50 protein-coding genes and 1 tRNA gene (2 of these 51 running past the window's edge) are annotated in these 57,671 nt (G+C 38.8%); 19 read left to right on the top strand and 32 right to left on the bottom strand.

Annotation, left to right across the window (positions count from 1 at the left end):
* Positions 1–1,574, bottom strand: partial view of an NADPH-dependent 2,4-dienoyl-CoA reductase gene (locus HWV00_RS09100; protein WP_211685777.1) — the 5' portion only. 457 nt of this gene lie to the left of the window's left edge; only the first 1,574 of its 2,031 coding nucleotides appear in the window; its start codon is at positions 1,572–1,574; its stop codon lies off the left edge, out of view.
* Positions 1,575–1,928: 354 nt separating this feature from the next.
* Here HWV00_RS09100 and sppA point away from each other — a divergent pair, with 354 nt between their 5' ends.
* A complete protein-coding gene (gene sppA / locus HWV00_RS09095) occupies positions 1,929–3,791 on the top strand; it encodes a signal peptide peptidase SppA (protein ID WP_211685775.1) in 1,863 nt (620 codons plus the stop codon).
* 208 nt (positions 3,792–3,999) lie between these two features.
* The gene (ansA, locus tag HWV00_RS09090; protein WP_211685773.1) at positions 4,000–5,010 is read left to right on the top strand and encodes an asparaginase; all 1,011 of its coding nucleotides are present in this window, start codon (positions 4,000–4,002) and stop codon (positions 5,008–5,010) included.
* A 147-nt stretch (positions 5,011–5,157) separates the two neighbouring features.
* Here the strand turns inward: ansA and punC are convergent, their stop codons facing one another.
* Positions 5,158–6,390, bottom strand: coding sequence for a purine nucleoside transporter PunC (punC, locus tag HWV00_RS09085; RefSeq protein ID WP_211685771.1), 1,233 nt, complete (start codon positions 6,388–6,390; stop codon positions 5,158–5,160).
* A 104-nt stretch (positions 6,391–6,494) separates the two neighbouring features.
* On the opposite strand from punC, the gene punR reads away from it, so the two are divergent.
* Positions 6,495–7,397, top strand: a complete 903-nt coding sequence (gene punR, locus HWV00_RS09080; protein WP_211685769.1) for a DNA-binding transcriptional activator PunR — start codon at positions 6,495–6,497, stop codon at positions 7,395–7,397.
* Between the two features lie 72 nt (positions 7,398–7,469).
* Positions 7,470–10,553: a DUF748 domain-containing protein gene (locus tag HWV00_RS09075; protein ID WP_211685767.1), complete on the top strand. Its 3,084-nt coding sequence runs from the start codon at positions 7,470–7,472 to the stop codon at positions 10,551–10,553.
* Positions 10,554–10,646: 93 nt separating this feature from the next.
* On the opposite strand, the gene HWV00_RS09070 is transcribed toward HWV00_RS09075, so the two are convergent.
* On the bottom strand, positions 10,647–11,117 hold the full coding sequence (locus HWV00_RS09070; protein ID WP_211685766.1) for a group 1 truncated hemoglobin: 471 nt from the start codon (positions 11,115–11,117) through the stop codon (positions 10,647–10,649).
* A 457-nt stretch (positions 11,118–11,574) separates the two neighbouring features.
* Between HWV00_RS09070 and HWV00_RS09065 the strand changes: the two genes are divergently transcribed.
* Entirely contained in the window at positions 11,575–11,910 is a 336-nt protein-coding gene (locus HWV00_RS09065; protein ID WP_211685764.1) for a hypothetical protein, read from the top strand.
* Positions 11,911–11,938: 28 nt separating this feature from the next.
* Here HWV00_RS09065 and HWV00_RS09060 read toward each other — a convergent pair whose 3' ends face one another.
* The 3 genes from HWV00_RS09060 to pepT all read right to left on the bottom strand — a co-directional run bounded on the left by HWV00_RS09060 (position 11,939) and on the right by pepT (position 16,551).
* Positions 11,939–13,378 (bottom strand): diguanylate cyclase, encoded by a 1,440-nt coding sequence (locus tag HWV00_RS09060; RefSeq protein WP_211685762.1) that lies wholly within the window; start codon positions 13,376–13,378, stop codon positions 11,939–11,941.
* 196 nt (positions 13,379–13,574) lie between these two features.
* A complete protein-coding gene (locus HWV00_RS09055) occupies positions 13,575–14,945 on the bottom strand; it encodes a diguanylate cyclase (RefSeq protein WP_211685760.1) in 1,371 nt (456 codons plus the stop codon).
* 379 nt (positions 14,946–15,324) lie between these two features.
* Positions 15,325–16,551 carry a peptidase T gene (gene pepT / locus HWV00_RS09050; RefSeq protein WP_211685757.1) on the bottom strand — a complete coding sequence of 409 codons (1,227 nt, stop codon included), beginning with the start codon at positions 16,549–16,551 and terminating at the stop codon, positions 15,325–15,327.
* 771 nt (positions 16,552–17,322) lie between these two features.
* Between pepT and purT the strand changes: the two genes are divergently transcribed.
* A complete protein-coding gene (gene purT, locus HWV00_RS09045) occupies positions 17,323–18,504 on the top strand; it encodes a formate-dependent phosphoribosylglycinamide formyltransferase (protein WP_211685756.1) in 1,182 nt (393 codons plus the stop codon).
* A gap of 185 nt (positions 18,505–18,689) precedes the next feature.
* Here purT and HWV00_RS09040 read toward each other — a convergent pair whose 3' ends face one another.
* The 3 genes from HWV00_RS09040 to HWV00_RS09030 form a co-directional block, all read right to left on the bottom strand.
* On the bottom strand, positions 18,690–19,889 hold the full coding sequence (locus HWV00_RS09040) for a NupC/NupG family nucleoside CNT transporter (RefSeq protein WP_211685755.1): 1,200 nt from the start codon (positions 19,887–19,889) through the stop codon (positions 18,690–18,692).
* A gap of 214 nt (positions 19,890–20,103) precedes the next feature.
* On the bottom strand, positions 20,104–21,042 hold the full coding sequence (locus HWV00_RS09035) for a LysR family transcriptional regulator (protein ID WP_211685754.1): 939 nt from the start codon (positions 21,040–21,042) through the stop codon (positions 20,104–20,106).
* A gap of 139 nt (positions 21,043–21,181) precedes the next feature.
* Positions 21,182–22,537 carry a hypothetical protein gene (locus tag HWV00_RS09030; protein ID WP_211685753.1) on the bottom strand — a complete coding sequence of 452 codons (1,356 nt, stop codon included), beginning with the start codon at positions 22,535–22,537 and terminating at the stop codon, positions 21,182–21,184.
* Positions 22,538–22,852: 315 nt separating this feature from the next.
* Here HWV00_RS09030 and HWV00_RS09025 point away from each other — a divergent pair, with 315 nt between their 5' ends.
* Positions 22,853–24,490: an alkaline phosphatase gene (locus HWV00_RS09025; RefSeq protein WP_211686468.1), complete on the top strand. Its 1,638-nt coding sequence runs from the start codon at positions 22,853–22,855 to the stop codon at positions 24,488–24,490.
* A gap of 48 nt (positions 24,491–24,538) precedes the next feature.
* Here HWV00_RS09025 and HWV00_RS09020 read toward each other — a convergent pair whose 3' ends face one another.
* Both HWV00_RS09020 and HWV00_RS09015 read right to left on the bottom strand, forming a co-directional pair.
* The gene (locus tag HWV00_RS09020) at positions 24,539–25,576 is read right to left on the bottom strand and encodes a GGDEF domain-containing protein (RefSeq protein WP_211685752.1); all 1,038 of its coding nucleotides are present in this window, start codon (positions 25,574–25,576) and stop codon (positions 24,539–24,541) included.
* Positions 25,577–25,700: 124 nt separating this feature from the next.
* The gene (locus tag HWV00_RS09015) at positions 25,701–27,734 is read right to left on the bottom strand and encodes an ExeM/NucH family extracellular endonuclease (protein ID WP_211685751.1); all 2,034 of its coding nucleotides are present in this window, start codon (positions 27,732–27,734) and stop codon (positions 25,701–25,703) included.
* An 81-nt stretch (positions 27,735–27,815) separates the two neighbouring features.
* Between HWV00_RS09015 and murQ the strand changes: the two genes are divergently transcribed.
* Together murQ and HWV00_RS09005 are read left to right on the top strand one after the other, a co-directional pair.
* Entirely contained in the window at positions 27,816–28,709 is an 894-nt protein-coding gene (gene murQ, locus HWV00_RS09010) for an N-acetylmuramic acid 6-phosphate etherase (RefSeq protein ID WP_211685750.1), read from the top strand.
* Positions 28,710–28,778: 69 nt separating this feature from the next.
* A complete protein-coding gene (locus HWV00_RS09005) occupies positions 28,779–29,117 on the top strand; it encodes an FKBP-type peptidyl-prolyl cis-trans isomerase (protein WP_211685749.1) in 339 nt (112 codons plus the stop codon).
* A 109-nt stretch (positions 29,118–29,226) separates the two neighbouring features.
* Here the strand turns inward: HWV00_RS09005 and HWV00_RS09000 are convergent, their stop codons facing one another.
* From HWV00_RS09000 to HWV00_RS08990, 3 genes are all read right to left on the bottom strand, one after another.
* A complete protein-coding gene (locus tag HWV00_RS09000; protein ID WP_211685748.1) occupies positions 29,227–30,420 on the bottom strand; it encodes an iron-containing alcohol dehydrogenase in 1,194 nt (397 codons plus the stop codon).
* 150 nt (positions 30,421–30,570) lie between these two features.
* Entirely contained in the window at positions 30,571–32,076 is a 1,506-nt protein-coding gene (locus HWV00_RS08995; protein ID WP_211685747.1) for an MATE family efflux transporter, read from the bottom strand.
* A gap of 119 nt (positions 32,077–32,195) precedes the next feature.
* A tRNA-Ser gene (locus tag HWV00_RS08990) sits at positions 32,196–32,286 on the bottom strand.
* Positions 32,287–32,525: 239 nt separating this feature from the next.
* Here HWV00_RS08990 and HWV00_RS08985 point away from each other — a divergent pair.
* Together HWV00_RS08985 and HWV00_RS08980 are read left to right on the top strand one after the other, a co-directional pair.
* Positions 32,526–32,885 (top strand): DUF2750 domain-containing protein, encoded by a 360-nt coding sequence (locus tag HWV00_RS08985; protein ID WP_211685746.1) that lies wholly within the window; start codon positions 32,526–32,528, stop codon positions 32,883–32,885.
* A gap of 262 nt (positions 32,886–33,147) precedes the next feature.
* On the top strand, positions 33,148–33,546 hold the full coding sequence (locus HWV00_RS08980; RefSeq protein ID WP_211685745.1) for a hypothetical protein: 399 nt from the start codon (positions 33,148–33,150) through the stop codon (positions 33,544–33,546).
* Positions 33,547–33,645: 99 nt separating this feature from the next.
* Here HWV00_RS08980 and HWV00_RS08975 read toward each other — a convergent pair whose 3' ends face one another.
* Positions 33,646–34,344 carry a metal-dependent hydrolase gene (locus HWV00_RS08975; protein ID WP_211685744.1) on the bottom strand — a complete coding sequence of 233 codons (699 nt, stop codon included), beginning with the start codon at positions 34,342–34,344 and terminating at the stop codon, positions 33,646–33,648.
* 77 nt (positions 34,345–34,421) lie between these two features.
* On the opposite strand from HWV00_RS08975, the gene HWV00_RS08970 reads away from it, so the two are divergent.
* Complete coding sequence (locus HWV00_RS08970) at positions 34,422–34,592, top strand: hypothetical protein (RefSeq protein ID WP_211685743.1); 171 nt, start codon at positions 34,422–34,424, stop codon at positions 34,590–34,592.
* Between the two features lie 100 nt (positions 34,593–34,692).
* Here the strand turns inward: HWV00_RS08970 and HWV00_RS08965 are convergent, their stop codons facing one another.
* The 3 genes from HWV00_RS08965 to def all read right to left on the bottom strand — a co-directional run bounded on the left by HWV00_RS08965 (position 34,693) and on the right by def (position 36,907).
* On the bottom strand, positions 34,693–35,502 hold the full coding sequence (locus tag HWV00_RS08965) for a Cof-type HAD-IIB family hydrolase (protein WP_211685742.1): 810 nt from the start codon (positions 35,500–35,502) through the stop codon (positions 34,693–34,695).
* A 202-nt stretch (positions 35,503–35,704) separates the two neighbouring features.
* Entirely contained in the window at positions 35,705–36,367 is a 663-nt protein-coding gene (locus tag HWV00_RS08960) for a cold-shock protein (RefSeq protein WP_211685741.1), read from the bottom strand.
* A gap of 36 nt (positions 36,368–36,403) precedes the next feature.
* Positions 36,404–36,907 (bottom strand): peptide deformylase, encoded by a 504-nt coding sequence (gene def / locus HWV00_RS08955; protein ID WP_211685740.1) that lies wholly within the window; start codon positions 36,905–36,907, stop codon positions 36,404–36,406.
* Between the two features lie 287 nt (positions 36,908–37,194).
* Here def and HWV00_RS08950 point away from each other — a divergent pair, with 287 nt between their 5' ends.
* A complete protein-coding gene (locus HWV00_RS08950) occupies positions 37,195–37,668 on the top strand; it encodes a glycine zipper 2TM domain-containing protein (protein WP_255554984.1) in 474 nt (157 codons plus the stop codon).
* Between the two features lie 137 nt (positions 37,669–37,805).
* Here HWV00_RS08950 and HWV00_RS08945 read toward each other — a convergent pair whose 3' ends face one another.
* Positions 37,806–38,009, bottom strand: a complete 204-nt coding sequence (locus HWV00_RS08945) for a cold-shock protein (RefSeq protein WP_006033612.1) — start codon at positions 38,007–38,009, stop codon at positions 37,806–37,808.
* Positions 38,010–38,156: 147 nt separating this feature from the next.
* Positions 38,157–38,621 (bottom strand): ASCH domain-containing protein, encoded by a 465-nt coding sequence (locus HWV00_RS08940; protein WP_211685739.1) that lies wholly within the window; start codon positions 38,619–38,621, stop codon positions 38,157–38,159.
* A gap of 141 nt (positions 38,622–38,762) precedes the next feature.
* Here HWV00_RS08940 and HWV00_RS21475 point away from each other — a divergent pair, with 141 nt between their 5' ends.
* The 3 genes from HWV00_RS21475 (at position 38,763) to HWV00_RS21585 (ending at position 41,253) form a co-directional block, all read left to right on the top strand.
* Positions 38,763–39,473, top strand: coding sequence for a hypothetical protein (locus HWV00_RS21475; RefSeq protein WP_255554983.1), 711 nt, complete (start codon positions 38,763–38,765; stop codon positions 39,471–39,473).
* Positions 39,470–40,582, top strand: a complete 1,113-nt coding sequence (locus HWV00_RS08930; RefSeq protein ID WP_211685738.1) for a trypsin-like serine protease — start codon at positions 39,470–39,472, stop codon at positions 40,580–40,582. The genes HWV00_RS21475 and HWV00_RS08930 overlap by 4 nt, the downstream gene beginning before the upstream one ends.
* Positions 40,583–40,761: 179 nt before the next feature.
* Entirely contained in the window at positions 40,762–41,253 is a 492-nt protein-coding gene (locus HWV00_RS21585; protein WP_304610860.1) for a prepilin-type N-terminal cleavage/methylation domain-containing protein, read from the top strand.
* Between the two features lie 112 nt (positions 41,254–41,365).
* On the opposite strand, the gene HWV00_RS08920 is transcribed toward HWV00_RS21585, so the two are convergent.
* The 5 genes from HWV00_RS08920 to HWV00_RS08900 form a co-directional block, all read right to left on the bottom strand.
* On the bottom strand, positions 41,366–42,034 hold the full coding sequence (locus HWV00_RS08920) for an ATP-binding protein (RefSeq protein WP_211685737.1): 669 nt from the start codon (positions 42,032–42,034) through the stop codon (positions 41,366–41,368).
* Between the two features lie 22 nt (positions 42,035–42,056).
* Entirely contained in the window at positions 42,057–42,512 is a 456-nt protein-coding gene (locus HWV00_RS08915) for a DUF5522 domain-containing protein (protein ID WP_211685736.1), read from the bottom strand.
* Complete coding sequence (locus HWV00_RS08910; protein WP_255554982.1) at positions 42,513–43,301, bottom strand: cobalamin-binding protein; 789 nt, start codon at positions 43,299–43,301, stop codon at positions 42,513–42,515.
* A gap of 153 nt (positions 43,302–43,454) precedes the next feature.
* Entirely contained in the window at positions 43,455–44,606 is a 1,152-nt protein-coding gene (gene chrA, locus HWV00_RS08905) for a chromate efflux transporter (protein ID WP_211685734.1), read from the bottom strand.
* 175 nt (positions 44,607–44,781) lie between these two features.
* Positions 44,782–45,231, bottom strand: coding sequence for an AAA family ATPase (locus HWV00_RS08900; protein ID WP_211685733.1), 450 nt, complete (start codon positions 45,229–45,231; stop codon positions 44,782–44,784).
* Positions 45,232–45,860: 629 nt separating this feature from the next.
* On the opposite strand from HWV00_RS08900, the gene HWV00_RS08895 reads away from it, so the two are divergent.
* Entirely contained in the window at positions 45,861–48,308 is a 2,448-nt protein-coding gene (locus HWV00_RS08895) for a VolA/Pla-1 family phospholipase (protein ID WP_211685732.1), read from the top strand.
* Positions 48,309–48,494: 186 nt separating this feature from the next.
* Positions 48,495–49,394: a hypothetical protein gene (locus HWV00_RS08890; RefSeq protein ID WP_211685731.1), complete on the top strand. Its 900-nt coding sequence runs from the start codon at positions 48,495–48,497 to the stop codon at positions 49,392–49,394.
* 73 nt (positions 49,395–49,467) lie between these two features.
* Here HWV00_RS08890 and HWV00_RS08885 read toward each other — a convergent pair whose 3' ends face one another.
* From HWV00_RS08885 to HWV00_RS08855, 7 genes are all read right to left on the bottom strand, one after another.
* On the bottom strand, positions 49,468–50,349 hold the full coding sequence (locus tag HWV00_RS08885; RefSeq protein ID WP_211685730.1) for an RNA polymerase sigma factor RpoD/SigA: 882 nt from the start codon (positions 50,347–50,349) through the stop codon (positions 49,468–49,470).
* Positions 50,350–50,524: 175 nt separating this feature from the next.
* The gene (locus HWV00_RS08880) at positions 50,525–50,869 is read right to left on the bottom strand and encodes a metalloregulator ArsR/SmtB family transcription factor (RefSeq protein ID WP_211685729.1); all 345 of its coding nucleotides are present in this window, start codon (positions 50,867–50,869) and stop codon (positions 50,525–50,527) included.
* A gap of 66 nt (positions 50,870–50,935) precedes the next feature.
* Positions 50,936–52,138 (bottom strand): NnrS family protein, encoded by a 1,203-nt coding sequence (locus HWV00_RS08875; RefSeq protein WP_211685728.1) that lies wholly within the window; start codon positions 52,136–52,138, stop codon positions 50,936–50,938.
* Positions 52,139–52,360: 222 nt separating this feature from the next.
* Positions 52,361–52,597, bottom strand: a complete 237-nt coding sequence (locus tag HWV00_RS08870; RefSeq protein WP_211685727.1) for a FeoC-like transcriptional regulator — start codon at positions 52,595–52,597, stop codon at positions 52,361–52,363.
* Positions 52,560–54,872, bottom strand: coding sequence for a Fe(2+) transporter permease subunit FeoB (feoB, locus tag HWV00_RS08865; RefSeq protein WP_211685726.1), 2,313 nt, complete (start codon positions 54,870–54,872; stop codon positions 52,560–52,562). Before feoB ends, HWV00_RS08870 begins: the two co-directional genes overlap by 38 nt.
* Complete coding sequence (locus HWV00_RS08860; RefSeq protein ID WP_211685725.1) at positions 54,872–55,099, bottom strand: FeoA family protein; 228 nt, start codon at positions 55,097–55,099, stop codon at positions 54,872–54,874. Before HWV00_RS08860 ends, feoB begins: the two co-directional genes overlap by 1 nt.
* 249 nt (positions 55,100–55,348) lie before the next feature.
* Entirely contained in the window at positions 55,349–57,181 is a 1,833-nt protein-coding gene (locus HWV00_RS08855) for an ABC transporter ATP-binding protein (RefSeq protein WP_211685724.1), read from the bottom strand.
* A 380-nt stretch (positions 57,182–57,561) separates the two neighbouring features.
* Here HWV00_RS08855 and HWV00_RS08850 point away from each other — a divergent pair, with 380 nt between their 5' ends.
* Positions 57,562–57,671: the 5' portion of an aromatic amino acid transport family protein gene (locus HWV00_RS08850; RefSeq protein WP_255555026.1), read on the top strand. Its footprint extends 1,060 nt past the window's final position; only the first 110 of its 1,170 coding nucleotides appear in the window; its start codon is at positions 57,562–57,564; the stop codon falls past the right edge of the window.

Below are 57,671 nucleotides of genomic sequence, written 5' to 3'. Positions count from 1 at the left end.
TCACCTTCTTCTTCAACCAGATACTCAGAAATATCAAAGCCAATACCACCCGCACCAATAACTGCAACGCGTTTACCAACCGGTTTATGGTCTCGTAATACTTCGATATAACTTAATACTTTTTCATGTTTAACACCGGGTATAGCAGGTGTTCTTGGCTTGATACCCGTTGCAACAACAACATCATCATAACCTTGACCTTGAAGTGTTTTGACTGTCACCAACTGATTTAGATGCAAGTTAATACCAAGCACTTCAATTTGCTTTGCAAAATAACGTAGCGTTTCGAAAAATTCTTCTTTGCCCGGTACTTGTTTTGCGTAGTTAAACTGTCCACCAATTTCTGAACGGCTATCAAAAATATCAATTTTATGACCACGTTCAGCCGCATAACAAGCAAATGCTAAACCAGCAGGACCCGCACCTACAACTGCAATACGTTTTGCTGTCGCTGCGGTTTCAAAAGTCAGCTCAGTTTCAAAACAAGCACGAGGGTTAACAAGACAAGATGCGCGTTTCGCTTTAAATACATGATCTAAACAAGCTTGGTTACAAGCGATACAAGTATTGATTTCATCCGCTTTACCTGCGATGGCCTTCTCTACGAAATGAGAATCTGCAAGCATTGGACGCGCCATCGATACCATATCAGCTTGTCCTGAAGCAAGAATGTTTTCAGCAACCTCAGGTGTATTAATACGGTTAGTCGTTACTAAAGGAACATTAACGTGCTCCTTCATTTTTTCCGTTACCCAGCTAAACGCAGCACGTGGAACACTGGTTACAATTGTTGGTACACGCGCTTCATGCCAACCAATACCTGTATTGATAATAGTCACACCTGCTTTTTCAAGTGCTTGCGCAAGTTCAACGGCTTCTTCGAATGTACTGCCGTCTTCAACTAGATCAAGCATTGAAAGGCGGAAGATAATAATAAAATCCTGACCAACACGTTCACGAATTGATTTTACAATTTCAACGGGAAAGCGCATTCTATTTTGGTAGCTACCACCCCATTCGTCGGTACGCTTATTACTACGACGACAAATAAACTGATTAATAAGGTAACCTTCAGAACCCATGACTTCGACGCCGTCATAACCAGCAAATTTTGCTAACTCAGCCGTTTTAGCGAAATCAGAGATAGTGCAACGAATAGAACGTTTTGACATTGCTCTTGGTGTGAACGGGTTAATCGGTGCTTTCTTTTTACTCGCGCTCACACTAAATGGATGATACGCATAACGACCAGCATGCAGAATCTGTAGGGCAATTTTACTACCATTATCATGAACAGCTTGTGTAACGACTTGGTGCTTCTTCGCTTGCCATTTATAAGACAGTTGCATACCGTGTGGCATTAAACGACCACGTAGGTTTGGCGAGATACCACCAGTAACAATTAACCCGACACCGCCTTTTGCACGTTCAGCATAAAACGCAGCCAGTTTCTCAAATCCATTTTTTTCTTCTTCTAAGCCAGTATGCATCGAGCCCATTAATACTCGATTTTTCAATGTTGTAAAACCTAAATCTAACGGCGCCAACATATTCGGATAATTGCTTGCAGACATAACTCCACTCCCAGTGGTTACACAATTGCTACTTGATTGATACATTGTTGTTATCTATTTTAATTTTAGAGTAATTAATTTAATCGTTCATTTCAAACGGTATTTTAACTAATACAGCGTACAAGTGTAGTCATAAATTCATGATTTCGTTGGTTTTCAACAATTAACAACACATTTTGTCATGTTTACACTAGTCTTAGTTTGTCATTATTTATTATTAATGAGAACTAGATCCGCTGCATACTGTCAAACCTCTATATTGTAAGTGCTTTAATCTAAACTAGAATTATGGCTTAATATACGAAACAACATCCATAACAGTCTAATCCCATTGGGTTTACTAGGAATATAATAATGAGAAAATTATTCTCAATACTCGGATTTATCCTTTCTAAAATAGGTAGCTCGATTACATTTACGCGTAATTTGATCCTAAACCTATTTTTCATTTCTTTTATTGCTATTGTTTTTCTCGCATTACAACAGCAAAAAGAAGCACCAGTAACATTCGCAGAGAATACTGCCTTGGTACTGAACCTAAATGGCGTATTGGTTGACCAACCAAAATTAGTTGACCCGTTTGACCAGCTTATTGGTGAAATCGTTGATTCTAAAAACGTCGTTAACGAAATTGCAATTTCAGATGTTGTGAACGTCATTAACAACGCGCAAACTGACGATACAATTACTGCATTAATTCTCGACCTTGCACAATTAAAACCAGCTAGCTTAACCAAGTTAACTGATATTTCGGATGCCTTGACTGAATTCAAAAACAGTAACAAGCCTATCTATGCTTACGGTGATTACTTTAGCCAAGAACAATACTTCCTTGCTTCATTTGCTGATGAAATCCTATTAAACCCTGCAGGCGGTGTATTACTGCAAGGTTATGGTAGCTACAGCCTTTACTTCAAAGACGCAATTGATAAGTTAAACCTCTCATCGCATGTTTTCCGTGTAGGTACTTATAAATCGTTTGTTGAACCTTTCACTCGTAATGGCATGTCAGAAGCGAGCAAAGAGTCAAAACTAAACTGGTTAAATCAACTTTGGGACAGCTATACAGCAACTGTTGCTAACAACCGTTCAATAAATGCCAATGATGTAGCACCGCAAGCAGATAAATTTATTGAGCAACTACAATCTGTTAATGGCAACATTGCAGAGTATGCCTTAAAACAAAAACTTGTAGATCAACTGCTAACTCGCGAAGAAATGTCACGCTACCTAGCAAAAAAACTAAACAGCGAATCGGATAAATACGAAAAAGTTGAATTCTTAGATTATCTCGCTCTTCAACCTACAATCTTTGAAGAACAAGGTTTTGCTAATGCTCCCGGTGTTGGGATCATCTTTGCAAACGGTCAGATCCTAGATGGTAATCAACCTCCCGGTGCAATTGGTGGTAAATCGTTAACGAAGCTGTTATTACAGGCTAAAGATGATGACCAAATAAAAGCACTAGTATTACGCATTGATAGCCCGGGTGGCAGTGCCTTTGCATCAGAACAAATCCGTACAGCACTATTAGAAGTGAAAAAATCAGGTAAACCAGTCATTGTATCAATGGGCAGTGTTGCTGCTTCAGGTGGTTATTGGATCGCTTCTGCCGCAGATGAAATCTGGGCTAAGCCAACAACAATAACAGGCTCAATTGGTATCTTTGGTATGTTTGCAACAACTGAAAAACTACTCGCAAAATTGGGGATTTACAGTGACGGCATAGGCACAACGGATTACACAGGGCTATCTGTTAATCGAGAACTGCCTGCACATATGGCAAAAATCATTCAGATGACTGTCGAGAATGGTTACAGTAACTTCTTAAATGTCGTTGCTGAAGGTCGTGAAATGACTACCGAACAAGTGAATACGATTGCTCAAGGCCGAGTTTGGACAGGCCGTGATGCATTACGTTTAGGGCTTGTTGATAGTTTAGGTAGTCTTGATGATGCGATTGCATCAGCGGCTAAGCAAGCGGAAGTATCGAGTGATTCATTAATTTTGATCCAAACGCCACGCAGTGAACGAGACAAACTACTTTCAATGTTTACTCAATCAATCGCGACTCAAGTATTAACTCAACTCAACATCAACCCGAATAGTAATGTTGCAACTTGGTTAGCGACGATAAATCAACAGGCTGCACAACTCAACAACTATTCAGATCCACAAGGCCTGTATGTGCAATGCCTAGTGTGTGAGGTTAAATAAAATAGTCATGAGGCTGTAATCAGCGATAATAACTGATTCGACCAGTCTTCCTCTTGAGCGGTAAATATGTCAATTTACCGCTCAATTCAAAGTTCTGCCTTAAATCCCCTATTTAATTGCAGTTTTATTAAGCAATTTAGTAACAAACTATTCCATTAATTGATTTCAGCACTATAATCCTCCTTAAAAACGCACAGGGAATTTATTAATGGCTAAGAAATCAATCTACATCGCGTATACTGGTGGCACGATCGGTATGCAACATTCAGAGCACGGTTATGTACCGATGGAAGGATTCATGACAGATTGCTTAGCGCGTCTACCTGAATTCCACCGCGAAGAAATGCCTGATTTCACCCTTCACGAGTACTCGCCGTTAATCGACTCTTCTAACATGTCACCTTCAGATTGGCAGCAGATCGCCGAAGACATTCAAACTAACTATGATCAATATGATGGTTTTGTTATCTTACATGGTACAGACACCATGGCGTATACCGCATCAGCATTATCATTTATGTTAGAAGACCTTGGTAAACCCGTGATTGTGACAGGTTCACAGATCCCGCTGGCAGAAATTCGTTCAGATGGTCAAAGCAATTTACTTAACTCGCTTTACCTTGCAGCAAACTACCCTGTACACGAAGTATGTTTATTCTTTAATAACCAGCTATTACGCGGTAACAGAACAACAAAAGTGCATGCAGATGGCTTTAGCGCTTTCGCAACACCAAACTGTGAAACGTTATTAAAAGTTGGGATCAACATTGAAGTAATGCTAGGTGATGTTAAACCTATTGAAGAAAAGACACTTACTGTTAGTAACATCACTCCACAACCAATTGCGATTGTGACACTTTACCCAGGTATTTCAACAGAAGTCATTGGTAACATCCTATTACAACCTGTTAAAGCACTTATATTACTGAGCTACGGTGTCGGTAATGCCCCACAAAGCGAAGATATTTTAAATGCACTTGAAGCGGCAAACAAACGCGGTATCGTTGTCGTTAATCTAACCCAATGTATTAAAGGTAAAGTTAACATGGGCGGCTATGCAACAGGTGATGCCCTTGCTCAAGTTGGTGTTATCTCTGGTTATGACATGACGACAGAAGCAGCGTTAACTAAACTGCATTATCTCATCAGTAAAGAGCTACCAAGCGAAGAAATCAAAGTACTTATGCAACAGAGTCTTCGTGGAGAATTAAGCCACTAAGACTAAGCTACTAAGCTACTAAGCTACTAAGCTCAATAGTATTTATTTTAGAAATAATAAATAAAAAAAGGGGAAAGACAGTTAATGTCTTTCCCCTTTTTTCATAATCGAAAGTCACTCGTTAAAGCAACTTTCATCATATACGAACTAAGCAACTACAGCAGTACTTGCCGCAGCATCCGTTGCTTTATGTTTCGCTAATACATAACCAATCACAATCACGATACCTTGGAACAACATTACCGCTGTCACTGTATAAAGACCGTGTTCAGAAAATGTAGATACCACACTACTTGCTAAGAAGCAGAACATTGTTTGTAGGAAGTTAAGTAAACCAGCAGCTGTTGCACTACAGTTTTTAAAGTCCGCTAGCGCAGAATTAATCACGAGTGGATAAATCGCGCCATTAGCAACCGCTAAGAAACAAAATGGAATCAAAATTGGCCAGATCGTTGTCGGTGATGTTGCAAACGCAATAACAAACATAAGCACAACGGTCGTAATAAACAACGTCATTAACCAAGGTAGTAATTGTTTAGCGCTAAAGCGTACAAGCAGACTACGGCAACCATAACCACCAACAAGGAAAGCAACTGTCTGAGGCAGGTAACTCAAACCAATATCCGCGCCAGAGTAACCCATCGCAGTCATAATGAATGGCGAACCAGTTAAATAGGCGAAGAATGCAGCGGAACAAGCAGCAAATATCAACATATTACCCATGAATATTTTTGATTTTACAATTTGCTTATAATCTCGCGCTAATTGCGTCGATATTTTTTCTTGTTTTTTATCAAGTGGCGCACTCTCTTTTTGGCCCTTAGTCGCAAATGCTAAACCTAAACCAATCACTACAAGTACAATAAAAATACTACGCCATCCAAAATACTCTTCCAAGCCTGCACCCAACAAAGGCGCTAATGCTGGCGATAATGCAACCAATGGCATGATAGTAGCAAAGATGCGCTCTGATGCTTTACCTTGATAACGGTCAATAACAACAGCTTGCCAAATTACCGTCCCACTACACGCACCTAATGCTTGACCAAAGCGAGCAATAAGGAATAGCTCAATACTGTTAGATACTGATATTAAAGCCGTTGAAAGCACAAATATGGTCATACCAACGAATAGCATTTTCTTACGACCAACACGATCAGATAATGGACCATAAACCAATTGACCCAGCGCCATGCCTAATAAAAAGATACTCAGCGACAGGCTAATTAATGTTTGAGATGTTTCAAATTCATGACGAATAGTTTCGAATGCAGGTAAATACATATCCGTCGCTAAAAAACCAAGCATACTTAATCCAGAAAACCAGATCATGGTGCTCATAGGAACTTTATTTTGTTTGTTATTTTCAATATTGCTCATTGCTTAAACTACATATACTAATGATGATGGCGCTAGTTTAATACTGGTCATTCCGTTTGAGAAACGCTAATATTTCACCATTGCTTTCAAAAAATTTGATGTGTATGTTTTCTCAACAAGATCTGCAGGTTATCGACGCTGTTGCGCGACGTGGGAGTTTCACGGCGGCAGCAGATGAATTATGTAAAGTGCCCAGTGCAATCAGTTATACGGTGCGTAACATTGAAGACCGTTTAGCGGTTGAACTGTTCATTCGGTTACACCGAAAAGTAAAGTTAACACCCGCGGGTGAATACTTTGTTATCGAATCACGTAAATTACTTAAACAAATGGCCCACATGAAATTCCAAACCCAACGTGTCGCGAATGGGTGGAATCAAAGCGTGTCACTTGCATTGGATAATGTCGTCCATGAGGGACGTATTAATACCATGGTCGGTGACTTTTATAACGCCTTTCCCGATGTCGAACTTCTACTCACGATGGAAGTATATAATGGTGTTTGGGATGCGCTCGTCGATTCTCGTGCCGATATCGCCATTGGCGCAACGGCATCTATCCCCGTTAGTGGCGGCTTTGACTACCGTGCTATGGGCGAATTAAAGTGGACATTTGTTATCAGTCCTAATCACCCACTGGCCGCAGCAACACAGCCAATCGGAAACGAAGAACTCGCGAAATATCCCGTTATCTGTTTGGAAGATACGGCCCGAAAACTACCGAAACGAACAACCTGGTTACTTGATAATCAACGCCGCTTAGTTGTCCCTAATTGGCACAGCGCAACACAACTATTAAAAGGTGGTTTAGGTATCGCAATTATGCCTGCCCACATGGCAAATAAGCTATTATCAACAGGTGAGCTCATCGAGAAACAACTTATCACTAGCCTTCCAGTGAGTGACTGCTGCTTAGCCTGGAATACCAAACGAATGAGCCCAGCAGTGGAATGGTTACTTGATTATTTAGGTGATAGTGAACAGTTACATCAACAATGGTTAGAATAATTACTGTTATGGATCTCTTTAGTCTTCTATAATTAGTATTACTATCAGTATTTAAAAGGATTTACATTTCTAATGGCAGCTAACTTTTCAAATTTCCGACAACGATTTTCACGTGCGCCACGCTATCAACGCCTATTAAGTTATACGTTGGTTGCCTATTTAGTGTATGCCTTATTATTAGGTTTACTGGTACCTTATCTGACGAAAAGTATCGCGCCAGAAAAAATGAGTGCCCTACTTGGCCGCCCAGTACTGATAGAAGACGTGACTATTAATCCATTTACGCTCAAATTTGAAATTCAAGGTTTTGAAATTCAAACACAAGCGCAACAAGATTTCGTTGGTATTGGTCGTTTAACACTACAGGTCAATCTATGGAAAAGCATATTTAATGGCAGTATCAATGTTGAAACAATAGAAGTTGATAAAGCCTTTGCCAACATTGAAAAGTTAAATGAAAGTGAATTCAATTTCTCTGACATTCCTGAGCATATCGCAGCACAAGCGACACCATCAGAAACCGTAGAACCCACTGTTGAAGAAACCAATGAAGAGAGTGAATTACCACACATTCAAATTGCCAACATAGGTATTACCAATACAGCATTTAATTTTAAAGATCGCCCGACTGGTGCTGTATTAGATTATCCAGCCATCAACATTGGCTTAACCGCGTTCAATAGCCTTGCAATGCTAGATAATCCAAAGCAAGCGAATGTGCCTACACCTTACAATAACTACAACCTGAGTATTGAAGGTGCTGATAATAGCGCAGTCATAACAGAAGGTCGCTTTCAACTATCACCATTAGATGTAAAAGGTGATCTCGCACTCAAGCATATTAAATTAATCACATTCTGGCCATTTATAGCAGAACAGCTCACGGCGAAACTTGAATCCGGTGTTCTCGACTTTGCGACAGACTACCAATTCAAAATCATTGATGATGAGCCACAATTCATCACAACGTTAGGCCAGTTTTCATTACGTACATTAGCATTTACGGCAACAGAGAAAGAGATTGTCAACTTACCCTTGCTAACTATCGCAGGCATCAAAGTTGACCTGCTACAACAACAAATCGGCTTAGACAATATCAGTACTGATGGACTCCAAGTCAATGCGCATGTGAATAAAGAAGGTGTTGTTGATTTAGCGACTGCTTTCACTCCAAAGCAAGTACCGAACAGTGACACCGAATCTAACACTTCAAGTTCTACAGACACAGACCCAGCCACAGTGGATGCAGGTAATGATAAAACTCAAACGAATGATACTGAAGATAAACCAGCATGGTTAGTAACACTTGGCGAGTTCAATTTAACTAACTACGATATCAATGTTGTCGAGTCAATGATGACAAATGCAACAAAATGGCGTGTATTTCCAATTAATCTACACACCAAGACATTAACAAGTCGCCTAGACACACCGATTGAATATGACCTAGAGCTAACCATCAATGATAAAGGCACGTTCGCTTCACAAGGTAATGCCGATGTAAAGCAACAAGCGCTTGATGCGAAAATAAGCTTAACTAAATTAGATTTGGCACAATTCCAACCTTACCTTAGCCCCTACGTAAACATTCAGCTCGAAAGCGGTGAATTCACGACCAAAGGTAGCCTCTATGCGAATGCACAAGGTGCAGCTCGCTTTAACGGTGCTATCAAGCTAGAAGCGCTTGCGATTAACGATAAAACATTGGATAAAACACTCGTTAAATGGCAAACGTTTAATATCAATAACCTTAAGTTCGACCAGAAAGCTAATAGCCTGCTCATCGACCACGTGTCATTAGTGAAGCCTTACGCTCAAGTAATTATGGCTGCGGATAAAACATCAAATATCTCAGACCTCGTTGTCGAATCAAAACCATCGAATAAAACAGTCGAAGGTAAAACAGAAAAAATAAAAACAAAGGAAGAAACAAGCTCATCTGAAAAGCCAATGCTGATTGAAGTAAACAAGATCACACTAGCAGCAGGTAAAGTCGATTATACCGACAACGTACTTAAACCTACCTTCGAAGCAACCATCGAAGAATTAACAGGCTATGTTGGAAAAATATCTTCCACTGCAACAAAGAATGCGGAATTAAACATTAAAGGGATTGTTAATAAATACGCGCCAATGCTATTGAAAGGGGAAATAAACCCACTTATCCCTCAGCCTTATATTGATATCGAGTTCATCTTTGATAATTTTGAACTACCATCGATGACGCCCTACTCTGGTACCTATGCAGGCTTAGATATTGATGAAGGACAACTATCACTCGCGTTGAAATACAAATTAGAAAAAGAACATTTAGAAGGCAGTAATCAAATCTTTATCGATCAATTGGATATGAATAATACCAAAGACAGCGATGCCGGTACTCTATTGCCCGTTACACTTGCGATCCCACTATTAAAAGACAGTAATGGTGCCATTGATTTAGGCGTTGATGTGTCAGGTAATGTAAATGATCCTAGCTTCAATGTCGGCGAGATATTACTAAAACAGCTCACAAATATAATTGTAAAAGCGGCTACCTCTCCTTTCACATTACTAGCAAGTATTGTTGATACAACGGAGGAATTGGATAAAATCAATTTCACCAGTGGTTCATACATATTAACTCAAGCAGAGCAGAGTAAATTAGACTCACTCGCGAAAGCCCTTGCACAACGACCACAGCTGAAACTGAACATCAAAGGTAGTTTCGATGCAAATACAGATAAAAAAGCACTGCAAAATGAGGCGCTAAACACGAAGTTAAGCGAATCTTCAGGGACTCCAATAGCCATGGGGGCAAATGCTGAAACGATTTCATCAACAAATGACATAACTGATGCGCTGATTGAATTGTATGAACAGGATACAAAAGGAAAAGCAGATGCGTTACGTGTAGCCATTGCGAAACAACAAACCTCATTAACTGAATCAGCACTCGATAAAGTCTGGCGTCGTAGTTTGTATAAAGAAACAAGTACGCGTCAAACGGTAACAGATAAGCAGTTAAAAGGATTAGCAAAAGCGCGAGCTGACGCAATTAAAACACATCTACGCGATGTCAGTAAAGTGGATGCTGGTCGTATATTCGTATTGAGCCATCAAAGTAATGTACCGGACAAAAGCACACAAACAACACTGACACTTGTCGTTAAGTAAATTAATTAACAGGCCATCATAAAACAGGCTTCATTGAACGTTCATGCTCAATGAAGCCTGTCTAATCACGCCACTTATCATGTCTGAATAACGTTATTTAACCGTCACAATATCAGCTTTCGTTGATTCTAAAATAGCGAGTAAATCATGTGTTTCCATTGCTGATACTTTATGTTTCGCTAATACCTCTTTAAACAAAACGATCATCCGGTACCATTCTTTTTCTGTTATTTGTAAATGTTTATGGGCATCTTTCATTTCTCGTCCTTTATAAACACAAGGACCTTTTGTTACTTGGCAAACCAATGTCGCCACTTGAAATTTTAAATACGTTTTTGGTACCCTCGCTCGTGAAGCATTAATGGCCGGATTTTTATTTAACTCGACATCATTGATAACAACATCGACAAAATCATTCACGACAACTGTTATTGGCATTAATCCACCAAGCCGAACATAGAGTGAATTATCTGAATTGTTATGCCCTGTCCCCTCTAAGGCATTAACATTTGAAGTAAATATCACGGAGGCTACAAATAAAAATAAGCCTAGTACAGTGCGCATTAACGGATTATATCCCTGAATCATTATATCCTACCCAGTGAGTGTGTACGCCATAGTCTGAGTCTAGTTAAAAACCAAATATTTTCCATCAATACCGTTCCTGATAAATTATAGTCAAAGTGTAATATGCTATAAATATACAAACTGCAGAACATGGCATATGCTTAAGTAAGTTTTAAGAGATTAATTAAGTTTAAATACCGCACAGTGCACTTTACTGATGGATATCTTCAGTGATTTAGTCGTTGGAGGCATCGTATGCTTGAAGGTAATTTCATCACGGTGAAATCAGAATTGTTAATCAGACATATTCAGCTATTTATGAAAAATAAGCTAAGTTACACCGTTCTCATTGATTATATTTGGGAAATATTACATGACTGGCAGATTTTAAAAATACCGCACAGTGCACTTTACTGATGGATATCTTCAGTGATTTAGTCGTTGGAGGCATCGTATGCTTGAAGGTAATTTCATCACGGTGAAATCAGAATTGTTAATCAGACATATTCAGCTATTTATGAAAAATAAGCTAAGTTACACCGTTCTCATTGATTATATTTGGGAAATATTACATGACTGGCAGATTTTAAATGTCGTCGACAGTAAAATAGCCAGCCAAAAGGAGCAAATCTTTTGGTATTTAATATTTGAGTTACAGTTACAAGATGAAAAACACTTACTGAGTAATAAGATTCTGAATTTAAAATTGAATCATTGCATGTTGTTTCTACAAGGTCAGGTCGATATGCCTAACGACTGCGTTGGCGTTAGGCCTAATCGACTACGCTAACCTTGTAAATTAATGATATAGATTCACCTTAAATTCTATTATCTATATTGTATTCGAGTCGGTTACGACCTGCACCTTTCGCTTTATAAAGATTATCATCCGCTTTTTTCAATTCTCGCTTAAACTGATTATTGATTGACAGCAAGTTCTTATGCGTCACAAAGGCGCCACATGATATTGTAACCTTAGTTCGAATACCATCATGCTCAAATAGATTACTTTCAACTTTAGTTCGTATTCTTTCCAGTACTTCAGTCGCAATACTAATATCATCAACCGCTAAAATGACAACAAATTCTTCACCGCCAAATCGACATATCAGATCATCGTCTCTCACATTCGACTGTAAGATCACAGATAACTCTTTAATCACATAATCACCAAAGAGATGACCAAACGTATCATTTATTTTTTTGAAGTTATCTATATCAAATATTGAAACAGCCATGTAGTTACCGTTCATTTTGGTTTTTATTTTATTCTTAAAACCTCTGCGGTTAAGTAACCCTGTCATCTCATCTTCATAAGATGAAGACAACACCAAGTCATTCTTTTTTACTTCACTTCTAATCCGAAATCGTAAAAATAATAACAGCGCAGAACCAAGTACAAGAACAATATAGATATATTGATATTTAATCGCTTTATAAAATAGATGTGTAATAGAAAAATCTTTTTCTAAATAAAGCCCAGTCCGATATTCATTAATATAAAATTCAGAAGATAGGTTATTTTCACTTAATTTATTCTGACTAAAAAAGCAATCTTTACATAGAGCACCTTGTAAATCAGCCACTTTCAAATCCAAGTTCAGGTAACCAACCAAACGACTTTCTATATATAATGCAGTCGTAAAGGTCAGCATCGGAATATGAGTAACAATATCACTATATGGACCCGTGATAACAAATGCATTCTGAGGAAGGTAAGACTTACTTTCAAATTTCTTTATATAAGGTCGTTTAAATAATATGTCTTCGAAATCTTTAACCGCAATAAACTCAGCATCTGATACAAGTGATGAAATAACAAACCCTTTCTTAGAGATAAAGTAAATTGATTTCAATTTTTCAGTCGGATTATTATTTATCATTAATTGAGTGATATTTAATGCATAGCGTAAATCAAATGCGGCCTCGGAGTTATTTCGAGTACAAATTTCACTGTATGCCATCGCCATAAACGCACTGCTCGAAACCAGCTTATTACGCTCTGTAATTAAGCAGTCCCTCGCCGTGACACGAACATCATACAAATCTGCTATGTTTTGATTTATCGGTCTAAAAAGTTCTGCTGACATTTTGATAACATTAAGGTACTCGGATATGTCATCTAATTCCGATTGAATAAATGTATATTCTTGTATAAATTTTGCCTTTTCAGATTGTCGAGCTACCAATGTTAATGTGGCTAAAGTAATTAAAATAATAATCACAAATAGGTAGGAGAAGTGTTCTTTATATTGCATTTTATCTTCCAAGGCACGACATAGTGTTTTGATACTGACATTTACAAATACAAGAAACAACACAAAAAATAGCGTTATTTAGATATAGTTGAATATCGCTTCAATATATAAAAATACATAATTCTTAATACAAAAATAACCTATAAGCCGCTGATAACATATAGGCTATTTTTAGTATGACATTGTTTGTTCTATTTTAAATGGGGTCAGCTTCATTGTTAATAATTATACGATTACGGCCCATGTCTTTTGCTGTATACAGCTGCTGATCTGCCACCTTCAACGCCGATTTTAAACTCAGAGCCAAATTATCATTATTATCAACTATCGCGACACCGCCAGAGATCGTGATTCGATGACTATCGTTACCCAATTTAAAGTGATGCGCTTCAACACATTCTCGTATACGCGCTAAGATAAGCTTAGCCACACTTAAATTTTCAGTTAACAATATAATCACAAACTCTTCACCACCAAATCGACATATAAGATCATCATTACGTATATGATCCTTAAGTAAATCAGCAAGCTCTTTAATCACATAATCACCGAACATGTGCCCAAAATGGTCATTCACTGATTTAAAATGATCGATATCGATAATCGTCACTGTTCGATAGTCAGCATTTGGTAAATGCTGAACTTGCTCTGTAAAACCACGTCGATTTAACAACCCTGTTAACTCATCTAAATGCGATATATTCATGATGCGTTTATTTCGCTTAACCTGATAACTCATGTTTAACTGTGCAGAAACCAACAGTGATACCACTATGAATATACTAATATAGATATAGTTATTGATGATGCTATTAATAAATATTGAAGTGAGTGTGAACTCTTTTTCATAAAACACCCCCGTTGTTATATTATCAACCTCAAATTCCAATGAGATATTATCAATATTCATATGGCGATTGCTGAGAAAGCAGTTCTTGCATATCTTATTATTGAACATATTCGCAGGTATATCTAAATTAAGATAGCCTATTGATTCTCCATTACGATACACTTTCGATGTAAACGTTAATGTATTCTCTCCGGTGATTAAGTCATCATATGGTCCGGTAATAATAAATGAACTATCTGACAAAAATGGCTTACTTTCAAAGTTTAATATATAAGGTCGATTAAAAAGTATCTTGTCAAAATTTTCAATATTAAAATATTTAACGACTGAATCAATTGATGAAATAACAAACCCTTTCTGAGAAATAAAATAAATCGATTTCAGTTTTTTATTCGGCGTGTTATTAAGCATTAGTTTGGTTATATTTAATGCATATAATAACTCCATATGCTCTTCTGACTGTGTATTAATACAAATATCAGCATAACTTTTAGCTATAAATGTACCTAACGTATTTGTCGTGTTGTTTTGATCACCAATGATGCAGCTATCACCATTAATATCAACGTTATAGTTTTCACTTAAGGCATTCGTATCTAGGCTAATTTTACTGGCTGATAGTTTAATGATATTGAAGTGTTGCGCGATATCGTCGAGCTCTCTTTGAATAAAGTTATACGCCTTTAGGTATTTATCTTTTTCAGTTTGGCTACTCATAGATATAAGCCAAAATAGACTTACTAATACAATTATAATAAATATGTAAATTAATCTTTCATTTGATTTCATATATATACCTATACAACTTGATACATAATTGATGTTGGCATAAATAAATATTAATCACTATATAAATGTATAATTAACACAATAGAACGAAGGCTGCTATCAAAAAATAAACAATCAATAATTTATAATAAAGTATATTATATGTTGATTTAATTAGATTAATCATGGGAGATATGGAAGTAATTACTCTAGGTAAAACAAAGTATTAGTAGATGAAAAACTGAATGTAATGAATAATAAAAGCCAATTTATGTTTCCATAAATTGGCTTGACGAGTTAGCTTAGACGAATCAAGTAACCACTCATATTATACGTATTTCTTCGCGGTAAGTTCAGCTAGTCTAACAATAACTCGAACCGATTTTTCCATTCCTTCCACAGTAATAAACTCATGGATACCATGGAAATTATAGCCACCAGTAAAGACATTCGGGCACGGAAGTCCCATAAATGACAATCTAGCACCATCAGTCCCACCACGGATCGGTTTAATGTCAGGCTGAACGTCAACATCAATCATCGCTTGTTTCGCTAGATCAATAATATGTGCGTGTGGCTCAACCATTTCACGCATATTATTGTAACTATCACTGATTTTCAGTTCAATTCGCTCGCAACCAAGTACTTCGTTTAATTCAGCTACTTTTTGCTGCATGAATGCTTTACGTTCAGCCAACCCTGCCGTATCAAAATCTCGGATGATATAGCTTAGCGTTGTTTTCGCCACACTCGTCTGCATTGCATTTAGGTGATAAAAGCCTTCGTAACCTTCAGTACATTCAGGTGTTTCATCTGAAGGCATCATGGCTTGGAATTTAGCAGCCATACCCATGCTGTTCACCATTTTATCTTTCGCTGAACCAGGGTGAACATTAACGCCATGACATATTACATCGGCAGAACTAGCATTAAAGTTTTCAAATTCTAGTTCACCAACAGGACCGCCATCAATAGTGTATGCCCACTCTGCCCCAAAATCTTTTACATCGAATAGGTTTGCTCCACGACCAATCTCTTCATCCGGTGTAAAACCAATACAAATATCACCATGCTTAATTTCAGGGTTTGCCTGTAAATAAGCAATGGCAGTAATAATTTCTGCAATACCCGCTTTGTTATCTGCACCTAATAATGTAGAACCATCAGTTGTGATTAATGTATCGCCGTGTAGCTGATTTAATTCAGGATACATAGATGGCGATAAAATTTCTCCGTGACCTAAAGAAACATCACCTCCTTGATAATTCTCAACAATCTGAGGATTGACATCTTTACCAGATGCATCAGGCGCGGTGTCCATATGGGCAATAAACCCGATAGTTGGCACACTTGTGCTAATATTACTCGGTAAACGCGCAGTTAAGTAACCGTTACTATCTAGCTTGACGCTTTCAAGGTTTAATGCAATGAGCTCTTGCTGTAGTTGCTGAGCTAATACTTGTTGTCCAGATGTGCTTGGACAGGCATCAACAGTATGATCAGATTGAGTATCAAAACTTACGTAGCGCAAAAAACGTTCAATTAATGTTGTCATAAAAAAGCCTTCATGAGGTAAGTAATAATGATGTGTGGCTATTATGCTAAACAAAAGCCGATAACAACTTGTTCTTAATCATAAATAGGTATGTAATTTCAATTCAAGGATGATCTATAGCACAAAAATCTACATATTATTAAGTTACACCCAAGAGGTTTGCATGCGAAATACGACTCTTCACTGGTCTCGATTATTCCGTTACTGTCTGCTGTTTATCTTTGCATCTGTATTTTCCAGTGCTTTATTTATCATGATTTTCACCCATGATTGGCGTAATATATTTAATGTAAGAGTACAAATTGAAGCCATTGAACTGTCCTTTATTGCTGTTATTTATGTCGCGTTTCCATTTTTATTAATTCGATTTTTTTATTATTTCTATCAACTAGTTACCCACGGAAGAAAAAACGGTATTTCACTCTTCTGTTACCAAACCTTATTTAATCCATTCAATTTTTTATTCCGTCCCAGCTTACTCAATCGAAACGGCCTGACTCATCGTCGTCGTTGCATTATTACGATAATTCTGATGTTGTGTTTGTACGGATCAACTTTTGTGATGAATCAAATACCCACATAATTGAGTAAACAGTCTCTTTTAGATATTTCACCCTAAATATCACTTAAAACTTCCATTTTTATTTAATTCGCTATATCATGCTGCCAAATAATATAGTTGAATTAAACTATAGTACTTAAAATACAACAAGTTAGTGAATTATCATTTGTTTGACCACCAAATTTATAATCAATTAATAGGGAATTGTTATGTTAGGTACAGCCAACAGCAAAAATGCAACACGTGTATTACTATTAGGCTCAGGTGAACTTGGAAAAGAAGTGGCTATTGAGTTTCAACGCTTAGGAGTTGAAGTAATTGCAGTTGACCGTTATGACAATGCGCCAGCCATGCAGGTTGCACATCGCAGCCATACCATTAGCATGCTAGATGGTGTTGCATTACGACGCATTATTGAACTTGAAAAACCACACTATGTTATTCCAGAAATCGAAGCTATCGCAACAGACACCCTACTCGAATTAGAACGAGAAGGTGTTAATATCGTACCAACCGCACGTGCGACTAAACTGACGATGGATCGTGAAGGTATCCGCCTACTTGCAGCTGAAACCCTTAAACTCCCCACCTCACCTTATATCTTTACCGATAACAAAACTGAATACGAAGCTGCTGTCGCAGAAATTGGTATTCCATGTGTGATCAAACCCGTCATGAGTTCATCAGGTAAAGGCCAAAGTATTATTCGTGATGAAGACGATATAGAACAAGCTTGGAACTATGCCCAAGAAGGTGGACGAGCGGGTGCTGGCCGCATTATTATTGAAGGTTTTGTAAAATTCGATTACGAAATTACCCTACTGACTATCAGCGCTGTCGATGGTATCCATTTCTGTGATCCTATTGGTCATCGCCAACAGGATGGTGACTACCGTGAATCATGGCAGCCTCAAGTCATGTGCGACGAGGTACTGGCTAAAGCACAAGCAGTATCTGCTGCTGTAGTGAAAGAATTAGGCGGTTACGGTCTATTTGGTGTCGAACTCTTCATTCGTGGCAATGAAGTATTCTTTAGTGAAGTATCACCACGCCCACATGACACGGGTATGGTTACGCTCATCTCGCAAGATTTATCTGAATTTGCATTACATGTACGTGCAGTTCTCGGATTACCGATTACACAAATCCAACAGTTTGGTCCATCTGCATCTGCGGTTATCTTAACTGAAGGTCATTCGACTAACATTGGTTTTAATCAGTTAGCTCCCGCACTTGCGTCTGTAACAGGCAGTCAAATCCGTCTATTCGGAAAACCAGAAATCGCAGGTCAACGTCGTTTAGGTGTTGCTTTAGCACGTGGTATTAATACGATTGATGCTATTGATAAAGCAAAGAAAGTAGCAAATATCATTGAAGTGACGTTTGATTAATAATGTAAATACTTGATGCGTCTATATAAACATATTTGATCCATCGTTAAGTTAATACATTAAAAAAGGCTAACAGATTAATCTGTTAGCCTTTTTAGTTTATAACGCGCTGCATGTTATTTAACGTTTCTATCTACACCTAGCTTCTATCAATCAATCAATCAATCAATCAATCAACACTCACGTTATAAACTTAAGATGACACCTGCAAGTGATGCGCTCATTAAGTTTGCAAGTACACCAGCGAAAATAGCACGGAAACCATGACGAGAAATAAACTCGCGTCGCTCAGGTACCACACTGCCTAAACCGCCGATTAACATTGCCATGGTGCTAATATTAGCAAAACCACACAATGCAAATGTAACAATCGCAGTTGAGTGCTCACTCAGCTGGTCCTGCACTTCCATTAGCTGCATGAAAGCAACAAATTCATTCACAACAATCTTATTACCAATTAATGAACCCGCGATATTAGCTTCATTCCAAGGCACACCAATCAACCAAGCCACAGGTGCAAAGAAGTAGCCTAAAATAAGCTCAAAGCTTAACGCCACGCCAAACCAATCGCCAATTCCAGCCAACATACCATTAAGTAATGCGATAACACTGACAAACGCTAAAAGTGTTGCACCAACAGAAGCTGCAATGCTTAAACCAGACATAGCACCGTCGGCTAAGGCTTCAACAACATTGGTTGCACGTGGTATTTCAACATTGGTTACTTCATCGTGATTGTTGTCGTCTGCAGAAGGTGGGAATAACAGTTTAGCCATTAATAAGCCTGCAGGTGCAGACATGAATGAAGCTGCAATTAAGTACTTCATTTCAACACCCATCATTGAATAACCGACTAACGTGCCACCAGCAACAGAAGCAAGTCCACATGTCATCACAGCAAAGAACTGCGAGTCTGTCATGTGTTTCAAATACGGTTTAACGATTAGCGGAGCTTCAATTAAGCCCACAAAAATATTCGCTGTTGCAGACAGTGATTCAGCACGACCCGTGCCCAATAACTTCTGAATACCACCACCAATGATATTAATCACTCGAGTCATGATACCAATATGATACAAGGCTGATATTAAAGCCGAGAAAAATACAATGATACCCAATACATTAATCGCAAATACAAAACCGCCAGAGGTTAAGCCGCCAAAGATAAAGTTAATACCTTCTTGTCCATAATCAATCACTTTTGAAACAGCAAGGCTGACGCTATTTAATACTTCTTTGCCTGCTGGAAAATATAATACTAAAAGTGCAAAAGAAATCTGTAAGCCAAATGCTAGGATGACGGTACGCAATGGGATATTACGACGATCTTTTGAAAAGATAATAGCCGTTAAGAGAATTGCCATTATACCAAGTAAAGAAATCATGAGGTGAACCACTGTAAATTAAAGGATTCGGCGCATTGTAAACAGTGGTATTTTTAACAGCAACTACAATACGTTAACTGATTGTTACAGCTAAATATTACGATTTACAGTATCGTAGCTAGGTCAGTGTTTTTAAAGGGTTTAACGTATTCGCCAACCCATATTATTTCCATATGGAAAATATATTTTCACATCAAAAGATAAGTTGTCGTCATTACACTTTTATTTGTGATTTTAACGCTTTATCCCAGTACGAAGGTGCACCAATATAGTCTTTAAAGAAACTCACCGCCGCCGTAATTTTCTTAGGTAAGTGTTTACGGCTTGGGTATACCGCATAAAAACGCATAACTTGGCTTGCTTGCCACTCAGGTAACAGTTGAATCAGCTTTCCTGTTTTCAATTCATCAGTCAATAAGTAAGTCGCAAGATAGGCAATGCCCCACCCCGATATCGCCGCATCACGGATCGCTTCAGCAAGATCGACACGGTAGTTACCATTCACATTAACGTATAATTCTTCTTCGTCTTTTTTAAAAGCCCACACACCATAGTTACGTTCACGGTTTTGATATATCAAGCAATTATGTTCTTCAAGATCTTGAGGGTGAGCAGGTGCAGTATGATTAATCAGATATTCCGGTGAGGCTGCAACCACAAAACTAGTATCTGCTAACCGCTGTGCGACATAGCCCTCTGAGATATTATCTATATTCGTTAGCCATAAATCTAAACCGTCATCGATCATATTGGATTTATAATCAAACAAGCTCACTTCAACACGTAAATCAGGGTATTTTTTACGGAACTGTTCAATTGCAGGAATAATATGGATCGCACCAAATGATTGCGATACCCCTAACCGAAGAACACCAGAAACATCATCCTTTAGGTTTTCCATCATAATGTTGGCATCTTGCACCTGATTAACGACTTGAGCACAATACGTTGAAAACTGCTGCCCGGCTTCCGTTAAGGTGAAACTGCGTGTAGATCGCTGCACAAGTTTTACATTTAAATCTGCTTCTAAACTTTTTAACTGTTTACTCATATGCGAGACAGAAACGCCTAACGTATGTGCTGCAGAAGTAAAGTTACCGGTTTGTACTAGGGTATGGAAGAGAACCATTTGGCTGGCGCGGTCTTGTATCAATGGGTATACCTAATTATGTCTAATCCACGTGATCACATGGATAAGGAGAATGTTAATTTATGCAAACCAGTGTATACAAAAAAAACCAGTCATGAAAGCGATAAACAACATAGCCTGCTTACCGCTTTCATGGTTAATATCAATGATTCAAAATAGCATTCACATAACTGCGCGTATTAGCATTATGGTCAAGCATAAACTCGGCAAGCAAATTAGTCATTTTTGTCACCCCTTCTTCACCATGCTGTTCGCGAATTTCATCAATCAGCATATCGAGCTCTTTACTGCCATCAACTTCAAAGCTTGGATCACTCACTAATTTCGCAGGTACCCAGCGCTCAAGGTAATCAGCCAATTTCTCTGATTTAGCGTGTGAGTTTTTAGCGAAGACCTCTACAAATGTCGAATGAGTGTACTCAATCACTGGAGTATCAGTCGCTAGTGCTGTAAATAAGACACTACTAAAGTCGTTATTTTCATAAGCGTGCTTGGTAATAATCTCTTGAAATTCTTCGATTACTAAATGACGATTAGACAGTAGTTGAATCGCATCTACCTTGCCCTGTGGGAACCCCATCATGTCTTTAGCATTAATCCATAAGCTCGATGCTGTACTCACACCCGGTTGTAATGTTGAATGGTATGATTGGGCAATGTCACCGATGTAATGCATCCCCCACCCCATAAAGCGCCACCCCCAGTAATCATGACCAGTACTGAAAGCATATTCAGATAACGCTTTATACATATGCACACGATAATGAGGGAAAGTATCACGCAAAAACGGCGCTAACGTATATAAAACACTTGATTCATAATAAAACCCCATATGGAACGGCGCTTGTGTACTGTATTCTAACGCTGGGTTACCGAATGCTTGATTGCCAAAACCGTACTGTGTGCCGTATGCAGTATTACTGTCTTCAAATAAACCGATATCAAGGCCATTATCAGGATCGTCATTCGCCGACACCAACACTTCAATTGGCGTTACCATCTCACCCGGCTTTACTTCTACAAACGTCATCTTGTTGTAATTATCTAAGTTCGAGAATACAGCCACCTCAGATGCAGCCATGCGACGACGCCCTTGGGTATCCTGCCCTGGTAATAACTGAATATATGGATTAACACGAGCATTGGGGTTAATACGTATCGCATGAATAAAGTTTTGTACTAACGCATCATTCGGTCCATTAGCATCAAACGCCAATGCATCAGGTCGCGGTTTATAATAAGGGGTGTTTTGACGTAACCATGCTTCGTTCGTCGCTAACAGTTTTTCTAATCCCTTCGCCTCTGCTGACACAAATTCAGCCAGTGTCTCTACCTTGATAGGTGCTTGCTCTGCAACTTCAGGCATGGTTTTCAATATTGGGTAAGTAATCAAGCTATGCTCAGACCATGCATTTGCTTGACCGATAACAGCGCTGCTACACAATAATGCAGCCAAGGTGGTTTTTAGCTGACTTTTAAACATCGTCTTAATAGACATAACATTCCTTTGAAATGAGTAATCACTATGTATATAGGTAATAGCGACATAGTAATGTCTGATTATAAATGATTTATTATCGAATTATTGTATGGCGTTGTAAGTATTCTTCATATTGCGTTATCAAGCACAACTCGTATCGCATTATTAATACGCTCGGCCTTACTGATACAGCTTACCCATTAAAAAACAAATACATGTTAATTTATAAGTATTTACTTTATATATTATTATCAAATTCATATAACTGTCACATTTTTTTTATACTCTAGCGGCAATAAAAACAACTAGATTAAACATTTATAGGGATTTATGATGATTAAAAATAGTGTATTAATGCTTGCGATTTCAAGTGTATTACTGAGTGCGTGTAACAGTACGACAGATTCTATCGTGAATACGCCAGCACCGACCAAAGTTAAAAACGTCATTTTAATGATTGGTGATGGTATGGGACCTCAGCAAGTTGGCCTACTAGAAGAGTATGCACAACGAGCTCCCCTTTCTATCTACAACGAAAAGAACAATAAAACAGCTTTATCAACATTTGCAGATGCTGGTCAAATGGGTCTGTCATTAAACGCCCCTTACGGAAGCACTGGCAGCCTTGTCGTTGATTCAGCTTGTTCGGCAACGCAACTGGCAACCGGTGTTGCATCAGGCTCTGAAATGATCGGTTTAGACAATCAAGGGAATATTGTTGAAACCATCTTAGAGAAAGCCAAAGCACAAGGGAAAGCAACAGGACTGGTTTCTGATACACGTATTACTCATGCAACGCCCGCTGCATTCGCAGCTCATCAACCACACCGCTCATACGAAGCTCAAATTGCAGAACAACTTATCGCTTCAGGTAATGTCGATGTAATGCTATCAGGCGGTGCACGTTTCTTCCTACCGTCTGATATAAAAACAAACCAAGTAAACCGTAACCAAATGGCTGCATTAGGCGCACCTGATAGCGTTTATAAAAAATCAAAACGTAAAGACCAACGTAACTTGCTATTAGAAGCGAAAGATCAATACGGCTACAGTCTCGCATTTGATAAAGACCAACTTGCAGCATCAGACAGCACTAAGTTACTCGGTTTATTTGCCAACTCAGGAATGGCTGACGGTATTGCTTATACTGCCTGCACAAAAGATAACAGCTGTACACAACCCTCATTACGAGACATGACCATAAAAGCATTGGATGTACTGTCTAAAGATGAAGATGGTTTCTTCTTAATGATTGAAGGTGGTCAGATTGACTGGGCAGGTCACGTGAACGATGCAGGTTGGATGTTACATGAGTTAATCAAGTTTGATGAAGCCGTAGCCGCAGTTTATGAATGGGTAAAAGATCGTGATGACACACTTGTCGTTATCACCGCCGATCATGAAACAGGTAGCTTCGGGTTCAGTTATTCACGTAACGATTTACCTGCAGCAGAGCACTTAACGGGCAATGGCATGCAAGGTAAAGAATACAAGCCAAACTTCAACTTTGGTGCTCTTTCACAACTTGATAAACTTTACGCTCAAAGCGGTACTTTCTATGCAATGATGGATAAAGTCAATGCAGATTGGGACTTCACAGATACAACGGGCCAACAATGGGCTGATGCAATCAACAGCTACAGCGTATTTAAAGTGACAGCCGAGCAAGCAACACCAGTGAGCTTACGAGAAGAAAATGAATTCTATGTTGAAGGGCATAAATACCTTAGCGCAAAAGAATTTCCAAAGGTAAATGACTTCAAAGAGTTCTTTGTTTATGGCGATGAAGTGCACGCTAACTTAATTGGGCGAGTATTAGGCGCATCTCAAAATGTTGTTTGGGGAACGGGTACACACACAGCCGCGCCTGTACCTGTCTATGCGTTTGGCCCTGAGAATATAACGAAAAAATTCTCGACCATGCAGCACCATGTTGAGTTAAATCAAAAAATGGTTGATGCATTACTGTAAATCAATTTGATTAAAGCCAATATCAAGCTTGTTTAGGGTCAGTGCGCCTTAAACAAGCTTTGTTAATATCTGATTCTTACCTGTCTCTTTCACTTTATACAATAAACTATCGGCCATTTCATATAGCGTAAGCATATCTTTATTTGAATGCTTAATCGTCACCATCCCTAATGATATCGTCACACAACCATAACCATTATTGGCCTTGTGCGGTATACCAAGAGCTTGCACTGCAAGTCTAATATCATCGGCAAACCTCGATGCGGCAATATCATCATCTGCATAAAATAACAAGCCGAACTCTTCACCACCGAGCCGGAATATATAATCATCTGCGCGTAATAGTTTATTTTTTAACAGATTAGAAATGATGACAAGCGCATTATCACCTGCTAGATGACCATAATTATCATTAAACTGTTTAAAATTATCTATATCGATAATTGCAAAATTTAATAAGCGGTTATGACGTTCGACTACACGTAAGCTTTCCGGAAAGACAGTGCTGAATTTACGTCGATTATACAAACCTGTTAGCGGGTCCGTTAATGAACACATTTCTAATCGGCGGTTGTTCTCTTTCAATTCGCGTTTTTTATTTTTTAACTCAGATACATCAAGCATAACCCCAACAATTCCGATAATTTGTTGTTTATCATCAAGCACAGACGCTTTATAAAACGTAAATATACGGATAGAACCATCGGCACATTTCACTGATGTCTCATAGGTTTGTTTACCTGGGTTTTTAAGTAATAACAAATCTTTAGCGTGATAGATTTCAGCCAATTCAGTTGGTATAGAATCCCCTAAATCGAACAGTGATTTATTAATAATATCTTCTTTTTCTATGCCCAATATTGTCTGTGCAAATGCATCGTTACACTGTTGAAATATACCCTGTGTATTTTTATAATAAAGCGGGCTCGGAATCGCATCAACTAAGGCCTGTAATAATTGTGTCGACTTTAACCTTTCAGTTGTTATTTGGTTAGCGAGATCAAGCTGCTGCTGTAAAAGGCCCGCTTTATTTTCTAGCTCTTTGACTCGAGCTTCCAATTCCTGATTAGTTAATTTTTTGTTCATCGCACACCAAATAATAAATAAAACTGAAATAATAGGCTAACAATACCATCAGCCTTAACACTTCTATACCTATATAAAGGAATTATACCGCACCATATGCTAAATCACTTCACTCACTGCTATATTATTTCAATTCAATAAACAAAGGATCATGATCTGAAGACGAAAATACAGACTTATCTTGATTAACTTTATTCACATGCGGTGTCTTCCCTGCTGTAACCCTGCTTTCACTGGCATTAATGTGCCACACCTTCTTTGCGGCTAAATGCGGTAACAGACCAGCACTTAATAAAATATAATCCAAACGCCCGAGAGCTTGAAATGAGTAAGTCCAATTATCAGTATTATCATGAGCAAATGGATCGTGATACCCAAATCCCTTCGTCACTTTAGGATCAAGCAACTGCTGACCAAGGTAACTGTGCGCACTGCCCTGTATTTCATAATAGGCATAACGTGAGCGTTTATAATCGGTTAGCACTAAGAGTGGATCTTCTTTGGGGTAACTGTTCAAATCCCCTAATATTATCTTATGACCCGCTTGCTTGACTAACGCTTGCGCTAGTACACGAGCCGCCATGACCCGAAACTGTGCACAGTTTCCCTGTCTATCTTGCTTTGCTCTTTTCCGTGCTTTATGCCATTTATTCAGCGACTGACTGTCTTTACTGCGCGTCGCTTTTAATTGCTTTAACTTCGCCGTTCGTTGTTTATCTTCAACACATTTAGAACCTTTAGATTTAAAATGGTTCACACTAATAGTCAGTAACGGCGTATTCTTATCATCTCCGACCCTAATAAAGGTCGGCGTTAACGCAGGGCGGTGATACGCGTTACCCAAAACACTTCGTTGAATAGGCAAATTAATCACGCGAGTTTTAATTAATCTAAGTTTAGACGGCCTATATAAGCCTGCAACGGTGATGGCACCAGACCCTAAATAACGACTTCGATATAAATCTAATTGATTCGGTGTCACTATTTTATAATGTTTAGCTGGATACTGGATTCGGCTATTAACCAAACGAACTAACCGCTGGACCGCAGAGTCGTGACCAAAGCCATTATTTTCCATTTCCATCAATCCTATAAAATCAGCATCAAGTGCCACTATCGTTTCAGCTAGCTTCGTTTCTTGATGATGTAATCTAGATAATGATGTCGCCCCTCGATTACGTCTTAGTGGATTATCAGCGCCACCAGCAACAGAGTTAAAATAATTAAGTAAATTGAAACTAGCGATACGTAAATGATGATTAATACGTGGCAATAATACCTCTCGATCATTCAAATGCTCAAACTGTAACTTCGAGGCAGGTTCTTTAATCAGTAACCTAAATTCACCATAACTAAATTGTAAAATACCAACAACATCAGTCACTCGGTCATTAACCCGAATAGATGCAAGTTCATGTATTAAGCTTTGCTTGTCTGATAACTGTAAGTACAAACGTCGTTGCTTGTTTTCAAGAGCATGCTGGTCGGCTAAAATACTGCCAGGGAAAGATCCGCTATTCGGATGAATATTAATGTGCTTATGAGTTAAAATCATATTATAGCGTCGCCAACGTCGATCATAATGCAGCGGCTTAGTAACACGCATATCGGTAATACTCGCCAAACGTACACGCATACCTTCATATCGTTCCAGTGTTTCACGAAAGTTAGCATCTGCTGTTGCAACTAATATGTCAGTTGGCGCGATCGCCTTTGCACTACCCTGTATTATTATCGTCTCAATCGGATCGAGTTGTGTCATGCCGTAGTGCTCTTCAACGACGCCAGTCACACACACCCGTGTATTTGGTTTAATATTTTCAATCATGGGGGTTCGAACAAAAATGCCCGTTGACGCTAAAGGCAACAACGACCGAGTGGTTTGTTGCATAAAGAAACCTGCATTACGCCCCCGCTGCCACTTTGTTACCACCCCTTTAACCGTGAATGATTGCTCACTCCGATAACTGCGACTACCTTTTTTAACAACATAAGGCGAGCGATGCCCTTCTCCTTGTAATTGACTAATCAAATGAGGCTCACTAGTACATGGCATACTGTCGTCATTAGTGTTGTTAATGCTCAATAATTCATTTGCATACAGTCGATTGAACAATAAAATAACGGTGATCGTGCATGTTAATAAACGACCTAGCATTCTACGAACTTCTGCTTTAAACTCATCCCAACCAATCCTTTCATTAGACCCCGCGTCTTGCGTTGTATGAGTGTAGTTATTATGGATATAAAATCGCTTACTTCAGAACAAAGAAATTTGGCAAGTGCTAACCTAGATCAACTTTCAACATTAGAACTTGTTAAGCTTTTCAACAAAGAAGATGAAAAAGTCAGTCAAGCCATCAAACTCGAATTACCGCTTATCGCCGCTGCCATTGATATTATTGCCCATGCATTCCAGCAAAATGGACGATTGATTTATATTGGCGCAGGTACATCTGGTCGACTGGGTGTATTAGACGCATCAGAATGCCCTCCTACCTTTGGCGTTGGCCACCAGCAAGTACAAGGAATTATTGCAGGGGGTGAAGCAGCTATGTTTAAAGCACAAGAAGGAGCTGAAGACGATTTAGATGCTGCACAAGTTGATTTAAACCAAATTCAATTAACAGCAAAAGACGTTGTTGTTGGTATTGCAGCGTCAGGTCGAACACCCTACGTTATCGGTGGTCTAAACTTTGCGAACAAACTCGGCTGTAAAACGATTGCGATTAGCTGTAATAATGACTCACCGATTTCTGTTATTGCGAAAATTGCAATTACGCCCGTTGTAGGCCCAGAAGTATTAACTGGCTCAAGCCGTATGAAAGCGGGTACAGCGCAAAAACTCGTACTTAATATGCTCAGTACAGGGGCAATGGTACGTACCGGTAAAGTTTACCAAAATTTAATGGTGGACGTAAAAACCTCTAATGAAAAACTTATAACCCGTAGTGAGAACATCATTATGGATGTCACCGGTGTAGAACGAGAGCAAGCACAAACCTTATTAATAAAAGCAAACCAACATGTGAAGTCGGCTATTCTTATGGAGTTAAACGGTGTTGATTATGATACCGCACAGCAACAACTAGCTGATAGCCAAGGGTTCTTACGACAGGCTTTAACAATTTAAATTAATACTGACATTCCCCAATCTGAAAGGTTTACTTTGCCTTTCAGCGTACTCAATGAGACTAAAGATATGACAGAACTACAAATAACAGACATCATCATCGGTGAAGGTAAAGAAGCGGTTAAAGGTGCTTTGATCATGACCCAATACCGTGGATTCTTAAATGACGGTACGCAATTCGATTCATCTTATGACCGTGGTAAACCTTTTCAGTGTGTGATTGGAACAGGCCGTGTTATTAAAGGTTGGGATCAAGGCATCATGGGCATGAAAGTTGGCGGCAAGCGTAAATTATTCGTGCCTTCAGAATTGGCTTATGGCGAACGTCAAATGGGCTCTGTGATCCCTGCGCATTCAGATTTAAGCTTTGAAATTGAATTACTTGAAGTACTGACTCGCGACGATTAATTCTCAGGTCAATAAAAAAGACATTCATAATCGTTAATCTCACGTTATGAATGTCTTATACTGTTAGCCATGCTCTGTGTTCAATTCGAAATTCAGAATTAATTCACTATTAAGCAGCTGGTAATAACTTTTTCAGCAAGTTTTCACACTGCGCTTTGTTCATTAACTTAGGCACAGGGTAATCACAATACGCTTCTCTCACTGCACGCTTTGCCAACGCTGGAATATCACTTTCTTTAAGTGCTGGTATATCAGATTGAATATTCAATGCTTTGTTTAATGCTTTAACACCTGCAACAAATTTATGTGCAGCTTCAATTTGCGTATCATCGTTTGTCGCTAACCCTGCTGCAATTGCAAGTTCTGCATATCGACACAATGCATTCTCAAACGAAAATTCTAATATATGCGGTAAGATGATCGCGTTAGCCAATCCGTGAGGCACATGGTAATAACCGCCCATCTGATGGGCAATCGCATGTACATAACCAATTGATGCACGTGTAAAGGCAACACCGGCATTGAAACTCGCTACCGACATTTGACGCCTTGCTTCTAAATCACTGCCGTCTGCATAAGCTTTTGGCAAGTAAGCAAAAATACGTTTAACCGCATCATAACCATATGCTTTTGTTTGCTCAGTTGCATGATAACCAATATAAGATTCAACCGCGTGCGTTAATGCATCAATACCGGTTTCAGCCGTAATTTTAGCCGGTAAACCTTTCATCAATAATGGGTCAAGAATAGCAACTGCAGGTACCAGACTTGGATCTACGATAGTAAATTTCTGCTTTTTATCAGGGTCAGTCACAACAGCAACAACTGTCGCCTCTGAGCCAGTACCAGCTGTCGTTGGAATAGCTATAAATGGTGGTAACGCTTTACGTACACGTAATAAACCAACAAGTTTTCTCGCTTCCACATTTTTAACCGCAGAGGCAGCAATACCTTTCGCGCAATCCATCGGTGAACCGCCACCTAATGCGATCACACTATCACAACCATTTTGTTTATACTGTTGTAGACCGTTACCAATCAATTGTAATGTAGGATCTGGAGTCACTTCATCAAACAAAACATAAGCAATATTTGCTTCATCTAACGCATCAGTTAAATGTTTAGCAATACCTAATTTAACAAGCATCGCATCAGTTACAATTAACGGCTTAGCACCACCAATTTCTTTCAGTACAGCTGCAGTTTGTGTAATTGCACCTTCACCTTCAATAAGTTTAGGTAGCGGAATCGGTACTAACTTATTTACTTGCCCGCGTATTTGTATAACTGTTTGATGTAACATAACTTTTCCATTTCTATTGATACGTCGTAAAAATTAACACGATTGTTTTTTCAGTTTACACCAGGTAATTAAAGTAATAGTACTAATTTCGTATTAAAAAAACTCAATAACAATAATTGATTAAATTTAAGATAGTTACATTATAGATACTTATGAATTGGCTTTATTATCATTATCCGCCAATAGCAAGTTACAACCTTTACTATCACACTCTTCGCTATACATACCAAACTGTGAACACTCAGATGACAAGGCGTTAACTGTTGTAGTCGTAGTTGAACTGGTAGTCGCCACATCAACAAGTTTATCTGCCAGCATTTGATCACGATGGGTTTTACATTCTTTTTGTTTTATCAGCTTAAATGCCAATAGAATAGATGCAATACCAAAGAAAACAGAGCCAAGCGCCTGGCCAATTAATATCCCCTTCACGCCCGCAAGTTCAGCACCAACCAATACAAATGGGATCGTACCGAGTGTCGCTTTGCCCATATTAAACCACGTTGAGTATTTAGGTTTACCTAGGTTATTAAAGCTGGCATTTGCAATAAACATCATACCATTAAAAATAAACGTCAAGGCTAACAAACGACAAAATAAGGTAACAACTTCAATCGCATCACCCGTCAAATTAAAACCACTAATCAAGTAATCTTCGATTAAAAATAGGATTAACGAAACAATGACCACATAGCCACAACAAAACCACAGCGCGTCTTTGAGACTCTGTCGCACTCGAGGAATGAGCTTTGCGCCATAGTTCTGCCCTAAAATAGGCCCAATCGCACCAGACAACGCAAAGATCATACCAAAGGCAACAGGAAGAATACGGTTAATCGTGGCATAACCCGCCATAAAACTATCACCAAACTCAGCAATACTACGCGTCACAAACGCATTACCGATTGGCGTGGCAATATTGGTTAGCATGGCCGGTAACGCAATCGCCATAATAAAAGGCAATTGTGCTTTAAAGCTGTCACTGTACCAACTACCTAATAGTTTATGCTTTGAATACACCCCATAAAATGACAACGCAAACACAGCACAACGCGATAGCACACTCGCAATAGCGGCGCCTTCAATACCCATTCCTAATGTAAAAATAAAAATAGGGTCGAGTATCGCATTAACCAAACCACCGCCAATGGTCGAGAGCATCGATAATTTACCATCACCGACGGCACGTAAACTCGCACCTAGAGACATCGCCACAGACATCAGCGGCATAGAAGGCACTAGAATTTGTAAGTACACTGTACCTAATCGTAACGTTTCGCCTTTAGCACCTAACAATGCCAGCAACTCTGCAATGTTAAACCAAGTCAACAGCATGATAATAAGGGAGACAAAAATAGTCACGACACTGATATTCGTCACATACGATCGCGCACTGTCACGTTTACCCTGCCCTAAAGCTTTAGAAACTAGCGCGCCCATTGCAATGGATAAACCAATCGATATCGAGGTAGTAAAAAAGGCAACAGTACCCGCATAACCAACCGCAGCTGCTAAGTGTTGCTCGCCAAGTAAGCTTAGGTAAAACAGATCAAGTAGATCGACAAGAAATAAGCAGGTTAAACCAATCGCCCCCGTCGAGCTCATATAGATAATATGAGACAAAGTAGAGCCTTGCGTAAATTTAGCAGTAGTCATAGAAAATCAGAATAATTAGGAGGAATAGATACTATTAGTAACACTGCGCGCGATGTATCGCAATACAGAAAGCAAAAAGCCGGAACTTAAATGAATAAGTTCCGGCTTCTCTATATAGATGGCGGAGGAGGAGAGATTTGAACTCTCGAGGAGCTATTAACCCCTGCTGGTTTTCAAGACCAGTGCATTCGGCCACTCTGCCACCCCTCCGCAGCAATGGAGCGAATAATATAGAAGCTGAGTGACGTTGTAAATACATAAATCACATAATATATCTCTGCCGTTGCCATTTAAAACAAAGTGTTCACGAATTACGCTTATGTGCCATTTTCATTCCTCTACTCGTGGTTATATCCACCTAGAAATAACTACGACTCAGTATATTTACTGTCTATTAGTCATCTTATCCGTATAATGTCGAGATTACTCCTAATACAATGAGATTTCCCATGAAAGAAACAAATCCGATTTTAGCTAAATTCTTTGCAGACGCAAAACCAAGCCAACAAGTTTGGGGCTTACAAGACAAATCAGGTGAAGATTGGGTTGTTTGTGACTCGGTTAATTTTGAAGACACTGATGCAATGCCACTTTGGTCAACTGAAGCGCTAGCACAAGTACATTGCAGCGATGAGTGGAGCGAATTCAAACCAACAGCTATCTCTGTTTCCGACCTTCTTGAATTTTGGATCGAAGATCTAAACGAAGACAACGTGATTGTTGGTCTTAACTGGGAAGCTGAAGGCGAATGTGCTGAACTTGAATTAAACGAATTCACACAATCAGTAGTTGCTATCGAAGCACTTTAATTCTTTATCGCTATTAGTACATATAAAGAACTAAATAGCGTGCTCAACTGAGATACGTTGAGCACGCTTACTTATAAAAGTAATTATTTAAACCACTGATTGCATAAACATACACATTAAAAAAGACCGTTTATTATAACCCTCTCTAATTCCGAATCCTGTCATTGAAAATTCAATACGTTCTGCTTATGATGGCTACCTAATAGGTATGCGATTAAGTCATTCCTAACAAAACATAATCTAACAATAAAGTGAGTATCTTATGAGATTTTCAGGGTTTGTTTTATCCGCAATAGTGCTAGCGAGTTCTGTATCGTACAGCAATGATGTATCTGCCGCTCGCATCTCAGACAATGGTATTTGTAAAGCTGCACTAGCACTGACTTTAAACAAATCACCAAAAGCAATCAATGCCGTTGGTCTTAAAGGCCCGACCGTCTTGTTATCGCTTAAAAGCATGAATAAGGATAAGTGGGAATACAGCTGCCGTGTTAATAAAAAGACGGTTGACCTTGACGCACGAAAACGCCGTATGGATGCCTTTGTTGATGGTGTGATCACATATGATGTATTACGTGGAAAGCAAAAAGTTGCTGTAACACGAGACAAGAAAGCCACAGGCGTGACACGTAAAACATATCGCTTTGAAGAACTAAGATAGCCTACATTCAAAGACTGCTAACAGTTCGCGATCCTGTTGATATACCCAAGCACTTTATGTGATTGGGTATTTTTTTACTGAGAACTAAAACTGAGTCACTTAAAATAAGTTAAACATTGACCAATCACTCAGCCTTTCGATCGTACTTGTTATTTCAGGTGTTAAATACCAAAGCGCCCCCACCGCAGTTACCATCGCTAAGGTTAATAAAATATTGTCAAAGTCTGCTATTTTTAACGCGGTACCAAATGATCGTTTAATCTTAATATTCCTTAAATCAACACTGTATACTTCATCTAGTGTTAAATGTATTAATCCACCTAAAAAGATAAACCCACCAGATAACCACGCAATCATATCGGCATTACTTGAATTGATACTATCAACACTCGAAATTATTTGAGTCGTTGCCAGCCCACATAACACAAGAAATAACAAAGAGTGACAGCTACCTCTATGCACTGTTAGACGTTCAAAAATAGCCCTTAACCCATACTTCATTAACCCATAAGTAACAACTGGCACCGCAATCACTTCTAAAAAGCTCAAGTCCCTAAAATCATCACCAGAAATATACCGCATAATAAAAATTATCACAGTAAAGGCAAAGATATTAAAAATCGTATCCAATGAGGTCGAGTTGTCAGAGTCAATATCAGGTAATAATCCTCCGATTGTGCCTAAAAACCAAAGCCAGATAGCAGTATTGAGCTCAACATGACCCGCAGCAACTAAGCTGGCAGAAGAAACCCCTGTTAATAATGCAGCCACATTCAGGTGTGTATTAAAATTTGCCATGTTATCTTTCATAATAGAGTTTAATGCTGCTATTATATGATAAATAAGAATTAATTAATCATTAGATTGGAACTAATATGTTTAAACTTTTCGCTATCATTTTTATTGGTCTGGGTATTTATATTGGTGTGAATTACACAGATGAAATAAATAGCTTTGTAGAAACGGATACATTTGAACAAGTACAAGAAAAACTTGTTGATGGTAAAGACAAGCTTGTAGAAAAACTAGAAGAAATTAAAGACTAATCTAAGCGCAATATGCCCCTATTTCAATAAGGGCATTGGCTAAATGGGTCAACATCAATAACATGACCCATTGTATTCTATTTACTGTATATACAAGATGTTATTTGTTTAACACAAATTCTTCAATGACTAACGCGACACCGTCATCATTATGACCGGCAGTAATATGATTCGCGATAGCTTTAATATCATCGCTCGCATTATCCATCGCGACACCTAATCCTGCGTATTCCAGCATCTGCTTATCATTACCCGCATCACCCATGCAGATCACTTCATCTGCGTGAATACCAAACTGCTCTGCAATCGCTTTAACACCAATACCTTTATGGCTATCAGTATGTAAGAACTCTAAAAAGAAAGGTGCGCTTTGCAAGATATTATATTGTTGATAGATTGATGCAGGTAGTTTTGCGATAGCAGCTGTTAACGTCTCAGGCTCATCTATCATCATTACTTTTAGCATGCCTTCATCATCACTCAACGTACTAAAATCAACTTCGGTAATGCTCAATCCGTTAATTTTAGCTTCATGATCAGTATAGTAATTATGCTTAGGAGTAATTAAACCAGCCTTCAGTGAGAACGCATGAACGTGTACACCCAGTTTATCAGCCAAGTTAGCCAGATTTTTGGCATCTGCACCCGTTATCGTTTGACTACGTAACAACTGCTTGTCTGCAACTTGATAGACAAGGCTGCCATTATAACAAGCAACATAATCATCTTTACCTGTCATACCGAGTTCTTCCAAAGCCCAAGTCATGCCTTCTAATGGGCGACCAGAGGCAAGAACAACACGCGTACCCTGCGCTATTGCAGCTAAAATAGCTTTCTTGTTACGTGGTGAAATCATACCTTGAGAATTGAGTAAAGTACCATCCATATCTAACGCGACTAATTTATACATATATCCTCAGGAAATTTAATGAATAACTCGTGGTTATATTACAACAAAGGGTTGTCACGTTCAGCTTGGGATGAGTAATTAATCGAACCCATCACACTTTTATGTAATTAACAGACATAAAAAAGCGACAGTACTGAGGAACCTCAATACTGCCGCTTTACATTTAAACTAAGTCAAAACAGGTTTAACCCAATCGTATCGATTACATCGCGATTGCGAAAACAGCACCTAGAATAACAACTGCACCCAGTAATAATAGTGGGTTAAATTTACGCAATTGTTTCGCTTTCGCTTTAACTTCAGCACTGTGTATACGCTTGAACTGTCCTGCAACTGCGCTGATGTTAGCATCAATCACTGCTACCGATTCATCACATTCAGCGTCGTCATTACATGGAACGTCTTCTGTTACTAATGCAAAGTCACCGCTAAATGAATGCATAGTGACATCTTCGCCACCTTCAGAAAAAGTTACTTTTTCCACATTCGTATTTAGGATCGCATTACAGCCGATATCAGCGGCTAATTGCTTAATGTGACTACGACCTTCATTTTGATCTTTAAAGAAACGTGTGCTCAATGTATGTCTTGCTACAACATGTCCATATCTTGGTTGATTGCTCTTCGCAGTGAAGAAAGCAACTAACTGTTTTTTGAAATTGACGTCAGGTACATGCACTTGTTTTGCTGCAAGGCCTTTTGGTGTTTCTGTTGGTTCGAACTCAACAACAACATCCTTTACCAATTTGCATTCATTGGCTTTATCGAGCAAGCTCGATACATGTAAGAAATAACTCTCGCCATCATCGCCACAAATAAAACCAAACTTCTTTGCAGAAATGTACGATATAATTTTTCCTTTCACTTAACTTAGCTCCTTTAATATCTAAGTAGAGCTTAATTAGCCCAATTCTTTAATTGTTTTTTTAACTTTCTTTAAAGCCATTTTCTTTTTCAACGGCGATAGGTAGTCAATGAAAAGCGTACCTTTAAGATGATCTATCTCGTGTTGCATAGCAATCGCTAAGAAATCATCATCATTAATTTCTATTGCTTTCCCTTCACGATCTAACGCTGTTACTTTTACTTTAGTGTAACGAGCAACATCTGCATAATAACCAGGAATTGATAAACACCCTTCTTGGCCTGATTCAATGTTTGAACCTTCAACAACAACAGGGTTAATTAAAACCAATGGTTCATTACGCCCTTCTGAAATATCAATAACGACAACGGCTTCTTTACGACCAACTTGCGTTGAAGCAAGACCAATACCGTCGTCAGTCTTGTACATTGTATCAAGCATGTCATCAATCAATGTTTGAACTGTACTTACATCCGATACTTGTTCAGCTGGTATCTCTAATAATTTGTTTGGTGCCGTAAGAATAGTTAATACTGCCATATGTCTTTGAATCCCAGTTTTGTTAATTTATTACAAGTGCGCTTATTCGAAGCGCCGCATTATAGCTTACAATGGGGTTTAGTTTCTAGTTGATAAATTGCGATAACGAAGAGATATTTGAAACTTATGTATATTTATTTCATATAGATGGGAAATAAGTACATTAACAGCTCGTTTTTTAACTGTTTACATTATTTAACACACCTTTTTAACTACACTTAACATGATGAGGGTGATATCGTACCCTACCATAAATAGGTAGTTACAAGATAAATAGCGCAGGATTCATGATGAAAAAATATTATCTACTGTTACCTTTAGTGGTTATAAGCACATTTAATCTCGGCTGTTCGAGCAATCCTTATGGTGATAGCTACGAAGTTGCAGACACTCGAAAAGTTCAAACGGTTAACTATGGTGTCGTGATTAGTACTAAACCTGTGAACATTGAGGGTGATAAAGGAAGTAGCACTGTTGGTACAATTGCAGGCGGTGCTGTCGGTGGAATAGTCGGTTCTAAAGTCGGTGGTGGCACAGGCTCTATGATCGCTTCTATCGGCGGAGCAATCTTAGGTGGCTTCGCAGGTAATCAAGCAGCACAAGAAATAACAAAACGTCACGGGGTTAATTTAACCATTAAGCTTAATTCAGGTAAAATAATTTCAGTTGTACAAGAGGTCGATCCTGATATGATATTTAGAGTCGACCAAGCTGTTCAAGTCAACCAACAAGGTGGTTCTGCACGGGTCGTCCCGTTTTAAATACTGACTTTATTGTCCCACAAGGTGTGAGAACAGCAGAACTAAAGTATACGTATGGATACTTTAGCACAGATAGAACAGCTGTAAAAAAGGGTTAATCCCACGTCAGAGATTAACCCTTTTTATTAATCGTTAATTTAAATAGCTGTGACATTCGTTGCACAAGGGCCCTTTTGTCCGCTACCTACTTCAAATTCGACTTTCTGACCATCCTCTAAGGTTGCATAACCAGACGTTTGAATTTCGGAATGATGGACAAACAGGTCGTTACCACCTTCGTCAGGGGTAATAAATCCAAACCCTTTGTCAGCATTAAACCACTTAACTGTACCTCGACTCATAACGCTTTTTTCCTCAACTTGTTTTATCTTCGAATTAAGCTTAGTTGAGGGGGACTTTTTGTCCAGTTTAGATCTTGAAAGGTGCGAGCGACGTTTACACAATGCAAACTATATTCGTTGGTTATATTTATAACCTTATTTTATGATCTATTGATGGACTACATGAAATCGTTCTAAAACAAGCACCATAATTTCACTTGGCTTAATACCTAATTCGTCGCACTCTCTAGCAAAGAAATTCCAATGAGCTTTACGCCACCATTCAAGAGAACGGTCTCCCTCCCCTTCTGCATAAGCAAATTCGGCTGTTACTTCGTTATATCTACAAATTACAACTGAGTCTATTTCGATAATACAAATTGGTTTTCCACTCCAGTCAACGACAACTTGTAAATGACTAACGGTTGGCATTGGCTCTTCACCTGATTCATACCAATGATTTAGGCTGCAAGTTGCTGTCTTTTGACCTGTTCTAATTAATTCAGCACATAGGTTGGCATTATGTTCATCACCACAGAAATAGTCTGAGCTGAATGATTGATATTTTGAGCGTTCAGACTCTTTTAGAGCACTGAGGTATTTATCCAGATACGTTTGTGACAGTTCTTCCATGAGTTCCTCTCATTACTTTAAGGTCAGTTCGAATCCGGCACCCGACAAGTAACGTGACCTATTCTTATTAATTACAATCGCTTACTTACAACTTGTTAACGCGTATTTATCATATAGGAAATCAATTAATAGGGAAATCTAATGATTAAAAAAGCATGGCCGTTATTGGCTCTCACTTCATTTATGTCTACAGCAGGAAGCAACCAATATGACGATATAGTCATTCGTGATGCTCTAAAAAAAATAACGCTAACACCCACAGTTGAAGAATCCGTCGATTTAGTGAGTAACTCTATGGATTGGTATTTATTTTATGGAGGGAAAAGTTTCACAGGTGAGAATAAATATATTTCTGCGCCATATTTAATTAACGGTGCAGTACATAAGTGCGCTACGCCAGCAACAGCTAGCGACTGTAAATCCTCATATATTTCACCGTATGATTATACTTTTATCGACAACAATGAAAATCATAAATCATCTTTCCAAAACGTGAACGCAGAACAAACATCCATTGGTATTCAACATTTATTAAAGAATACAGGTGATGGTTTCGGCTTTGATGTGAAGATTCCAAACACAGGAAGATACATAGTCACACTATTTCATAAGGGCTGGAAGTCATCGAGTAAAATGAGTGTTTGTACCGCTTCTAACTGTAAAGAACAATTCTTAAAACAAGTCATAGGTAGTCATCAGTTTTTCTCAATAAACAAGGTTGAAGTTGAAGTGACGACAACAAACAACAACGAAACTGTTCAGTTTAACTTTAAGCGTCAAGATCGTCATTACGATTATAAAGGCACGCAATGGCAAGTTTTAGAAGCAGTTAAACTAGAGGAAGTACAATGAAATTATTAAAAACTATCGCCGCTTTATCACTTATCCCAACCACTTCATTTGCTATCGGTTTACTGGATAAAGGGGCTGATTTATACGATACCAGTAGTTTCCGACATAGTATGCAAGGAAATGGTTTCGCTGTTGTAAAAGGCAGTTGTTGTACAGGTACACTGATTGACCCATATTGGGTTATTACTGCTAATCATGTTAGCTCTTCGAGATGGTCAGTAAATAAATATGAAGAAAAAACTGAAGGTAATTACACCCTTGTCGCCCAACAAAAAACAACACTTGATATGTTTAATGATCCCTGGGGAGAGGTAAAATGGATCATTAAAGACAAAAATGGCAAAAACCGAGATCTTGCAATATTTAAGCTAAACAAACCATTTGATATAATAAAACCTGCTGAAATTTATGATTTTAGAAAATTTGGCTATGATCTAGGTGGTAAACTTGGCTACGTACCTAATCGCAGTGGTGGACAACAAATAGTAGGCTCTTTTACTCACAGAGCAGATAAAGATTATAAAACGTGGGATAAAGCTGGCTGGCTTGATGTTAGTTATACAGGGTTGCCTCATACCAAATATGAATCCGATATTGCAAGTGGAGACAGTGGTTCGGGTATATACGTTGAACATAATGATAAAATATATTTAGTCGGAGCAATGGCAATGACCTTCTCCGTAGGCTCAAGAAAAACGGGTCAATCTGGTATCAGTGCGTCACACTACTTAGAGCAGATTGAAAAGATAATGGCAGATAATGCTTACATCAAATCTTTACCACTACCAGAGTGGGAAAGTGAAACAAGTAACCTGCAAGAAGTTTTCCATTCATCACCATATTTCACCAATTCAGTTGAAGAGTCATTCGAATCAATGGTTGGCGATAAATACAGAATATCATTTGATGCCCGCTATACGGTCAAATACGATATTGAAGTTGAAGGCAGAAAGATAGCTTACGACAGAACTCAAAACGATGAGGTGCTATACACGGAATTGGTATCTACAGATGGGGAGTTAAACATTAAACTAACCAACAAGAATGATATTAAAGACGGTATCAAAAACCCAGCTGACTTTTCTGGGATCTACATTCACAAGCTGTAGCGGATTAGCTTTAACGCCTCCTTCTTTACGAGGCGTTGTTTCGGTACTTGTCAGTTGAATTAGATTCAATAACAAAAGTAACACTTATTACTAAAATAAAAGGTGAACAATATAATAGTGTATAGTTTAAATGTTACATCTGGCATAATGCCCCCGTTATTACTAAACGAGTCATCTAAATGCCTAATAGAAAAATGCACCATGGTTTTACTTTAATAGAATTAGTTATCGTGATTATAGTGTTAGGCATAATATCAGCCGTTGCTATTCCTCGATTTATCAACCTTTCAAGTGATGCTAAAGTCAGTGTTTTAGAGTCGATCGAAGGTAATATGAGAAGTGTTGCTTCTATTGTTCATATGAAAGGCATAATAGAAGACACCCCCGATAGAGCTATCGATGCAGATAGAGCTATCGAAACGAATTTAGGACTCGTCGATTCTTGGTATAAATACCCTGAAAGTATCGGTGAACAAGGTAAAGGTTATGGCATTGTCCAGCTAATATCGTTAGATCATGACGGTATTGAAGTTTTTGCTGAAAACAAATCAAATCCAGATTGCTGGTCTGTAAAGGTGGGCTATGATGAAGCCGTTTGCTATGTTCAGTATAAAGAAGCATGCAGTAGCGAAATTCCACCAGAGATAACGGTAGTATCAACGGATTGCTAGTCAGTTGAATATTAGAAGCATAAAACGAAATAACAAACAGGTTTCTTTCTATGCTTCTAACTATGCTTCTAATCAAATTTAAAATAATACGCTTATAAAATGTAAGACACGATCAAGCCAATTCTAAGTCTATCCACGTATAGTGCCCTTCACTATTAATCTCTCCGGTTTTGATATCAATACCCTCAGAAAATAAGGGACTATCAAATACAAATGTATGAAACTCACCGTTCTCACCACAAGGATCTATTTCTTCAGGTAAGCTTGCAATAAAGGCCTCGTCAAAGACTTTACCAACATAATCCGCAGACAGACGACGCGGGTCAACACAAGTCACGATCGCTTTTTGGCCACCAGCAATCATGTCGTGCGCAAGTTGATGGGTATCTCGCTCCCACAACGGAAAAATAGCGTCAATGCCAGTGCCTACAAGGTTATTCACACGGTAGTTTTTAATATCCGCTAAAAACAAATCGCCATACGCAAAGTTAACAACCTCGCGTTGCTTTGCCTTTTCAACAAACGCATCCATTATCGCTTCATATTCAACATTACTACACGGATAAGGAATCTCTATAATATCCAGCGGTAAGTTCATTGCCGCAGCTTGGCGTTGTAACAACTCAATACGCACAGAGTGAACCGCAGTACGTTGATACTGCGCATTGACCGAGCAAAATAAACCAACGATCTCGATAGTTGGATCTTGTGCCAGTTGCAGACATGTCCATGAAGCGTCTTTACCTGTACTCCACGACACCAATGTTCTTTTCTTATCCATGATTTAGCCCACTCTTCTCATCTTATTTATAAGCACAATGACGGCAGTTATTACCACAACAACGTGCACGTTTTAAATGATACCATTCGCTAAATACGTACAGCCCATTTTCAATGGTAAAATCGACATTCTCAACCAATTCTGTTTGATGACGATAAGGTTCAGCAATGGCTAAACGCGCCTTGGGTGATCCAGCAGCATCTAACTGCTTGATGATCTCTGCACCCACGGCTTTCGCCAAGCAAGATTGACACAAGCAATCACTAAGCTCGTCCAACGGCATAACTGCGGGTAGCGATTGACACCAGCAACCACTTTGCTCAGTACTGCTAGTCTCACTCGCTGCAGTCACGCCACAACCAAACTCGGTTTGACACTGTGAGCAGGTTTTCTTAATACTAACTAGCTCTGCTTGCATGCTATTCACTTCATTTTGTTCGATATTATTCACTGCGGTATCGACGACTGGCTTTGCCATTTATACGTTCTCACTTTCATTCGAATTTTGTTGTTGCCATGCTTCAATAATAGCAACAAGTTGATCTAAACCGTCAGTTAACGCAGCTGGCCCAGGTTGTAAAATATTGGCTGATTTAACTTCGTATAACTGATTATTCTTTACTGCCTTAATAGTATCCCAGCCCTCTCTTGCAGCGACATTCTCAGGTTTAAACTTACGCCCACACCATGAACCGATAATGATATCCGGATTCGCGTCTACCACAATACTTGGATCGGCAATAATACGGTTCTTTGCTAATGACTCTTTAGCCAAGTCAGGGAAGCACTCTTCACCCCCCGCAATTTCGATTAGCTCTGATACCCATTGAATACCCGACATTAATGGATCATTCCACAATTCGAAATACACTTTAGGACGTTGACTATGTTTAGCTGCGTTCAGCTTGATTCGCTCTATCTTAGCCTCGATCTCTTGCAGCCAAATTGCCGCTTTATCACTCGCACCTACAAGGCTTGCGAGCATCATGATCATACTAAATACTTCATCTACAGAACGTTGATTAAAGATGTGAACCGCAATCCCCTGCTTAATTAGTGAACCCGCAATGTCAGCTTGCATGTCAGAAAATCCAAGAACGAGATCAGGTTTTAAATCTAATATTTTATCGACTTTAGCAGAGATAAATGCAGATACTTTAGGATGCGCTTGTCGCGCGTGTGGTGGACGAACAGTAAAACCTGAAATACCGGCTATACGAGATTCCTCGCCCAATATATACAACATTTCAGTTGTCTCTTCTGTCAAACAGACAATCCGTTTCGGGTAGTAATCCTTCATTTATTTATACACAGTCTAATTCGAATGGCGAAAGTATATCTTGTTTATAAGAGCCTGAATACCCAGCCATCGTGAGATTATACCTCTGCTCGATAGCTGGGTTACTTTATACTATGGCGCTTAAAGTCCCATGATATAACCAAAGGCGATAAAGCTAGCAACGACAGCCATAATCGGTAATTTCAATGTACGTAGTGCAAAGAAACCAATAATCACAGCAGCCATATCAACAGGGCTTACTATCGCAGATGTAAATACCGGACTATAAAGGGCTGACATCAATAAACCGACAACAGCAGCATTAATACCCCATACCGCACCAGCAACCTTAGGTTTAGCCGCTAACGATTCCCATGCACCATGGAAACCAAGTACCAGTAAGAAACCCGGTAAGAAAATAGCAACTGTCGCAATTAACGCCCCCGCTAAAGGTGAACTCGCTAACAAGTCAGCACCTAAAAATGCCGATAACGAAAACATTGGGCCAGGTACAGCTTGAGCTGCGGCATAACCCATTAAGAAACGGTCTGTATCAATAGCGTCTCCTAATGCTTGCTGCAGCATAGGTAGTACAACATGACCACCACCAAATACTAAACTACCTGACTGATAAAAATCAGCAAAAACAGTTAACCACGCTGGTGAATTCGTTAATAACGGTAATCCCGCAAATAACACCGCAAATATAGCCAGTGGTAAATAATTAACACGACCCTTTGACGTAACAGATGTTGATGCTTCACTTGGTTTTTTAAGTTGCATTCCAACAATACCAGCAGCAATAAGTACCAGCATTTGCGTTAATAAACTCGGCGCGATCAATAATACAGCCGCAGTAACAACACAAATCGTCACCGTACTGCGTTCTTTACAAAAACCTTTGTACATATTAAGCGTTGCATCAGCAACAACCACAACTGCTAACAGCTTAAGTCCATGCGTCATGCTCACTAGCCATGCAGCGTCTTGTGTGGCATTTGTTGTCGCTAGAATATAGAGTAGCAATACAGAAGGGAACGTGAATGCTATAAAAGCAGTAAAACCACCAATAACACCCGCGCGACGTAAACCGATAGCAAAACCGATCTGACTTGAGCCTGGGCCAGGTAAAAACTGACTTAATGAAATTAACCTTGCATAGCTTTCGCTATCTATCCATTTTAATTTTTGAACGAATGTTTTCTCAAAATAACCTATGTGTGCAGCTGGGCCACCAAAACTGATCCACCCCAATGTAAAAAACTGCCAAAATACTTCCAAAACTTGCTTCATTTCTTTGCCTTTCCTAGCTGTTATGCGATACCAATTTCGCGTGATTATTATATTTCACTTTTGTTACAGATATATGACAAAAGTGAAAGCTAGCAGGCTCTTGTATGGGGAGTAAACACTATCTCAGTCGCTTATACCTTTGTTAACGATAAACGCGATATCAAGGGGGCAGGGATTAAATGGGTGTATAACTGATTTCACCTTTATAAGGTTCATAATTTAAGGCCATAGTAGCGACTATGTCAGCAGGTACATGATGCGTACTCACAAACTCTCCACAGCAATGAATGATGTGTTTGTCTATATTGTAGTCTGCGGCAATGTCCAATAATGTCGTTAACTCCCACATTTTAATGGTGGTATTACTGACAATAACGGACTGCCCCGCTTGTAATGCGGCACGCATTTTTTTCTGACAGTATTGATGTGCCAATTTTATCTTTTTACTATCGTAAATATATCGACCTTGCTTATTAATGAAGTAATGGTCTGCCTCACAATGCACTGCGTTTGGGAGTGACAGCAGAAAGCGTTGAGCCAATGTTGATTTTCCAGAACCGGGAATACCACGAATAATAATTAAGCAAGGGTCAGAAAATGGAGACAAATCAGATAACAAAGACATAAGACTCAAAATGGTAAATAACTAAAGGCCTTTATTATAAATAATCTCATTAAAACAAATCAAGCAAGATACATACGCACATCGGCTATAAACAATACAGTCATTGAAAATAACGCCGCACCAAGTGTTGATTAAATGTAACGAAATATCACAACCCATCAAAATTCAATAAAAATACGAATATCATTTTATATTTGAAAATACGGAAAATCATATACCATTGATTAAAAGCGATAATTAATCATACAGCCACACTTAAAAACAAATCAAACTGTTACTCAAATGTTAAATTAATCATATTTAATATTGCGCTGCCTCACACAATACGTGACACCCTGTTAACACTTAAGTATGAATGTTCTAGACTCTCAGCTAATGAATTTACTGGTCAGACCTAATTAATCATTATAAATAGATAATATACACTAAGTAAAACAGCATATTATAACTACTTAGTGGTAAAGGTGTTATCTAAATTGTACGAGAGAATAGTTAATTGAAACAAAGCAGATTACAAGGAGAGTAAATGCGTAGATTTAATATAACAGTAGGATGCATTCCGCAGACCAATCCCCATTTAACTCATCATCTAAGTGCACTATCACTATATTCAAAATTCGGAGTTACTAATGAAAAATAAAAAAATTCTTGCTCTTGCCATTGCAAGCACACTTGGATTAACAGCTTGCGGTGATGACTCTACAGCTCTCCGTATTGATGACACTATTACCGATTCACTTAATCGCCAATCAAGCATTGCATTTGATGTCGTGTCTTCAAATAAGAAAATCTCTATACCTTCTTATCTATTAATGAATACATCAGATGGTACATTAGATATACCGACGACAGGTGATCTAACTGACCGTAGTAACCCAGCGGTTGCAATGGGTGATACCGACGGGTGGAGTCCAACACAGCCTTTCACGATTGAATTAGACCTACCAGCTAATGTAACACTCACAACTAATACAGCATTGCTTAATGCAGCTGTAAAAATCGCTAAAGTAACGGTCAATAATTATGTGATGAGTAACCCTGTTGCTTTAGAAGCCAGTAAGGATTATACAGTCATCTCAACAGGTACTTCTCTAGCCGTATTACCACTAAACGGTAGCTTAGATCATGACAGCGATTATATTTATGCGATTACAGATGCGCTCGTTGACAGTTCTGGTGAAAAATTGGGTATGTCATCGAACTATGCAGCGCTTAAAAACAAAGAGATTTCTCAAGTCGGTGGTGCGTTAGAAGTACCGCAAAAAATCGTTTTACAAGCCGAAGGCTTAATGGACGGTTACGGCATCGCGAATTATGAAAACATTATTTACTCAAGTTGGTTTACTACGTCATCGGCTGGTGATGCGCTGTTCTTTACCAAAATGGCAACAGCAAAAGCGCTAGAAGCTATATCATTAGGTGAAACCGCAAGTGCTATTTGGCAAGGCAGTGCAAATCCAAAAGGTTTAGATCTGACCGGTCTTTACAACCCAATGGCAACAGAATTAGCACCAGCAACGCTTGCATCAATCATGTTAAAGTCAACTGGTGTCGATATTGCAGGAACAGATACTGAAACTTATTTAAATAGCCAAATCACTGCACACACAGGTAAAATTAAATTGCCTTCGTTCTCAGAGGTTGATGTAGAGGAGGATAAATGGAAGAAAATACCTTGGCAAAGTGGAATGCCAAGCCTTGCGATTATCTCTAGCGTACTAAACGGAAGCGATGAAGCGAATAAAAATGAACTTGCTGGGAAATTAATTACAGCAGGTATTGATCCCGGTAATCTTGCGGATCCAACAGAACAGCTGAAACTGGTTGGTCAATCATTTACGGTTGATGGTAAGCAACTTGATTCTGAACGATTAATCACAAAATATAGTCCTTTACCACAAGTTAAAGCGGTTGAAGATATTAACTTCTTATTAATTACACCTACATTAGATAAAGATGGCGCACTTGTTACTGCTGATAATCCCGTACCAGTCGTAATCTATCAACATGGTATTACGTCTATAAAAGAAAATATCTTAGCATCTGGTAATGCGCTTATTAAAGGCTATGCGATACTTGCAATTGACTTGCCTTTACATGGCGAACGAGCGCTAAGTGATGGAACGGTTACTGATGGTGCAAATGCCGATGTATTCATGAACTTCGAATACTTAACCGTTGGTCGTGATAACATGCGTCAAGCTGTTGCTGACCTTATCGGATTACGCGCTGGTATTAGTGTTATTGGTTCAGCACAAGATTACGCTAAAAGCTTAGGGGGAAATCTTGGTAATAGCTTCGACTTATTAGATACCAAGAAAGTAAGCCTATTTGGTCACTCACTCGGAGCGATGACAAGTATTAGTTTACAAGCGACTATTGACCGCCCTATGCCATCAGGCAATGAACTGTTCGCTATTGATAAAGCAGCATTTGCTAATCCAGGTGGTAGCGTTCCATACCTACTACTTAATTCCGTCGGATTTGGTGGTACAGTTAAGCATGGCTTAATGATGTCTGCTAGTACTGATTACCAAGCCTTCTCTGGTGCATATTGTGGTTCGTTAAGTAACACAATTTGTTTTAATAACTTCTATGCTGGCGCAGCAGCGACACCTGGGGCTCAAGCTCAAATTGACGCTACATTCCAAAGCTTTGCAGTGGCAGCGCAAACAGTACTTGAAACTGCAGACCCATTTGCATTAGCACGTAATATCGATACATCAACCCCTGTTTACTTAGCACAAGTTAAAAATGACATGGTCATTCCTAATATTGTAACAACAGGTACAGGTGAGAATACTGATAATAAAAATGCTGCACCATACTCGCCTGTCGCAGGAACAACACCATTAATAGCGCAGCTTGGTCTAACAAATATCGGTACAGATAATACAACAGATAAGAAAGTGGCTTTATTAAACGCAGGTGAGCATAGCTCTGCGATTGCCTATAACCCCGCTTATCCAGAAGCATACAAAATGTATACAGCTGAACTACAAAGCCACATCACTAGCTTCCTAGCGAGTGATGATGGAAAGACAGCGACTATTCTTGAATCTACTCGACTTGATTAAGCCGTTAATTAAACAATAGCGTTAATACATCCTCAATAAAAACGAAGGTTTAGTGATAAGCCTTCGTTTTTTCGTTTAAATTCCGTTGAACTATTCCAATCATTTGATAACCAATACATAATCCACACAGCAATATATATTTTTACAAAACTTTATACATCCTAGATTCAACAAATAAGTGAAATCATGAATATTAAATTAATTTCAGGCGTTGTTATCGCCGGGCTTGCAGCAAGCTATGCTGGCGGTAAATTTTATATGACAGACAAGGTAGCAACACAGATTGATGCGAAAATCATCGAAATGCAGCCTATGGTTAATATTAAATATAGCGATCTGAGTGTTGAGCCTATCACCCAAAAGATCCAGCTACACAACGTCGTGCTTAGCCCGATTGATAATAGTGCTAAACCAATTACGATTAGTGAAATCACGGTTAACGAATTAGATGTTCAATCAGAGTTCCCTACTGCTTTAGATATCGCTCTTAGCGGGATTTCAATCAGTATTGATGAAGTTGACCCACAAACAGCACTACAGCTTAGCGAACTCGGTTATACCGAGGATATGTTAATCAGCTTATCAACTAAATATACGTACGTGAATAACGTGATGGATTTAGAGTTTGCTTTAAGTTCGAAAGATATGGGAAAAATGGACTACGCATTAAACTTAGCTAACTTCGAGTTTGATCCAAAACAACCAGTAAGCTTGCTATTTTCTTACCCGAACTATCAGCTTAATGCTGCTAAATTCACCTACACAGATGAATCATTTATCAAACGTCTCATCGAACAAGAAGCACAAACAAGTGATATCAGTGTTGAAGAATTAAAACAACGCATCTCAGATAAGATCACTGTGATGTTAGATGCAGACCTTGAAAATGCGAATAATGAATTGAGTGATGCAGAAATAAAACTCGCAAAAAATGCAGCGGAAACATTCATCAAGTTTATTAATGACCCGAAAAGTATCACCGTTTCTATCAATCCAGAAGAAGCTGTTACTTTAGGTGAGATAACACAAAATCAAGCAGACCCTGCTAAATTAATCGCCTTGTTGAATATGGCATTTAAAGCCTAATTGACAGCATGAATTAGTCGTTAATTAAATAGAATAAAGTCAGTCATTTTTGTAAGTGACTGACTTTAATTACTTATACATGAATAGTACAAATAGAGTCTGCTTCAAAATCAAAATCTTCTTTGACCAAATCATTTGCGCATAACTGTTCACGAACTTGTTTCAAACCATTGCGAATAATTTGTCTCACACGTTCTCGAGAAATATCCATTAACTGTGCAATCGCTTCTAGGCTCATCGGGTCTTGCCCCTTAAAACCAAAGCGCAAGCGGATAATATTTTGACTACGTACGGGAAGATATTCTAATAATGCATCCATGTATTCGTAATAGTCGCACTTCTCGTAACGAATGTCTGGTTGGCAATTGGCTTCTGCGGCCACAAGGTCTTTTAAAGACGCGAGTAGATTATCGCCACTCCGGATTTCTTTATCCAGTTCACCTTCGTTAAAGTAGTGACCTAATATATTAAGCACTTTGCGTGGTGAAATCTTTAATTCTTGCGATATTTTTGTAATACCTTCATTGGTATCAAGGTCTAAGCCTAATTGAGATGACGCTTTAAGAATTTGTTTATAGACGCGGGTTACATGGATAGGGATCCGGATAGTACGTGCGTGGTTCATAATATACTGTTCAATATTATTTCTTATCCACCACACTGCATACGTTGAAAACCGACAGCCTCGCTCGGGGTCGAATTTATCTACCGCATGCATTAAACCTGTATTCCCCTCTTGGATGATCTCATCCCAGTCGAGTGAATAATGTTGATATTTTTTTGCCACCATCAGTACCAATCTTAAATTAGACTGGATCATCGTGTCTCGCGCATCTTTATCTCCGTTCATTGCTGCAACGGCGGTATCGTACTCTTCCTGCTTAGACAATAACTGGCTAAACTTTTGTAATTCATCAAAATACGCATCAAGAGCATTATTCGTAATATTATTCATTAATCATCCCTGTTTATGACCCGATAGTTATACTAGCACGATAAGGTGACACGCAGTCTTGTTTATTGTGGTTGATATCACTAAATATAAAATCAAAACAGAAAGTTAGCCTGGCAGGGGTATACTTAAAGAGATAATCTAAAATGAAAATATTAAAGGCTTCTATTTAACAACCCTAATCACATAAAAAAGTACGGCTAGGACGAGATGACATTTCGACTAAGCGCTGTACTTCTTCTTGGATACATTCAACGTTATTCACTAATGTGAGAGCCAATATTTTTTGCGCCCACTCTGGAATATTAGGGTTGATATGATAATAAACCCATTGTCCCTGTCGTCTATCCACAACAAGTTGCTTTTGACGTAATAACGCCAGGTGACGTGATATTTTGGGCTGGCTTTGTTCTAATGCGTGCGTTAATTCACACACGCATAGTTCCTCTTCATGCAGGATCAACAATAGGCTTTTAAGTCTAGTGTCGTCAGCTAAGCACTTGTAAAACTGGAGTAAATCCATTATTCAGTTCACTTTTATGATACAGACCGCCACTCTATATAAACCTTGTTTAGCTGTCAAACGGTTCTAACCAGGTCGACCATCCGTGCGAGCCTTAAACAACATAGGTGCATAATGATAAGCAAATAATCCAAACGAAACTAACCATAAAAGAATACTAAGATTAATAAACGTAAGATAATGCTGAGCCCAAAATATAGGACCAATCACACGTATTACAGCGGCAATAAAAATACTCATGAACCCTAAAAACATGGCTTTTGGTTCTTGTAACATACGGCCAGTATGACCAAGAGAAACACGCGAGATCATCGCCAAAATCAAACCACCCATGCCACCAACAGTCAGTAAATGCCATAAATGACTCACAAATGGCACATTAATAAAATAGCTCATACCGAGTGTAAATAGGCCCGTCCAGATAAAAAATATCGAGATGTGAATAGACCACAATAGTGGCACACCCAAGGTAATCCAAGGCTTCCAGCGGCACCAACGGATCGCTTGGCATACACCAGAAAGCAGAAACAATACGCCAAATACAAATGCAGGCGCACTCAATAATGGTTTAATGAGCAATAATACCGTAATGATACCTAGGCTTCCCGTTGCTAATTTTTCCAACCAAGGCAAAGGTAATGCTTTTGCTGTTTTCGTGCCATTAGCGGTAAACATAGGAACAACACGACCCGCCATCACCGACATTAAGAAGGTCATCAACATGACAGAAGCATAAGCTGCTTGAGTAACCGTCATGTTAGCCAATCCAAGTTTTGCTAAATGCATTTCTACATTAGCAACGGTAAATAACACTAATAAAGGGACAAAAAATAAATTTCTATATTGTTTTATTTTTAACAAAGGTTTGGCTAAAACATAAGCAACAGTAGGAAGAAAACTTAGGTCAATCAACATGATAACACTATCGTTTAACACGTTTGGTAAAAGTAACGCGACTCGCCCAGCAAGCCAAAGCATAAATAGACCTAATAACGGTAATCCTGATAATCCACGAATACCCGTCCAATTTTGAATGGCAGTCAGTAAAAATCCAGCAACAATCGCACAACCAAAACCAAATAACATTTCATGTATGTGCCACCACATTCCGCCACCATAAGGCTGAAATGAAAGATAGCCAGACAACATAGCGCCCCACAATAATAACGCGATAATGCTGAATAATGCGCCCGCTAAGAAGAAAGGACGGAACCCAAGGCGCAACACAGGAAGTATTTTTTGTTCCACTGCCAAGTCTGTAATTTGCATTGATTTAACCTTTACATAAAATTTAATAATACGAAGTGCATTAAATAAGTCATCACTGGTTTCACAGGAAGCAATGATCATCTATTTAGTGTGATTAATAATAAGTATATAGGCTAGCAAAAGGGCTGTAATTGACAAAAGGCAAATACCCAAGTTAATCACTCAAGTATTTGCCTTTTATTAAATAACGAATGTCATTTTATGTAGAAAGTGTATTACATCTTAATTAAACACGGTGATCGCGAGTTCTCGTTCTGCATTCCATCGATAATAAACATCATTATCTAACGAGGCTATTTTAGATCGTTCACTCACTATTTTTGATACTTTACCTTTAGCAATCCATAACCCTAGCATCGCATCAACACCATCTTCACTGAGTCCAAATATTTTGGCTAACTCAACTCGCGTGGTTTTACCGTTAGCAACAAGATGATTTTTCAGGCGTGTTAAAATCATATTTGCCCTGCTCCTCTTCCAGTTTGACTTGGTTACCTTGTTTCTTTAATAGTGCAATAACAATCAGCATTAGCACAGAGAAGAAACTTATCCAGCCCATACTCGATGCCGGATGTGTCGCAAACTCCGCGATTTGGTAATACATACTCGCTACAAAATAGCCAAGGAACATCGTCCACCCCGCAATAAACACGGCAAACGGACGACCAAATTCACGCACATATGCGCCCATAGCCGCTGCACAAGGTGTATACAACAGAATAAAGAGTAAGAATGCAAAGGCTGCGGCATCTGAACTGAAGCTGTCTTTTAAATTACCAAAGATAGTCACATCAACTTCTTGATCGTCTGCAACCGCACTCATATCAGTCAAATCACCCACATCAACACCCAGCGGATCTGAATAGCTTAAATCAGCTAAATTAGCGGGGATTGATAACACCGCTTCTTTTAAACTTGCGAGTAAATCAAATTCTGCATCATCACCTTCTGCACTTGAATACAGACTATTTAAGGTACCGATTACCGCTTCTTTAGCGAATATACCAGTAATAATACCCACAGTTGCTTGCCAATTATCTTCTTTGATACCAATAGGTGAAAGCAACGGTGTCGCTACCTGTGCTACTTGTGATAATACTGACTTTTCAGTTTCTTCATTGCCAAAACTACCATCTGTACCCAATGAATTTAGGAAACTTAAAAACGCGACAACTAATACAATGGTTTTACCTGCACCAAACACAAAACGTTTTAGTTTTTGCCACGTAATAATAAGCATGTTTTGCACTGTCGGTAATTCGTAATCCGGCATTTCCATGATAAAGCTATCACTACGACCCGGGTACAAGCTCCAACGTAAAATCAATCCCGTAAATACAGCAACTAAGATACCAATAATGTATAAAGCAAAAACGATATTTTGACCATGCTCAGGGAAAAATGCAGCAGAGAACAATGCATAAACAGGTAATCGCGCACCACACGACATAAACGGAGCCATAGCAGCCGCTAAACGACGCTCGCGTTCATGTTCTAATGTACGAGTCGCCATAATAGAGGGTACATTACAGCCAAAGCCTAATACTAGTGGTACAAATGCTTTACCCGGCAATCCAATTCTTTGCATTACTTTATCAAGTACAAATGCCGCACGCGCCATATAACCAGAACTTTCAAGTAACGATAAGAATAAATACAAGCAACCGATAACAGGAATAAACGTCGCAACCGTTTGAATACCACCACCAATACCGTTAGCGATAATAGTCACTAACCAAACAGGTAATACATCATCAAGTAAGTAATGCCCACCGTCCACCAGCACACTACCAAAGCTGATATCAAAGAAATCAATGAATGCACCACCGATGTTAATCGAGAACATAAACATCAAGTACATAACAACAAAGAAGAACGGGATACCAATGTATTTATTCAATACAACTTGATCAACTTTGTCACTGAACGAGCGGCTTAATTTCCCTTCTTGACGACGTACTTTATTACATAATTTATGTAAAAAAGTATAACGTACATTGGCAATGTGAAAATCGGTTTCAATCGACTCTGCAATCTCGTTCTTTACTTCTGCAACCTTAATCATGTTATCAAGACTTAACAGATCGACAATTAACGTATCGTTTTCTAAGGCACGTACAGCCAATGAACGTGGCGCTACGTCTTGATCGATAAAGAGTACATCAAGATCACGAATAACCGCTTCAATTTCCTGACCGTAATCCACTATCAACGGCGTTGTTGTTACACCCTTTTGTGCTAATGAATGCAAGTCTTGTTTAAAACTATTAACTTCATCTTTCGCGTTAGCAGATAAAGCTAATACCGGGCAACCCAGTGCTTTCTCTAGTTTTTTAATATCTAAAACTTGACGTTGACGTGCTAAAACATCCATTTTGTTTAACACAACAACCATTGGACGACCGAGCTCGCGCAATTGTAACGTCATATACAAACTACGTTCTAAGCAAGAAGCGTCAACAACATTAATGATCAAGTCTGCGGCATGATTTAACGCGGCTTTAGAAGCAATCATTTCATCAACACTGTTGACTTCATTACTGCTGTCTAGCGCATAAATACCCGGTAAATCCGTTAATAAGAATTCATCCCCAGCATGACCATAACGTCCTGTTTTTTTATCCACTGTCACACCGGCCCAGTTGCCAACACGCTGGTTAGCACCTGTTAATGCATTGAATAAGGTTGTTTTACCACTATTTGGATTACCAATAGTCAGTATTTGATACAACATTAGGCCACCTCAACTTCAATCTGTTGCGCCAACTGCTTACGAATAGCAACCGAAACACCACGTACCGAGATTTGTAACGGGTCGCCCATTGGCGCACGGCGAATTAATGTTACTGGTGTATTGGGCAGTACACCCATCACCATTAGTTTTTTCCGCGTATCTGCTGGTAACCCTGACATATCGGTAATCTTAGCGACAACACCGTCGTTTAATAGCCCTAATTTCATATCTACACCCAATCCTAATGAGAACGATTATTATTAGTAATAATTTTACTCGTACAGTATAAATATCTATTGATATGGATCAATACGATATAAACGAAATCGCCAAAATGGAAAATAATTAACCATAAAGTAATAGTTTTATATAACAAGTAGATTTATAAAGAGGATATATGTGTGATAAATGAATATATGCAGCTCATCATACTGAATAATATGTGAACTGCATCTCAATTCTACTGCAAAGAGGGATTAAGCATTTTCTCCAATGAAACCACCTGTTTGGTGTGCCCAAAGTTGCGCATAAATACCTTTTTTCGCTAATAACTCTTGATGTGATCCCTGCTCTATCACACGGCCTTCATCTAAAATAATTAAGCGATCCATTGCAGCAATCGTAGATAATCGGTGCGCAATGGCAATCACTGTCTTACCATCCATCAATTCATTTAAGCTATCTTGAATTGCCGATTCAACTTCAGAATCTAACGCAGATGTTGCTTCATCTAAGACGAGTATTGGCGCATCTTTTAATAGTACCCGAGAAATTGCAATACGCTGACGCTGACCACCCGAAAGTTTCACCCCTCGTTCACCAACTTGTGCATCGTAACCTTTATTACCGAATGTATCTGTCAGGGTTGAAATAAACTCATGTGCACATGCTTGTTTAGTCGCTCGAAGCAATTTAGCTTCACTTGCCTTGGGATCACCATACATAATATTGTCACGAATCGTACGATGCAGTAAGGATGTATCTTGCGTTACCATGCCTATTTGACCGCGTAAGCTATCTTGCTGAACATCACTAATTACCTGTCCATCAATCTTAATCGAACCTGACTCTACATCATGAAAGCGCATTAACAGATTAACTAAGGTCGATTTACCCGCACCAGAGCGGCCCACAAGTCCTACTTTTTCACCGGCTTTAATCTTCAGGTTTAAATTCTCAATAATGCCCGATGCTTCACCGTAATGAAAACTGATATCATCAAACTCAATTTCACCCGCTGTGACTGCAAGTGGTTTCGCATTGGGTTTATCTTCAATCTCTATCGGCTTCGCCAGCGTATTCATGCCGTCAATAACGGTGCCCATGTTTTCAAACAATCCACCGATTTCCCACATGATCCATTTTGACATACTGTTTAGACGTAGAGCCAAGCTAATAGCCACCGCAATAATACCGACACTTAAACTCGCGTCTAACCACAGCATGATCGACATTGCTGCGACACCAAACAGTAATAAGTAATTTAATAACTCAACACAAAAAGTAAAACCCGTCACTAAACGCATTTGTTTATGCACAGTAACGAGGAATTCGTCCATGCCTTCTTCTGCATATACCATTTCACGAGAGTTATGTGAGAACAGTTTAACCGTGGTGATATTGGTATAGCTATCTACTAATCGCCCCGTCATCATTGAACGGGCATTGGCTTGTTCTGTTGATATTTTTTTTAGTTTTGGCACAAAATATAGCTGAATCGCCACAAAACCAAAAAACCACACCAACATAGGTAACATCAATCGTATATCTGCTTGACCAATCATGGCTAGCATCGCGATAAAGTACACCGATATATATACCAATACATCCAGTAGTTTCATGACTGTTTCACGTACAGACAACGCAGTTTGCATTACTTTTGTTGCGATACGTCCGGCAAAGTCACTCTGGAAAAAAGACACACTTTGACGCAGTAAATAGCGATGAGCCATCCAACGAATAGACATTGGATAGTTGCCTAACAATGTCTGATGCATAATCAGCGAATGCAATAATACCAGAAGTGGCATGCCCACTAATATCAGCGCACTCAGTCCCAGCAAGTTAGTGCTTTCTTCTGCTAGAAAACTTTCCGGATCATGATTTGATAACCAATCGACCAACTGGCCCATAAAACCAAACAGCGAAACTTCGAGTATCGCAATCATTGCGCTTAACACTGCCATCGCTAATAAAGGGGATTCAAAGCCACGCGTATAGTATCGACAAAAAGCAACCAAACCTTGCGGCGGTTGCTCTGGTTGATGTTTCGGAAACGCCGAAGACTGTTTTTCAAAAAACTTAAACATAAGGGATTATTATCTGAGCAAATTAAAGACCCCCTTATATTACTACGTAATTGATAAAGTTCGTAGTATGGATAAACAGAACAGTAAAATACCGCAGGATTTAATGCGACAAAATACGTAAAACAAAAGGTGTAAATTATAGTTTACGAATTTAATTTGCACATTTACACTAAATATATTGCAACAAGCCCTATAAAATAAGTAAACTCGCTATTCCTTAAAGGTTTATGGATATTTAAGGACTTTATTGTAAACATAAGTTTACAGATTTAAGTTGTATTCCGTAATGGAATTGTTTATGACTGCGAATAAGGCTTTATAACGTGAATAAAATACTAGGAAGTACCCTGATTATTGCTGGCACCGCGCTTGGTGGCGGCATGCTAGCTCTGCCCCTTGCTTCTGCGGGGTTAGGTTTTTATACATCTGCATTTTTGATTGTCGCTAACTGGGGGCTGATGACGTACACAGCCTTACTGATGTTAGAAAT

Origin of the sequence: Moritella sp. 24, from assembly GCF_018219155.1 — a bacterium.
Classification (GTDB): domain Bacteria; phylum Pseudomonadota; class Gammaproteobacteria; order Enterobacterales; family Moritellaceae; genus Moritella.
The sequence above is the reverse complement of the archived record's forward strand: the minus strand, read 5'-3'. Positions and strand labels throughout refer to the sequence as shown.

Bases quoted from the DNA above. Each gene is read 5' to 3' on its own strand.
- sppA (WP_211685775.1), top strand. From the start codon at position 1,929: ATGAGAAAATTATTCTCAATACTCGGATTTATCCTTTCTAAAATAGGT.
- ansA (WP_211685773.1), top strand. From the start codon at position 4,000: ATGGCTAAGAAATCAATCTACATCGCGTATACTGGTGGCACGATCGGT.
- punC (WP_211685771.1), bottom strand. From the start codon at position 6,390: ATGAGCAATATTGAAAATAACAAACAAAATAAAGTTCCTATGAGCACC.
- punR (WP_211685769.1), top strand. From the start codon at position 6,495: ATGTTTTCTCAACAAGATCTGCAGGTTATCGACGCTGTTGCGCGACGT.
- HWV00_RS09075 (WP_211685767.1), top strand. From the start codon at position 7,470: ATGGCAGCTAACTTTTCAAATTTCCGACAACGATTTTCACGTGCGCCA.
- HWV00_RS09070 (WP_211685766.1), bottom strand. From the start codon at position 11,117: ATGCGCACTGTACTAGGCTTATTTTTATTTGTAGCCTCCGTGATATTT.
- HWV00_RS09065 (WP_211685764.1), top strand. From the start codon at position 11,575: ATGCTTGAAGGTAATTTCATCACGGTGAAATCAGAATTGTTAATCAGA.
- HWV00_RS09060 (WP_211685762.1), bottom strand. From the start codon at position 13,378: ATGCAATATAAAGAACACTTCTCCTACCTATTTGTGATTATTATTTTA.
- HWV00_RS09055 (WP_211685760.1), bottom strand. From the start codon at position 14,945: ATGAGTAGCCAAACTGAAAAAGATAAATACCTAAAGGCGTATAACTTT.
- pepT (WP_211685757.1), bottom strand. From the start codon at position 16,551: ATGACAACATTAATTGAACGTTTTTTGCGCTACGTAAGTTTTGATACT.
- purT (WP_211685756.1), top strand. From the start codon at position 17,323: ATGTTAGGTACAGCCAACAGCAAAAATGCAACACGTGTATTACTATTA.
- HWV00_RS09040 (WP_211685755.1), bottom strand. From the start codon at position 19,889: ATGATTTCTTTACTTGGTATAATGGCAATTCTCTTAACGGCTATTATC.
- HWV00_RS09030 (WP_211685753.1), bottom strand. From the start codon at position 22,537: ATGTCTATTAAGACGATGTTTAAAAGTCAGCTAAAAACCACCTTGGCT.
- HWV00_RS09025 (WP_211686468.1), top strand. From the start codon at position 22,853: ATGATTAAAAATAGTGTATTAATGCTTGCGATTTCAAGTGTATTACTG.
- HWV00_RS09020 (WP_211685752.1), bottom strand. From the start codon at position 25,576: ATGAACAAAAAATTAACTAATCAGGAATTGGAAGCTCGAGTCAAAGAG.
- HWV00_RS09015 (WP_211685751.1), bottom strand. From the start codon at position 27,734: ATGCTAGGTCGTTTATTAACATGCACGATCACCGTTATTTTATTGTTC.
- murQ (WP_211685750.1), top strand. From the start codon at position 27,816: ATGGATATAAAATCGCTTACTTCAGAACAAAGAAATTTGGCAAGTGCT.
- HWV00_RS09005 (WP_211685749.1), top strand. From the start codon at position 28,779: ATGACAGAACTACAAATAACAGACATCATCATCGGTGAAGGTAAAGAA.
- HWV00_RS09000 (WP_211685748.1), bottom strand. From the start codon at position 30,420: ATGTTACATCAAACAGTTATACAAATACGCGGGCAAGTAAATAAGTTA.
- HWV00_RS08995 (WP_211685747.1), bottom strand. From the start codon at position 32,076: ATGACTACTGCTAAATTTACGCAAGGCTCTACTTTGTCTCATATTATC.
- HWV00_RS08985 (WP_211685746.1), top strand. From the start codon at position 32,526: ATGAAAGAAACAAATCCGATTTTAGCTAAATTCTTTGCAGACGCAAAA.
- HWV00_RS08980 (WP_211685745.1), top strand. From the start codon at position 33,148: ATGAGATTTTCAGGGTTTGTTTTATCCGCAATAGTGCTAGCGAGTTCT.
- HWV00_RS08975 (WP_211685744.1), bottom strand. From the start codon at position 34,344: ATGGCAAATTTTAATACACACCTGAATGTGGCTGCATTATTAACAGGG.
- HWV00_RS08970 (WP_211685743.1), top strand. From the start codon at position 34,422: ATGTTTAAACTTTTCGCTATCATTTTTATTGGTCTGGGTATTTATATT.
- HWV00_RS08965 (WP_211685742.1), bottom strand. From the start codon at position 35,502: ATGTATAAATTAGTCGCGTTAGATATGGATGGTACTTTACTCAATTCT.
- def (WP_211685740.1), bottom strand. From the start codon at position 36,907: ATGGCAGTATTAACTATTCTTACGGCACCAAACAAATTATTAGAGATA.
- HWV00_RS08950 (WP_255554984.1), top strand. From the start codon at position 37,195: ATGATGAAAAAATATTATCTACTGTTACCTTTAGTGGTTATAAGCACA.
- HWV00_RS08945 (WP_006033612.1), bottom strand. From the start codon at position 38,009: ATGAGTCGAGGTACAGTTAAGTGGTTTAATGCTGACAAAGGGTTTGGA.
- HWV00_RS08940 (WP_211685739.1), bottom strand. From the start codon at position 38,621: ATGGAAGAACTGTCACAAACGTATCTGGATAAATACCTCAGTGCTCTA.
- HWV00_RS21475 (WP_255554983.1), top strand. From the start codon at position 38,763: ATGATTAAAAAAGCATGGCCGTTATTGGCTCTCACTTCATTTATGTCT.
- HWV00_RS08930 (WP_211685738.1), top strand. From the start codon at position 39,470: ATGAAATTATTAAAAACTATCGCCGCTTTATCACTTATCCCAACCACT.
- HWV00_RS21585 (WP_304610860.1), top strand. From the start codon at position 40,762: ATGCCTAATAGAAAAATGCACCATGGTTTTACTTTAATAGAATTAGTT.
- HWV00_RS08920 (WP_211685737.1), bottom strand. From the start codon at position 42,034: ATGGATAAGAAAAGAACATTGGTGTCGTGGAGTACAGGTAAAGACGCT.
- HWV00_RS08915 (WP_211685736.1), bottom strand. From the start codon at position 42,512: ATGGCAAAGCCAGTCGTCGATACCGCAGTGAATAATATCGAACAAAAT.
- chrA (WP_211685734.1), bottom strand. From the start codon at position 44,606: ATGAAGCAAGTTTTGGAAGTATTTTGGCAGTTTTTTACATTGGGGTGG.
- HWV00_RS08900 (WP_211685733.1), bottom strand. From the start codon at position 45,231: ATGTCTTTGTTATCTGATTTGTCTCCATTTTCTGACCCTTGCTTAATT.
- HWV00_RS08895 (WP_211685732.1), top strand. From the start codon at position 45,861: ATGAAAAATAAAAAAATTCTTGCTCTTGCCATTGCAAGCACACTTGGA.
- HWV00_RS08890 (WP_211685731.1), top strand. From the start codon at position 48,495: ATGAATATTAAATTAATTTCAGGCGTTGTTATCGCCGGGCTTGCAGCA.
- HWV00_RS08885 (WP_211685730.1), bottom strand. From the start codon at position 50,349: ATGAATAATATTACGAATAATGCTCTTGATGCGTATTTTGATGAATTA.
- HWV00_RS08880 (WP_211685729.1), bottom strand. From the start codon at position 50,869: ATGGATTTACTCCAGTTTTACAAGTGCTTAGCTGACGACACTAGACTT.
- HWV00_RS08875 (WP_211685728.1), bottom strand. From the start codon at position 52,138: ATGCAAATTACAGACTTGGCAGTGGAACAAAAAATACTTCCTGTGTTG.
- HWV00_RS08870 (WP_211685727.1), bottom strand. From the start codon at position 52,597: ATGATTTTAACACGCCTGAAAAATCATCTTGTTGCTAACGGTAAAACC.
- feoB (WP_211685726.1), bottom strand. From the start codon at position 54,872: ATGTTGTATCAAATACTGACTATTGGTAATCCAAATAGTGGTAAAACA.
- HWV00_RS08860 (WP_211685725.1), bottom strand. From the start codon at position 55,099: ATGAAATTAGGGCTATTAAACGACGGTGTTGTCGCTAAGATTACCGAT.
- HWV00_RS08855 (WP_211685724.1), bottom strand. From the start codon at position 57,181: ATGTTTAAGTTTTTTGAAAAACAGTCTTCGGCGTTTCCGAAACATCAA.